This is a genomic window from Nocardia sp. NPDC050793, from assembly GCF_040654065.1.
GTDB lineage: Bacteria > Actinomycetota > Actinomycetes > Mycobacteriales > Mycobacteriaceae > Nocardia.
In genome coordinates this window covers 1-55,953 of the sequence record NZ_JBFAHG010000007.1, presented here as the reverse complement: position 1 = coordinate 55,953, position 55,953 = coordinate 1, and the positions used below count along the sequence as shown (strand labels likewise).

At 66.8% G+C, this 55,953-nt stretch carries 58 protein-coding genes (1 of these 58 only partly in view); 37 read left to right on the top strand and 21 right to left on the bottom strand.

Going from position 1 to position 55,953, the window contains the following annotated elements:
* The 7 genes in view from mvk to AB0H50_RS23340 are tightly spaced (at most 43 nt apart) and all read left to right on the top strand, a layout consistent with a single transcriptional unit that may run on beyond the window.
* Positions 1–698 carry the 3' portion of a mevalonate kinase gene (mvk, locus tag AB0H50_RS23370; RefSeq protein WP_357456314.1) on the top strand. It extends 310 nt beyond the left edge of the window, so only the last 698 of its 1,008 coding nucleotides appear in the window; the start codon falls outside the window, past its left edge; its stop codon occupies positions 696–698.
* 43 nt (positions 699–741) lie between these two features.
* Complete coding sequence (gene mvaD / locus AB0H50_RS23365) at positions 742–1,791, top strand: diphosphomevalonate decarboxylase (RefSeq protein ID WP_357456311.1); 1,050 nt, start codon at positions 742–744, stop codon at positions 1,789–1,791.
* Entirely contained in the window at positions 1,788–2,882 is a 1,095-nt protein-coding gene (locus tag AB0H50_RS23360; RefSeq protein WP_357456309.1) for a phosphomevalonate kinase, read from the top strand. The genes mvaD and AB0H50_RS23360 overlap by 4 nt, the downstream gene beginning before the upstream one ends.
* The gene (gene fni, locus AB0H50_RS23355; RefSeq protein ID WP_357456306.1) at positions 2,879–3,964 is read left to right on the top strand and encodes a type 2 isopentenyl-diphosphate Delta-isomerase; all 1,086 of its coding nucleotides are present in this window, start codon (positions 2,879–2,881) and stop codon (positions 3,962–3,964) included. Before AB0H50_RS23360 ends, fni begins: the two co-directional genes overlap by 4 nt.
* Positions 3,961–5,019, top strand: coding sequence for a hydroxymethylglutaryl-CoA reductase (locus AB0H50_RS23350; protein ID WP_357456303.1), 1,059 nt, complete (start codon positions 3,961–3,963; stop codon positions 5,017–5,019). The genes fni and AB0H50_RS23350 overlap by 4 nt, the downstream gene beginning before the upstream one ends.
* Positions 5,016–6,188, top strand: a complete 1,173-nt coding sequence (locus tag AB0H50_RS23345; protein WP_357456300.1) for a hydroxymethylglutaryl-CoA synthase — start codon at positions 5,016–5,018, stop codon at positions 6,186–6,188. The genes AB0H50_RS23350 and AB0H50_RS23345 overlap by 4 nt, the downstream gene beginning before the upstream one ends.
* A gap of 8 nt (positions 6,189–6,196) precedes the next feature.
* A complete protein-coding gene (locus tag AB0H50_RS23340; RefSeq protein WP_357456297.1) occupies positions 6,197–7,795 on the top strand; it encodes an NAD(P)/FAD-dependent oxidoreductase in 1,599 nt (532 codons plus the stop codon).
* Positions 7,796–7,912: 117 nt separating this feature from the next.
* Here the strand turns inward: AB0H50_RS23340 and AB0H50_RS23335 are convergent, their stop codons facing one another.
* Positions 7,913–8,734 (bottom strand): class I SAM-dependent methyltransferase, encoded by an 822-nt coding sequence (locus AB0H50_RS23335; protein WP_357456294.1) that lies wholly within the window; start codon positions 8,732–8,734, stop codon positions 7,913–7,915.
* A gap of 215 nt (positions 8,735–8,949) precedes the next feature.
* Here AB0H50_RS23335 and AB0H50_RS23330 point away from each other — a divergent pair, with 215 nt between their 5' ends.
* From AB0H50_RS23330 to AB0H50_RS23315, 4 genes are all read left to right on the top strand, one after another.
* The gene (locus tag AB0H50_RS23330; RefSeq protein ID WP_357456291.1) at positions 8,950–9,597 is read left to right on the top strand and encodes a HEAT repeat domain-containing protein; all 648 of its coding nucleotides are present in this window, start codon (positions 8,950–8,952) and stop codon (positions 9,595–9,597) included.
* Positions 9,591–10,619 (top strand): MerR family transcriptional regulator, encoded by a 1,029-nt coding sequence (locus tag AB0H50_RS23325; protein WP_357456288.1) that lies wholly within the window; start codon positions 9,591–9,593, stop codon positions 10,617–10,619. The genes AB0H50_RS23330 and AB0H50_RS23325 overlap by 7 nt, the downstream gene beginning before the upstream one ends.
* A gap of 55 nt (positions 10,620–10,674) precedes the next feature.
* Positions 10,675–11,331 carry a GNAT family protein gene (locus tag AB0H50_RS23320; protein ID WP_357456285.1) on the top strand — a complete coding sequence of 219 codons (657 nt, stop codon included), beginning with the start codon at positions 10,675–10,677 and terminating at the stop codon, positions 11,329–11,331.
* 72 nt (positions 11,332–11,403) lie between these two features.
* Positions 11,404–11,526 carry a hypothetical protein gene (locus AB0H50_RS23315; RefSeq protein WP_357456283.1) on the top strand — a complete coding sequence of 41 codons (123 nt, stop codon included), beginning with the start codon at positions 11,404–11,406 and terminating at the stop codon, positions 11,524–11,526.
* Positions 11,527–12,160: 634 nt separating this feature from the next.
* Here AB0H50_RS23315 and AB0H50_RS23310 read toward each other — a convergent pair.
* On the bottom strand, positions 12,161–13,015 hold the full coding sequence (locus AB0H50_RS23310) for a LuxR C-terminal-related transcriptional regulator (RefSeq protein WP_357456281.1): 855 nt from the start codon (positions 13,013–13,015) through the stop codon (positions 12,161–12,163).
* A 224-nt stretch (positions 13,016–13,239) separates the two neighbouring features.
* On the opposite strand from AB0H50_RS23310, the gene AB0H50_RS23305 reads away from it, so the two are divergent.
* Both AB0H50_RS23305 and AB0H50_RS23300 read left to right on the top strand, forming a co-directional pair.
* A complete protein-coding gene (locus AB0H50_RS23305; RefSeq protein WP_357456278.1) occupies positions 13,240–13,746 on the top strand; it encodes a hypothetical protein in 507 nt (168 codons plus the stop codon).
* A 460-nt stretch (positions 13,747–14,206) separates the two neighbouring features.
* Positions 14,207–15,946: an amidohydrolase family protein gene (locus AB0H50_RS23300; RefSeq protein WP_357456274.1), complete on the top strand. Its 1,740-nt coding sequence runs from the start codon at positions 14,207–14,209 to the stop codon at positions 15,944–15,946.
* Between the two features lie 11 nt (positions 15,947–15,957).
* On the opposite strand, the gene AB0H50_RS23295 is transcribed toward AB0H50_RS23300, so the two are convergent.
* Entirely contained in the window at positions 15,958–16,914 is a 957-nt protein-coding gene (locus AB0H50_RS23295; protein WP_357456271.1) for a LysR family transcriptional regulator, read from the bottom strand.
* Between the two features lie 64 nt (positions 16,915–16,978).
* Here AB0H50_RS23295 and AB0H50_RS23290 point away from each other — a divergent pair, with 64 nt between their 5' ends.
* The 9 genes from AB0H50_RS23290 (at position 16,979) to AB0H50_RS23250 (ending at position 26,246) form a co-directional block, all read left to right on the top strand.
* The gene (locus AB0H50_RS23290) at positions 16,979–18,118 is read left to right on the top strand and encodes an XdhC/CoxI family protein (protein ID WP_357456268.1); all 1,140 of its coding nucleotides are present in this window, start codon (positions 16,979–16,981) and stop codon (positions 18,116–18,118) included.
* 76 nt (positions 18,119–18,194) lie between these two features.
* Positions 18,195–19,085 carry a xanthine dehydrogenase family protein subunit M gene (locus tag AB0H50_RS23285; protein WP_357456265.1) on the top strand — a complete coding sequence of 297 codons (891 nt, stop codon included), beginning with the start codon at positions 18,195–18,197 and terminating at the stop codon, positions 19,083–19,085.
* A 2-nt stretch (positions 19,086–19,087) separates the two neighbouring features.
* Positions 19,088–19,606 (top strand): (2Fe-2S)-binding protein, encoded by a 519-nt coding sequence (locus AB0H50_RS23280; protein ID WP_357456262.1) that lies wholly within the window; start codon positions 19,088–19,090, stop codon positions 19,604–19,606.
* Positions 19,603–21,993, top strand: a complete 2,391-nt coding sequence (locus AB0H50_RS23275; protein WP_357456258.1) for an aerobic carbon-monoxide dehydrogenase large subunit — start codon at positions 19,603–19,605, stop codon at positions 21,991–21,993. The genes AB0H50_RS23280 and AB0H50_RS23275 overlap by 4 nt, the downstream gene beginning before the upstream one ends.
* Before the next feature lie 25 nt (positions 21,994–22,018).
* Positions 22,019–22,912, top strand: coding sequence for an XdhC family protein (locus AB0H50_RS23270; RefSeq protein ID WP_357456256.1), 894 nt, complete (start codon positions 22,019–22,021; stop codon positions 22,910–22,912).
* Positions 22,909–23,502, top strand: coding sequence for an NTP transferase domain-containing protein (locus tag AB0H50_RS23265; RefSeq protein ID WP_357456253.1), 594 nt, complete (start codon positions 22,909–22,911; stop codon positions 23,500–23,502). Before AB0H50_RS23270 ends, AB0H50_RS23265 begins: the two co-directional genes overlap by 4 nt.
* Positions 23,499–24,386, top strand: coding sequence for a MoxR family ATPase (locus tag AB0H50_RS23260; protein ID WP_357456250.1), 888 nt, complete (start codon positions 23,499–23,501; stop codon positions 24,384–24,386). Before AB0H50_RS23265 ends, AB0H50_RS23260 begins: the two co-directional genes overlap by 4 nt.
* Positions 24,387–24,399: 13 nt before the next feature.
* The gene (locus AB0H50_RS23255; protein ID WP_357456247.1) at positions 24,400–25,050 is read left to right on the top strand and encodes an SRPBCC family protein; all 651 of its coding nucleotides are present in this window, start codon (positions 24,400–24,402) and stop codon (positions 25,048–25,050) included.
* Entirely contained in the window at positions 25,047–26,246 is a 1,200-nt protein-coding gene (locus tag AB0H50_RS23250; RefSeq protein WP_357456244.1) for a VWA domain-containing protein, read from the top strand. Before AB0H50_RS23255 ends, AB0H50_RS23250 begins: the two co-directional genes overlap by 4 nt.
* Positions 26,247–26,290: 44 nt before the next feature.
* On the opposite strand, the gene AB0H50_RS23245 is transcribed toward AB0H50_RS23250, so the two are convergent.
* Positions 26,291–27,412, bottom strand: coding sequence for a helix-turn-helix domain-containing protein (locus AB0H50_RS23245; RefSeq protein WP_357456241.1), 1,122 nt, complete (start codon positions 27,410–27,412; stop codon positions 26,291–26,293).
* 143 nt (positions 27,413–27,555) lie between these two features.
* Here AB0H50_RS23245 and AB0H50_RS23240 point away from each other — a divergent pair, with 143 nt between their 5' ends.
* Positions 27,556–27,933: an SgcJ/EcaC family oxidoreductase gene (locus tag AB0H50_RS23240; protein WP_357456239.1), complete on the top strand. Its 378-nt coding sequence runs from the start codon at positions 27,556–27,558 to the stop codon at positions 27,931–27,933.
* On the opposite strand, the gene AB0H50_RS23235 is transcribed toward AB0H50_RS23240, so the two are convergent.
* The 4 genes from AB0H50_RS23235 to AB0H50_RS23220 form a co-directional block, all read right to left on the bottom strand.
* Positions 27,934–29,127, bottom strand: coding sequence for an Ig-like domain-containing protein (locus AB0H50_RS23235; RefSeq protein ID WP_357456237.1), 1,194 nt, complete (start codon positions 29,125–29,127; stop codon positions 27,934–27,936).
* Positions 29,128–29,342: 215 nt separating this feature from the next.
* Positions 29,343–29,699: a DoxX family protein gene (locus AB0H50_RS23230; protein WP_357456234.1), complete on the bottom strand. Its 357-nt coding sequence runs from the start codon at positions 29,697–29,699 to the stop codon at positions 29,343–29,345.
* Between the two features lie 307 nt (positions 29,700–30,006).
* Complete coding sequence (locus AB0H50_RS23225) at positions 30,007–31,722, bottom strand: CocE/NonD family hydrolase (protein ID WP_357456231.1); 1,716 nt, start codon at positions 31,720–31,722, stop codon at positions 30,007–30,009.
* 146 nt (positions 31,723–31,868) lie between these two features.
* On the bottom strand, positions 31,869–32,426 hold the full coding sequence (locus AB0H50_RS23220) for a TetR family transcriptional regulator (RefSeq protein WP_357456228.1): 558 nt from the start codon (positions 32,424–32,426) through the stop codon (positions 31,869–31,871).
* Between the two features lie 367 nt (positions 32,427–32,793).
* Here AB0H50_RS23220 and AB0H50_RS23215 point away from each other — a divergent pair, with 367 nt between their 5' ends.
* Positions 32,794–33,582, top strand: coding sequence for an FCD domain-containing protein (locus AB0H50_RS23215; protein WP_357456225.1), 789 nt, complete (start codon positions 32,794–32,796; stop codon positions 33,580–33,582).
* A gap of 33 nt (positions 33,583–33,615) precedes the next feature.
* On the opposite strand, the gene AB0H50_RS23210 is transcribed toward AB0H50_RS23215, so the two are convergent.
* Complete coding sequence (locus tag AB0H50_RS23210) at positions 33,616–34,161, bottom strand: hypothetical protein (RefSeq protein ID WP_357456222.1); 546 nt, start codon at positions 34,159–34,161, stop codon at positions 33,616–33,618.
* Positions 34,162–34,591: 430 nt separating this feature from the next.
* Here AB0H50_RS23210 and AB0H50_RS23205 point away from each other — a divergent pair, with 430 nt between their 5' ends.
* From AB0H50_RS23205 to dmpG, 3 genes are read left to right on the top strand one after another with little or no spacing between them, the layout of a single operon-like run.
* Positions 34,592–35,452: a fumarylacetoacetate hydrolase family protein gene (locus tag AB0H50_RS23205; protein WP_357456219.1), complete on the top strand. Its 861-nt coding sequence runs from the start codon at positions 34,592–34,594 to the stop codon at positions 35,450–35,452.
* The gene (locus tag AB0H50_RS23200) at positions 35,449–36,414 is read left to right on the top strand and encodes an acetaldehyde dehydrogenase (acetylating) (RefSeq protein ID WP_357456216.1); all 966 of its coding nucleotides are present in this window, start codon (positions 35,449–35,451) and stop codon (positions 36,412–36,414) included. The genes AB0H50_RS23205 and AB0H50_RS23200 overlap by 4 nt, the downstream gene beginning before the upstream one ends.
* Complete coding sequence (gene dmpG / locus AB0H50_RS23195) at positions 36,411–37,427, top strand: 4-hydroxy-2-oxovalerate aldolase (protein WP_357456213.1); 1,017 nt, start codon at positions 36,411–36,413, stop codon at positions 37,425–37,427. Before AB0H50_RS23200 ends, dmpG begins: the two co-directional genes overlap by 4 nt.
* A 46-nt stretch (positions 37,428–37,473) precedes the next feature.
* Here dmpG and AB0H50_RS23190 read toward each other — a convergent pair whose 3' ends face one another.
* On the bottom strand, positions 37,474–37,869 hold the full coding sequence (locus AB0H50_RS23190) for a YciI family protein (protein WP_357456210.1): 396 nt from the start codon (positions 37,867–37,869) through the stop codon (positions 37,474–37,476).
* A gap of 196 nt (positions 37,870–38,065) precedes the next feature.
* On the opposite strand from AB0H50_RS23190, the gene AB0H50_RS23185 reads away from it, so the two are divergent.
* The 4 genes from AB0H50_RS23185 to AB0H50_RS23170 all read left to right on the top strand — a co-directional run bounded on the left by AB0H50_RS23185 (position 38,066) and on the right by AB0H50_RS23170 (position 42,181).
* The gene (locus tag AB0H50_RS23185) at positions 38,066–38,608 is read left to right on the top strand and encodes a VOC family protein (RefSeq protein WP_357456207.1); all 543 of its coding nucleotides are present in this window, start codon (positions 38,066–38,068) and stop codon (positions 38,606–38,608) included.
* Between the two features lie 34 nt (positions 38,609–38,642).
* Entirely contained in the window at positions 38,643–39,551 is a 909-nt protein-coding gene (locus tag AB0H50_RS23180) for a VOC family protein (protein ID WP_357456205.1), read from the top strand.
* Positions 39,552–39,554: 3 nt separating this feature from the next.
* On the top strand, positions 39,555–40,406 hold the full coding sequence (locus AB0H50_RS23175; RefSeq protein ID WP_357456202.1) for an alpha/beta hydrolase: 852 nt from the start codon (positions 39,555–39,557) through the stop codon (positions 40,404–40,406).
* A gap of 137 nt (positions 40,407–40,543) precedes the next feature.
* Positions 40,544–42,181, top strand: coding sequence for a long-chain fatty acid--CoA ligase (locus AB0H50_RS23170; RefSeq protein WP_357456199.1), 1,638 nt, complete (start codon positions 40,544–40,546; stop codon positions 42,179–42,181).
* Between the two features lie 113 nt (positions 42,182–42,294).
* Here the strand turns inward: AB0H50_RS23170 and AB0H50_RS23165 are convergent, their stop codons facing one another.
* Positions 42,295–43,044: a GntR family transcriptional regulator gene (locus tag AB0H50_RS23165; protein ID WP_357456196.1), complete on the bottom strand. Its 750-nt coding sequence runs from the start codon at positions 43,042–43,044 to the stop codon at positions 42,295–42,297.
* A 138-nt stretch (positions 43,045–43,182) separates the two neighbouring features.
* Between AB0H50_RS23165 and AB0H50_RS23160 the strand changes: the two genes are divergently transcribed.
* Together AB0H50_RS23160 and AB0H50_RS23155 are read left to right on the top strand one after the other, a co-directional pair.
* Positions 43,183–44,076, top strand: a complete 894-nt coding sequence (locus AB0H50_RS23160) for an NAD(P)-dependent oxidoreductase (RefSeq protein WP_357456193.1) — start codon at positions 43,183–43,185, stop codon at positions 44,074–44,076.
* Positions 44,077–44,089: 13 nt separating this feature from the next.
* Positions 44,090–44,569, top strand: coding sequence for an SRPBCC family protein (locus tag AB0H50_RS23155; RefSeq protein WP_357456191.1), 480 nt, complete (start codon positions 44,090–44,092; stop codon positions 44,567–44,569).
* 172 nt (positions 44,570–44,741) lie between these two features.
* On the opposite strand, the gene AB0H50_RS23150 is transcribed toward AB0H50_RS23155, so the two are convergent.
* Positions 44,742–45,422 (bottom strand): class II aldolase/adducin family protein, encoded by a 681-nt coding sequence (locus AB0H50_RS23150; RefSeq protein ID WP_357456188.1) that lies wholly within the window; start codon positions 45,420–45,422, stop codon positions 44,742–44,744.
* Positions 45,423–45,586: 164 nt separating this feature from the next.
* Here AB0H50_RS23150 and AB0H50_RS23145 point away from each other — a divergent pair, with 164 nt between their 5' ends.
* Positions 45,587–45,946 carry a nuclear transport factor 2 family protein gene (locus AB0H50_RS23145; protein WP_357456185.1) on the top strand — a complete coding sequence of 120 codons (360 nt, stop codon included), beginning with the start codon at positions 45,587–45,589 and terminating at the stop codon, positions 45,944–45,946.
* Between the two features lie 151 nt (positions 45,947–46,097).
* On the opposite strand, the gene AB0H50_RS23140 is transcribed toward AB0H50_RS23145, so the two are convergent.
* Together AB0H50_RS23140 and AB0H50_RS23135 are read right to left on the bottom strand one after the other, a co-directional pair.
* A complete protein-coding gene (locus AB0H50_RS23140; protein WP_357456182.1) occupies positions 46,098–46,847 on the bottom strand; it encodes an IclR family transcriptional regulator in 750 nt (249 codons plus the stop codon).
* A 34-nt stretch (positions 46,848–46,881) separates the two neighbouring features.
* A complete protein-coding gene (locus AB0H50_RS23135) occupies positions 46,882–47,772 on the bottom strand; it encodes a fumarylacetoacetate hydrolase family protein (RefSeq protein ID WP_357456180.1) in 891 nt (296 codons plus the stop codon).
* Positions 47,773–47,992: 220 nt separating this feature from the next.
* On the opposite strand from AB0H50_RS23135, the gene AB0H50_RS23130 reads away from it, so the two are divergent.
* Complete coding sequence (locus AB0H50_RS23130) at positions 47,993–48,778, top strand: IclR family transcriptional regulator (protein WP_357456177.1); 786 nt, start codon at positions 47,993–47,995, stop codon at positions 48,776–48,778.
* Between the two features lie 38 nt (positions 48,779–48,816).
* Here the strand turns inward: AB0H50_RS23130 and frdD are convergent, their stop codons facing one another.
* The 5 genes from frdD to AB0H50_RS23105 are packed head-to-tail and all read right to left on the bottom strand — an operon-like array spanning position 48,817 to position 52,306.
* A complete protein-coding gene (frdD, locus tag AB0H50_RS23125; RefSeq protein ID WP_357456174.1) occupies positions 48,817–49,170 on the bottom strand; it encodes a fumarate reductase subunit FrdD in 354 nt (117 codons plus the stop codon).
* Complete coding sequence (locus AB0H50_RS23120; RefSeq protein ID WP_357456172.1) at positions 49,170–49,559, bottom strand: fumarate reductase subunit C; 390 nt, start codon at positions 49,557–49,559, stop codon at positions 49,170–49,172. The genes frdD and AB0H50_RS23120 overlap by 1 nt, the downstream gene beginning before the upstream one ends.
* Positions 49,556–50,299, bottom strand: coding sequence for a succinate dehydrogenase/fumarate reductase iron-sulfur subunit (locus AB0H50_RS23115; RefSeq protein WP_357456169.1), 744 nt, complete (start codon positions 50,297–50,299; stop codon positions 49,556–49,558). The genes AB0H50_RS23120 and AB0H50_RS23115 overlap by 4 nt, the downstream gene beginning before the upstream one ends.
* A gap of 5 nt (positions 50,300–50,304) precedes the next feature.
* Positions 50,305–52,047: a fumarate reductase (quinol) flavoprotein subunit gene (gene frdA / locus AB0H50_RS23110; RefSeq protein ID WP_357456166.1), complete on the bottom strand. Its 1,743-nt coding sequence runs from the start codon at positions 52,045–52,047 to the stop codon at positions 50,305–50,307.
* 25 nt (positions 52,048–52,072) lie between these two features.
* Positions 52,073–52,306, bottom strand: a complete 234-nt coding sequence (locus tag AB0H50_RS23105; RefSeq protein ID WP_357456163.1) for a hypothetical protein — start codon at positions 52,304–52,306, stop codon at positions 52,073–52,075.
* Positions 52,307–52,610: 304 nt separating this feature from the next.
* On the opposite strand from AB0H50_RS23105, the gene AB0H50_RS23100 reads away from it, so the two are divergent.
* On the top strand, positions 52,611–53,171 hold the full coding sequence (locus AB0H50_RS23100; protein WP_357456160.1) for a hypothetical protein: 561 nt from the start codon (positions 52,611–52,613) through the stop codon (positions 53,169–53,171).
* Between the two features lie 206 nt (positions 53,172–53,377).
* On the opposite strand, the gene AB0H50_RS23095 is transcribed toward AB0H50_RS23100, so the two are convergent.
* Both AB0H50_RS23095 and AB0H50_RS23090 read right to left on the bottom strand, forming a co-directional pair.
* A complete protein-coding gene (locus AB0H50_RS23095) occupies positions 53,378–53,656 on the bottom strand; it encodes a hypothetical protein (protein WP_357456157.1) in 279 nt (92 codons plus the stop codon).
* Between the two features lie 660 nt (positions 53,657–54,316).
* Positions 54,317–54,859 (bottom strand): hypothetical protein, encoded by a 543-nt coding sequence (locus tag AB0H50_RS23090; protein WP_357456154.1) that lies wholly within the window; start codon positions 54,857–54,859, stop codon positions 54,317–54,319.
* 140 nt (positions 54,860–54,999) lie between these two features.
* On the opposite strand from AB0H50_RS23090, the gene AB0H50_RS23085 reads away from it, so the two are divergent.
* A complete protein-coding gene (locus AB0H50_RS23085; protein ID WP_357456151.1) occupies positions 55,000–55,524 on the top strand; it encodes a tetratricopeptide repeat protein in 525 nt (174 codons plus the stop codon).
* Positions 55,525–55,953: the final 429 nt, after the last annotated feature.

Here is a 55,953-nt window from a genome sequence, read left to right as displayed (position 1 = left end):
GCTTGGCCGGCGAGGTGGTCGAGGTCGCTCTCGACTGCGAGATCCCGCCTGCGCGCGGACTGGGATCCAGTGCCGCGTGCGCGGCCGCCGCGGTGCGGGCGGTCGCCGATCTCTACGACCGGACCATCGACTCCGACGCCCTCTACGAGGTGGTGCAGTGCGGTGAACAGTTCGCGCACGGCCGGGCCAGCGGCGTGGACGCCAGCACCGCGGTGGCGAACGGACCGATCTGGTTCCGGACTGGTGCGGCGCGCGAGCTGGCCATCGGCCTGGACGCCACGCTGGTGATCGCCGACACCGGGGTATCGGGCGCCACGCAGCATGCGGTCGCGGCCGTCCGCCGCAAGCTCGAGACCGATCAACGGGCAGCCAAGCGGTTGCTCGAACGCGCGACGGACCTGGTCGAGTCGGCCGCGGCGGATCTCGCGGCCGGTCACGCCGAGTCGCTGGGTAAGACACTGCTCGAATTCCAGGAACTGCTGACCGAACTCGGCGTCAGCACACCCGAGATCGACACCCTCGTCACCGCCGCGCATGACGCAGGCGCGTTCGGCGCGAAACTCACCGGCGGCGGCCTCGGCGGATGCGTCCTCGCCCTCACCGACACCGGCGACGACGCCGCGCGGGTGCGTGCGGCGCTGAGCCGAGCAGGCGCGGCGCGGACCTGGATCGTCCCGACCAGAGGCGCACAGCCATGACCGATACCCGATTCCCCTCGACACCGGAGCTCGAGACACGCCAATGACATTCACACCTGGAGCACAGCTGGCCGATCCGCTCGCGAACCGATTCGGCGACGACGCGGCGACCGCTGTCGCGCACCCGAATATCGCCTTGGTGAAGTACTGGGGCAAACGCGACGAATCGTATTTCCTTCCCGTCACGGGAAGCCTCTCGATGACACTCGACATCTACCCGACCACGACAACGGTGCAATTGAGTGCGGAATCGGCCGACACGGTCGTGCTCAACGACCGTCCTGCGGTCGGCGAGGCGTACACCAGGGTGGCGCGGTTCCTGGATCTGGTGCGGGCGCGGGCAGGCCGCGACGAACACGCCGATGTCGTTTCCACCAACGCCGGGCCGACCGGCGCGGGCCTGGCGTCCTCCGCGAGCGGCTTCGCGGCGCTGGCCGTCGCGGCGGCCGCCGCCTACGGGCTCGACGCCGATGCCCGCGCGCTGTCGCGGCTGGCCAGACGGGGATCGGGATCGGCCTGCCGGTCCATCTTCGGCGGGTTCGTGGTGTGGCACGCCGGGGAGGGCAATGGCGAAGCGGGGGATGCGAGTTCCTACGCGGAACCGATCGACGGCGACGCGCTCGATCCGGCTCTGGTCGTCGCCGTCGTCGACAAGGCCTCCAAGGCGGTGTCCAGCCGGGAGGCGATGCGGCGGACCTGCGACACGTCGCCCTTCTATCTCCCGTGGGCCGACTCGTCCAGGATCGACCTCGCGGAGATGCGCAAGGCGATCGCGCGCCGCGATCTGCCCGCGGTCGGGGAGATCGCCGAGCGCAACGCCCTTGGGATGCATGCCAGCATGCTCCTGGCCAGGCCGTCGGTGCGATACCTGTCGCCGCAGTCGGTCGCGATCCTGGATTGTGTGCTGGCGTTGCGTGCGGACGGCACCGCCGCGTACGCGACCATCGACGCCGGACCGAATGTCACCGTGTTGTGCGCCCGGTCCGACGAGGAGCGGGTGATCGCCGCCCTGCGCGAGGTCGGCAACGTCGTCGACATGCCGGTGGCGCATCTCGGCCCCGGCGCTGCCCTCGTACCGGACGGCGGACGATGATCACCTGTCGCGCCCCGGGCAAACTGTTCATCGCAGGGGAGTACGCCGTCGTCGAGCCGGGGCGCCACGCGGTGCTCACCGCGGTCGACCGCTACGCGACGGCCACGGTGGACGAGACCGGTGACCAAGTCACGACGCTGCATTCGGATCTCGACGGTGGAGTGACGTTGTCCTGCGGGCGCATCGGCGACCGATTGGTCCCGTCGACCGCCGATGGCGTTGTGCCGCCGAACTTCACCTACGTCTTCGCGGCGGCCGCGATCGTCGAACGGCTGCTCGCCGAGCGCGGTATCGCGGCACGCTCCTACCGGCTGAGCATCAGCACCGACCTCGCCGACGAGGACGGGAGAAAGCTCGGCCTCGGTTCCAGCGCGGCCGTCACCGTGGCCACCGTCGCGGCATTGGGGCAATTCCACCGGCTCGACCTGAGCCCGATGGACCGCTACCGACTGGCAATGCTGGCCACCGTGTCGATCAACCCGCGCGCCTCCGGCGGCGACGTGGCGTCGAGCACCTGGGGTGGCTGGATCGCCTACTGTTCCCCCGATCGGCAGCAAGTATCCGAGCTGGCGGGGGAGAGCGGGGTGGACGCCGCACTCCGTGCGCCGTGGGCCGGGCTGTCGGTGCGCCCGCTGCCGACACCGACGGGACTCGCGATGCAGGTCGGCTGGACCGCCAAGCCCGCCTCGACACCGAAAATGGTCGCTGGGCTGCGCGACAGGAATCTCGGCGCGCACGCCGACTTCGTGTCACGCAGCGATCACTGCGTCCAACGACTCACCGCCGCGCTGGAGGCCGACGACTCGCTCGGCATTCGGGCCGAAATCGACTGTGCTCGCGAACTTCTCGTCAACCTCGATACACAAGCGCAGTTGGGCATCATGACGCCGTCGCTGCGTGCGCTGTGCGAGGCGGGCGAGGCGGTCGGCGCCGCGGCCAAACCCTCCGGCGCGGGCGGCGGCGACTGCGGCATCGCGCTCATCGAACGCACCCGCCGCGCGGCGATCACCGAACTCACCGGCCGCTGGGTCGCCGCGGGCATCCGGCCGCTGTCGCTGCGGACACATCCATTCGAAGGGGATCGCCGATGACCGCCAGCCGCAAAGACGATCATGTTCGGCACGCCGTGAGTCAGCAGCGCGACGCAGGCCCCAACGACTTCGACTCGGTCACCTTCGTCCACCACGCCCTCGCCGGCATCGACGGCGACGATGTGTCGCTGGCCGTCGACGTCATCGGCAAGCGGTGGGACACACCGCTGTTCGTCAACGGCATGACCGGCGGCAGCGAACACACCGGAGAGATCAACCGGCAGCTGGCCATCGCCGCCCGCGAGACCGGAATCCCCATCGCATCCGGATCGATGAGCGCCTACTTCCGCGATCCCTCGGTCGCAGGCACCTTCCGTGTGCTGCGACAGGAGAATCCGCACGGCTTCGTCATGGCGAACGTCAACGCCACCGCGACGCTGGACGAGGTGCGGCGAGCGATCGATCTGCTGGAAGCCGACGCCCTCCAGATTCATCTCAACGCGGTCCAGGAGATCGTAATGCCCGAGGGGGACCGGTCTTTCGGGTCGTGGGCGCACCAGATCGAGCACATCACCGCCAACACGCCGGTGCCGGTGATCGTCAAAGAGGTCGGGTTCGGTCTCAGCAGGCCCACCGTCGCCTGGCTGCGCGACGCCGGGGTGGCCGTGGCCGATGTCGGCGGCCGCGGCGGCACCAATTTCGCGCGCATCGAGAACGATCGGCGCCCCACGGCGGACTTCTCCTTCCTGAAGGACTGGGGCCAGTCCACACCCAACTGCCTGGTGGATTGCGCGGGCGTCACCGGGATCGATCTCTTCGCCTCCGGCGGCATCCGCTCACCGCTCGATATCGCCCGCGCATTGGCGTTGGGCGCCAACGCGACCGGGGTCGCGGGCCGCTTCCTCGAGACGCTGGTCAGCCGCGGCACCGACGCCTTGGTCGAGATGATCCGCACCTGGCTCGATCAGCTGCGGCAGATCCTCACCGTGCTCGGCGCATCCCGTCCGGCGGACCTGGCCGGTAGCGACCTGCTGATCACCGGCGACGTGGCCGCGTTCTGCCGGCTGCGCGGTATCGACCCGGCCTCCTATGCCCACCGGAACCTCTGGTGGAACGAATCGGACAGAAGGAATCGCCCATGAACGACACGGATTTCGCTGCGGTGCCGCTGCGGTGGGTCGGCCCCCTGCGCATCACGGGCAACATTGTCGACGACAGTGTCGACGTCCCGCTGGCCACGTACGAAACGCCGCTGTGGCCCTCGGTCGGTCGCGGCGCACGGATATCGACGCTGACCGAGAAGGGTGTGGTGGCCACCCTCGTCGATGACCGCATGACCCGCTCGATCTTGCTCGAGGCCGACGACGCCTACACCGCCCACACCACCGTCGGACAGCTCCGAGACCGGTTCCCCGAACTACAGGAGGTGGCCGCGGGCAGCAGCCGGTTCGCCAAGCTCATCGACCTGCACCACCAGATCACCGGCAACCTGCTGTTCCTGCGCTTCGAATTCACCACCGGCGACGCCTCCGGCCACAACATGGTCACACTCGCCTGCGACCACCTGATGAACCACATCCTGGCCACGCGGCCCGGCCTGCGGTATGTCTCGATCTCCGGAAACTACTGCACGGACAAGAAGGCGACCGCGGTCAACGGGATACTCGGCCGCGGCAAGAACGTCGTTACCGAACTGCTCGTCCCCCGCGAAGTGGTGGTGAAGCGGCTGCACACCACCGCCCGCCAGGTGGTGGAGCTGAACATCCGCAAGAACCTCATCGGCACCCTGCTGGCAGGCGGAATCCGTTCCGCCAACGCGCATTACGCCAACATGCTGCTTGCCTTCTACCTGGCCACCGGGCAGGACGCCGCGAACATCGTGGAGGGGTCCCAAGGCATCACGCACGCCGAGGACCGCGATGGGGACCTCTACTTCTCGTGCACGCTGCCCAATCTCATTCTCGGGACGGTGGGCAACGGCAAGCATCAGAGTTTCGTCGACGACAACCTGACCCGCCTGGGTTGCCGCGCTGATCGCGATCCCGGCTACAACGCCCGGCGGCTGGCCGTCATCGCCGCGGCCACGGTGCTGTGCGGCGAACTGTCGCTGATGGCGGCACAGACCAACAGCGGCGAATTGATGCGCGCCCATACCCAATTCGAACGGTCCACCGTAAGCAACGGAGTACAGCCATGACCAGCACGCCGGTCGGAATCCACGACCTTTCCTTCGCCACCACCCACTACGCGCTCGACCACGGGGTGCTCGCCGAGCGCCTCGGCGTCGATCCCGACAAGTTCTACCTCGGCATCGGCCAGGAGAAGATGAGCGTCGCCGCCGCCGACGAGGACATCGTCACCATCGCCGCGGCCGCCGCCAAACCCATCCTCGACCGCCACGGCGTCGACAACATCCGCACCGTGCTGCTGGCCACCGAAAGCGGTGTCGACCAGTCCAAAGCGGCGGGCCTCTATCTGCACCCGCTGATCGGCCTGCCGAACACCGCCCGCGTCGTCGAGCTCAAGCAGGCCTGCTACGGCGGCACGGCCGGACTGCAATTCGCCGCGGGACTCATCGCCCGCGACCCGTCGCAGCGCGTGCTCGTCATCGCCGCCGACATCGCCAAGTACGAACTCGACACCCCCGGCGAACCGACCCAGGGCGCCGCCGCGGTCGCGATGCTCGTCAGCGCGAATCCGGCGATCCTGGAACTGGAACCGCACTCCGGGATCTACAGCGCCGACATCATGGACTTCTGGCGCCCGAACTACCGCACCGCCGCCATGGTCGACGGCAAGACCTCCGTCAACGCCTACCAGAAGGCCACCCAGGAAGCCTGGACCGACTACCGGCGCAACGGCGGACGCGACCTCACCGAGTTCGCCGCGTTCTGCTACCACCAGCCGTTCACCAAGATGGCCTTCAAGGCGCATCGCCACCTCCTGGAGAGCCAGGGGCACACCGCAGAGCCCGCCGAGATCGATGCCGCGATCCACAACACGACCATCTACAACCGCACGGTCGGCAACAGCTACACCGCGTCGCTCTACCTCGGTCTGGCCTCGCTGCTCGACCACACCGACGATCTGACCGGGCGGGCGCTCGCCTTCATCAGCTACGGTTCCGGCAGCGTCGCCGAATTCTTCAGCGGCACAGTGCAGCCCGGCTACCGCGAGCACCTGCGCACCGACGCGAACCGGGATGCCATCGCCACGCGCATCGCGCTCGACTACGACCGCTACCGCGTGCTGCACGAAACCGAATCGCCCTCGGACGGGATGTATCACGCCATCCCGGAGGAGACCGGTCGCCCGTTCCGGCTGGCCGCCATCTCCGGTCACAAGCGCATCTACGAATCCCGATGAGGTCCGGTATGAGTCAGAGCATCGCGAATGGGCACGCGCCCGACGCTTCCCGGCGGCACACGGGTGTCCTCATCATCGGTAGCGGACTGTCCGGACTCGGCACGGCCGTGCGGCTGAGCCAGGAGGGGTACACCGATTTCCTGGTCATCGAGCGTGGCGACGACGTGGGCGGCACCTGGCGGGTCAACACGTATCCCGGTGCGGGCTGCGATGTTCCTTCGCAGCTGTACTCGTATTCGTTCGCGCTGAATCCGGAATGGTCGCGGTCGTTCTCACCGCAGCCGGAGATCCATCGGTACATCCAGGGCATCGCCGACCGGTACGGGGTGCGTGACAAGCACCTCTTCGACTGTGCGATGACGAGCGCCCGGTGGAACGACGCGGACAGCCGATGGGAGGTCGAGACCACGCGCGGCGGATTCACCGCCGACGTCGTGGTCACCGCGGCCGGAGTGCTCGCCGAGCCGAACCTGCCCGATATCAAGGGAATTCACACGTTCGAAGGCGAGATCTTCCATTCGGCGCAGTGGGATCACGACGCCGATCTGTCGGGTAAGCGCGTCGCCGTCATCGGCACGGGCGCGTCGGCCGTGCAGATCGTGCCCTCCATCGCGCCGCAGGTCGCGCACCTCGACGTGTACCAGCGCAGCGCGGCATGGGTATTCCCGCATCTCACCCGCGCGTACCTGGCGCCGGAGCGATTCGCCTTCAAACATGTTCCGGGACTACAGCGATTGATCCGCGGGCTGATCTACGCGAACCGTGAACTGTTCGTGATCACCCAGGCCAAGTACCCGGCGACGGCGCGGCTGCTCGAGCTGATCGCGCGCGTGAAATTGTGGTGGGAGGTCCGCGATCCCGCGCTGCGCAAGCGGCTCACGCCCACCTTCCGTGCGGGCTGCAAGCGCCTGCTGGTCTCGAACAAGTTCTATCCGGCGCTGACCCGCGACAATGTCGACCTCGTCACCGACGGCATCGAGGAGATCCGCGGGAGCTCGATCGTTTCGACCGACGGTACCGAACGCGAGGTCGACGCGATCGTGCTGTGCACCGGCTTCCAGGTCGCCAATTCACCGACCTACCGCATGTTCACCGGCAGGGACGGGCGCACCCTCACCGAGGAGTTCGAAATCGACGGGCTCCAAGCGTACAAAGGCACGACCGTCGCGGGCTTCCCGAACCTGTTCACCATGCTCGGCGCCAACTCGGGGCTGAACTACACCTCGCTGATCTACGTCATCGAATCCCAGATCGCCTATGTCATCGACGCTCTCGCGACGATGGAGAAGCAGAGCCTGCGGACGTTCGAGGTCCGGCAGGAGGTGCAGGACGAGTACAACCGGGGCGTGCAGCGGAAGATGGCGCGCAGCGTGTGGATCACCGGTGGGTGCACCAGCTGGTTCCTCGACCGGCACGGCAACAACCCGACGCTGTGGCCGGACTTCAGCTTCCGGTTCCGGCGGATGCTGCGGAAGTTCGATGTCGAGAGCTACAAGACTACGAATTGCGTGTCGACACAGGGTGATTCGCCAGCAGTAACCGCGCCCGCCGCGGTGTCCGCCAGCGGGAACGGCGTTGCCGACTCGGTAGATCACAAGCTGGCGTAGCGACGCGGTTCGCCGAGCGCGCCGACCCGTAGGTTTCTTCGATACGGGCGGCCGCGAGGTGGACTCGGCATGGCCGTCTGCTCCTTGCTCGGAACCGACGCCGACCGATAGCGCGGCTCAGAACGCGAAGCGGTTCATCACGTCGTACTTCCTGGCCGATGTCGCGGACATCAGCCGGTACAGCAGCCGAAGCCGCGCCGAGGGGATCCTTCTGTAGCTCGCCAACGGGGAGGTCTGTTCGAGGAAGCGCAGCCGCGGATTCCAGCGCTCCAGCTCGCGGACGTCACGGATGCCCCAGGTGACGACGCCTTTGCTGACCACCTTCGACAGGCGCGGACCTGCAGGCGACAGCGTGTCGAAAAGGAGCTCCCCGCCGGTGAATCGATCCGTCAGACGCTGAATCAAAGCGCGCACCTGGGCCTCCTGGAGGTACATGAGCAAGCCTTCGGCCACGATCAACGCGGGCCGGTCGGCCGGAGTCCCGTCGAGCCAGTGCGCGTCCGTCACCGACGAACCGATCATTCGATAGCCGGCGCGATCGTCGTACAGCTTGCGCCGCAACTCGATGACCTTCGGCTGGTCCACGTCGAACCACCGTGCCTCTCGCGGCGGATGCAGCCGGAACGCCCTGGTGTCCATTCCGCACCCCAGATGCAGCACCACGGCGTTCGGATGGCGTCCGAGGAAGTCCGCGCTCCAGGTGTCCAGCTGCGCTGCTCGCAGGGCGACCAGCCACTGGTTCGCCCACGGCTGCATGTACCGGCGCATCCTGGTCCAGTCGTAGTCGATCCGATCCACCGCCTCCGCGGCCGCGTGATCGCCGAGAATCGTTCGCGGCGAACGGCTTTCGCAAGCGCGTAGATACAGCGTCCCGAGGTTCGTCCACTCCACCGATCCCCACCGCACCTCGCCGAAATCGACCTTGCCCTGCTGCGCCATCAACGCCTCCCGGATGTGCGGTACTCGATCGTGTCCTTGCCTGTGTCGTGAATGAGCCGATGTTTCGTCCGAAAGGTTATGCCACATGAGCATTACCACCTGTTCCCGCCACTCGGCCGGACCGGCGGGTGTACTTGACATTGTCACTGTGTGAAGGTCTTCACTGGCTGCCGGAGGTGGTCCCCATCAACTCGACACACAGGAATCCACAGGACATGCGACTGCTCGATGCCTTGGCGGCCGGGAACTCGTCGACTCGGCTCGAGGCGGCTCTGGCAGTCGGCACGCATCCCGATCCCGGTTTCGTCGATGCGCTGGTAGAACGGTGCGCGATCGAGCCGGACTTCTTCGTGCGCGACATGCTCACGTGGGCGCTCACCCGTCTCCCATCGGAGATCACGGTTCCGAAACTGCGGGCGGAGCTCCGTTCCGAGCACGCTCAGGCCCGCAGCCAAGCGTTGCACACGCTGTCCAAGATCGGCGACCCGAGCGCGTGGCAGGCGATCACCCGATCGTTGCTGCACGATGCCGACGACGAAGTCGCGCGGAGTGCATGGCGCGCTGCCGTCGTTCTCGTGCCCGACGGAGCGAAGGAAGGACTGGCCGCGGAGCTGGCCGGGCAACTCGGGCGCGGTGACCGGGAGGTACGGCTGAGTTTGAGCCGTGCGCTCGTCGCGCTCGGCGACGTGGGCGAGCCCGTCCTCCGGACGGCGATGGCAAGTCACGACCCGATGGTGCGGGCGCATGCGCGCGCCACGGAGCGGCTCCTGCGCGACCCGGATGCCGGATTCGACCTCGCGGTCGATCAGGCGAGACGGGCAGTCGCACTCGGTCCGGACCGGGAGGAGACGAGCGCGTGCTGATCGGTGAAGTGGCGCGCCGCTCGGGGGTGAGCGCCCGGATGCTCAGGCACTACGACTCCCTCGGGCTGGTACGGCCGACCGGCCGCACCGTGGGTGGCTACCGGGAATACTCTCCCGAGGACATCCGGCGGATCTTTCACGTGGAGGGGCTGCGTTCCCTTGGACTGTCCCTGAGCCAGATCGGACGTGCTCTCGACGATGCCGGATTCACCCCGTCCGCACTGGTCGGCGACCTCATCCGAAAGACCGAGGAACGACTGAACCGGGAACGAGAACTCCTCGAGCGGCTCCGGGCGGTCGATGCGGCCGAGCCGTTCGGCTGGCAAGACGTCCTGCGTCTCATCGAGCTCCTGCACGGACTCGATTCGCAGAGCGCCGCCCGGCGGCAGCAGGCAGTCCTGGCTCCGGCCGAGGACGTCTCGGTACCCGCCGAGCTGCTGGCCGAGGCGGTCCTCACCGAATCCGATCCGAACGTCGCCGGTGCCCTGCGGTGGGCCCTCGCACGGGCAGGCGGTGACGGTGCGGTGAGTGTGGCATCCGGCATGGGCTCAGAAGACGTCGACGTCCGTCGGCGCGCGGTCCTGGCGCTGGCCGAGCTACCTGGCGACGAGGCGACCGCGGTGCTCACGGACGCGCTCGGCGACGCGGACGCGACGGTCCGCAGACACGCTGCTCTCGCACTGGGTGCGCGTGGCGTGACCCTGGCTGTGCCGGAACTTGTCGCCACGGTGGTCGAGGGCCCGAACGATGTCGAGGCGGCCGAGCTCTTGGGAACGCTTGCGCGCGACGCGAACTGGGCAGACCGGATCATGGGTGCACTGGTCGACGAGCTCACCGCACACACAGCGGACTCGGCGGTGCGGATACGACTCACCCAGGCACTCGCCGAGATGCCGGGAACCATCGCGCTGGATACCCTCCGGCAACTGGCCCGCGACGATGATCGGGCTGTGGCCCTGCTCGCCTCGGCCCTCGTGGCAATGCTCGAAGAACGGCCGGACGACGAGCTGGGGCAAACCTAGAACCGCCGCGAAACCCCGTGGCCGCGAATGCTGACCAGCGGCCATGATGGCGGGCATGAGTCTGATGAAGCACTGGCCCCTGGCCGGATTGCAGGTGCGGACGCCGCGCCTGGAACTGAGGATGCCCGGTTTGGAGGACCTGGGCGCACTTGCTGGGCTGGCTGCTGAGGGAGTGCATGATCCGGCGGTGCAGCCGTTCACAGCGGCGTGGACGGATGCAGGGCCGGACGAACGTGCGCAGCGGGTGCTGCGGTGGCACTGGCGATGCTGGGCCGACTGGCAGGTCGACGCGTGGGCACTCAACCTCGTCGTGTTCCGGGACGGGCAGGTGGTCGGCACCCAAACGATCAGCGCGAAGAACTTCGCCGTCTGCTCCGAGGTGAACACCGGATCCTGGCTCGGGCGAACCCACCACGGCCAAGGCATCGGAACAGAGATGCGAGCCGCGGTCCTGGAGCTGGCCTTCGCGCACCTCGGGGCCGGCTCGGCGGTATCGGGTGCGTTCGAGGACAACCTGGGCTCGCACGGCGTCTCTCGCAAACTCGGGTACGAGCAGGACGGGCTCGAGGTGCACGCGGTGCGGGGAAAACCGACGGTGATACGACGGTTGCGCCTGACCCGCGCTCAATGGGAAGCCCATCGGGGCGTGCCGGTGGAAGTGACCGGGTTGGCGGAGTGCCTGCCGCTGTTCGGAGTCCGGACCGAACCGTGACGCCACCGTGCGGACGGCGCGTCGACCCGGCGGTTTGATGCGAGAATGCACATTCGCGCGGGGAGACAACCGATGGCGCTGGACGTGGCGATGCTGACCGAGGACACGCTCCCCGATGAGGAATTGGCCGACCGGCTGCGGGCCGCCGGACTGTCCGATGTCGCCTGCGTCGTGGATCGGACGCGGCAGCGGTGATCACCGGGAAGCCGGTGGCGGATGTCTGAGCCGAGCCCGATCCGGGTTCTGCGCGGCGGTGTGCGGCTGCGGGACGCGGTCGATGCGTTCCTGGTGGCGATCCCTGTGGCCAACACTTGCCGCGGCTACGGCATCGCCCTGAGGCGTTGGTGCGTGATTGGGTAGGCGCGAAACCGCCACTGCCCCACAAGATAAGGCCCTGCACCGACACATTTTCGGCGATCGGCGCTCCGGCACCTGGTTGTGCAAGTGAAGTTGGGCGTCGTCGTTGATCGGTGGAATGCGGTGTCAGGTGTGGCGGGCCGGAGGGATCGTGACAGTGAAAAGTGAAGTCACTTGTCGGGTGTGGGTGTTGTCGTGTTCAGTGGCCAGCAGACCCAGGGCTTCCGGGTGAGTTGAGGGTGAGTGTTCCGCTGTCGGTGTCGAGTTCGGCGATTGTGCCTAGCGGTGCCGCGTATGGATCTCGTCCGTGACCGATTTCCAGGCCGCCGAGGATCGGCCGATAGGCGAGCGGACCGAGCCTGCGCAGCACTTCCGCGCAGGCATCAGCACTGGTTGCCGAGTCCGCTTCACGCAATGCGCGCCCGTTGACCAGCTATCACCCGAACTTCGTTGGATTTTCGGCGATTTGCAGTCAGGAACCCCAGCGTGAGCAGGGCGACCACGGCGACCCCATCGAGGGACGAGAAATGTGGGCTCGTTCAGCGTGCGCGGAGGGCGGCTCGGCGTCCGGATTCGGTCGGGTTGCGGGGACGAGGCCGAGGCTGTGCGCTTTGCGCAGCGCCGAGACACGGTCGTGCACACCGAGTTTGCGGTAGAGGTTCTCGGTGTGCTTGGTCACGGTCGCCGGCGTGATCACGAGTCTGGTGGCGATGGCGCGGGCGGTCAGGCCTTCGCACAGCAAGGTCAGCACCGCCAGCTCCCGCGGAGTGATCTTGTATTCGCCGGGGTCGGCGGGGCCCCGGTAGGCGAATACCGATGTCTCGTGAGCTTGGACCGTATCGAGCAGTGATCTGGCGAGCGCGGCGTATTCGAGGTCGCGATCGCTGAACCCGAGACCGCTGCGGCTCATGATGACACCGCGGATTCGTCCCGGCCCCGCGGACAGCGGCAAGGCGAGCTGGCGGTCGATGCCGATGGCTTCCTTGCCCGCCCGGTAGGCGTCGCCTTTCCACCAGCGGTCGTCGGCGACCTCGTCCATGGTCAGCGGTGTCGTGTCCCGGGTGTGCGCGTAGTGCCGCAGCAGGGGGTGGGATCGCATGTGTGCGTGGATGAGTGCGTCCAGCGGGGCTTCGTGCAACCAGTCAGGAGACCCGGTCAGCGCGTGACCGGTGCCCGCGTTCCAGTCGAGGTCGATCAGGACGGCCAGGTCACACGGTAGGTCGGCGGTGAGCCTCGCCATCAGCAGCGGCCACACCCGGACCGGCTGTTTCGCGGTGATGATCTCGAGCGCGAGATCGTGGATCCTTCTGGCGTCGCCCCCTGGCATCCCCTGCACTCCAGCATTGTGCACCAACGGATTCCGCATATCAGCCGAAAGGCAGGGCCGCTATACGAGGTTCTGCGTATGGCGGCTGCCACGACGCGAAATCTACCGTTGTACTGCACGTAATCAGTTGGCCGACAAGCACTTTCGAAGCGATTTCGGGTCGGCACTACCACGGAGGCTGTCTCATGTCCGAAAATGCACGTTCTCGTCGCCGGCGCCGCGCAGTGTCGGCTTCGCTCCTCGCTGCCGCGGGACTCGCCGGGACCGTCCTCGCTGCCGCGCCCGCCGCGCACGCGGACACGGTGTCGCTCTACCCGCTCAACACGTGGTGGAATCCGGAGCGCGGCGACAATTTCAGCACCGGAAACCTCGACGACGAGAACAGCGCCGTGGCCGCGAACTACCTGCCCATCCGCAAGGAGGCGTTCGTCTACGAGACCCAGCAGCCGGGTACCGTGCCGCTGCACCTGTTCTGGAACAACGGCCGCCAGGACAACTTCAGCACCGCGACGCAGGTGGGAATCGACTCCGCCTACAGCGCCGGCTACACCTACATCGGCATCCAGGGATACGTCAACACCGCCCAGGAGCCCGGCACCCGCCCGCTCTACCTGTTCTGGAGCGAAGGCCGCCAGGACAACGTCCTCGCTGCCGATCAGGCCACCATCGACTCCGCCTACAGCGCGGGCTATGTCCTCATCCGCACTGAGGGCTACGCGCCGCACTACTGAGACCGGGACAAATACCCAACCCAGGGTTCGATTGGCCGTTGCGACAGAGCCCGCCCGATGGCCGGGCTCTGTTGCAGGAGTTCCCCTTCGAATCAATTCCCTTCCGACACCGAATGCCTGCCGCGCCGCCTCCATGATGCGTGCACGGGCAACCGCATCTGTTCGTCGCGCAGTGAGCGTCGGCGGGCTGGTTCCCCAGGGTGTCGCCACACGCTAGACGCCGAGTCACTCACTAGACACAGTGTCAAGCCAGTGCTAGCGTGTGCCACATCACGCCCGGCCCGGTCCTGGTTGATCGTCAGCCGTACAGGAGAGTGATCGCCCGCATGCTGGGGTGATCACGGTGAAACCCTTGCCGCGCAACACAACCGGCAAAGTCAGTCCGGGCGAGATACCGATTCGGGGCGTGGCTCGCGCGGTGACCGCGGGCCGTGGCCGAGGGGAGTAAGGAGAGAATCCCATGTACGACGGCATCATCAAAGGTGGGCGCTGGTTCGACGGAACCGGCGCCCCCTCGGCGATTCGTCACATCGGCATCCGCGACGGGCGGGTGGCGATCGTCTCGGCCGAGCCGCTCGACGAAACCGGCTGCGGCACTGTCGTCGACGCCGACGGCAAGTGGGTGATCCCCGGCATGATCGACATCCACACCCACTACGACGTGGAGGTGCTCCTGGACCCGGCGCTGTCGGAGTCGGTACGACACGGTGTCACCACCGTTCTGCTCGGCTCCTGCTCGCTGTCGGCGGTGCACGTCGACCCGGAGACGGCGGGTGATCTGTTCGGCCGGGTAGAGGCGATTCCGCGCCCGTATGTCATCGAGGCGGTGGCCGATCACAAGACCTGGCGCAGCGCCCACGAGTACGTCGAGGCGTTGGAGCGGTTGCCGCTGGGCGCGAATATCGCCAGCTTCCTGGGACATTCGGATATCCGGGCTGCCGAACTCGGACTCGACCGCGCCACCCGCCACGATGTGCGGCCCGAAGCAGGCGAACTGGCGGCGATCGAACGCAAGCTGGTCGAGGCGCTCGACGCGGGATTCGTCGGAATGTCCTCCCAGCAGTTGCTGTTCGACAAGCTCGACGGAGAGCTGTGCCGGTCGCGGACATTACCGTCGACCTTCGCCACCAGCCAGGAACGAAAGCGGCTCAACACGATCCTGCGCGAACGCCATCGTGCCCTCCAGGGCGGCCCCGACGTGGCCCGCCCGCAGAGCCTGGTCTCGATGGCGGCCGCCACGCTCGGCATCTGGCGCAAGCCGCTGAAGACGAGTCTGCTGTCGGCCGCCGACATCAAGGCGATTCCCGCGATCGCCACCATCTTCCCGGTGGTCGCGCGGCTGCTCAACGCGCTGGGTGGCGACTTCCGCTGGCAACACCTGCCGGTCCCGTTCGAGGTGTACTCCGACGGCATCGACTTGCCCGTGTTCGAGGAATTCGGTTCCGGCGCAGCCGCATTGCACTTGTCGAACCAGCTCGAGGAGCGCGGGCAGCTGCTGCGCAGCGAAGGCTACCGGCGGCAGTTCCGGAAGGACTACGACAAGAAATATGGGCCGCGGGTGTGGCATCGCGACTTCTTCGACGCCGAGATCGTCGAATGCCCCGACCGGGCGGTGATCGGCAAGACCTTCGGGCAGGTCGGGATGGAGCGCGGCGGCGTGCATCCGGTGGATGCGTTCCTGGACTTGGTCGTCGAGCACGGCGGCAAGGTGCGCTGGCGCACCACGATCTCCAACCACCGCCCCCATGTACTGGACCGGTTCGCCGCCGATCCCGGTGTCCAACTTGGATTTTCAGATGCGGGCGCGCACCTGCGCAACATGGCCTTCTACAACTTCGGCCTGCGGCTGCTGCGCCGGGTGTACGAGGCCGAGCTGAAGGGCCGGCCGTTCATGACGATGGAGCATGCGGTCCACCGCGTGACCGGCGAGCTCGCCGACTGGTACGGACTGGAAGCCGGGCACCTGCGCGTCGGCGATCGGGCCGACGCGGTCGTCATCGACCCCGCGCACCTGGACGGCAGCCTCGACGCCTACGCCGAGCACCCGGCGCCGTACTTCGGCAACCTGTCCCGGATGGTGAACCGCAACGACGACACCGTCACCGCGGTATTCATCGGAGGCGCCTATGTATTCGGCAACGGGCAGGCCGCCCCGATCCTCGGCGACCGGCGCACCGGCCAATTCCTCCGTGCCGCCTGAGCGGCTTTCGTTCAACTCCACAGTGTCACATGCACTTTCGGCCGGAACCGGGTGACACCTACGCCGGAGCCGCGGATCATCGCCTGGATGCATCGAGGGGTGGTGATGAACCGCAACAGTTCCGACGCCGCGGGCTGGCGGGAATCGGGCGGCAAGGTGGTGGCGCACCACTCGTCGGACACCTGAAGCCCGGGTCCCTTGAGGTGGATCAACCGACCGGCCGCGAGGTCGGAGGAGACGGCGAAGCCGATGGTCAGGGTGATGCCTCCGACCCTGCGGACCTCTTCCAGCGCGGCGGCGTCGCTCTGGAAGATCCGCTGGTGTGATTCGGGAACAGCCAACTCGCGCAGCATCGTCGCGATGTGCCCGTCGACGCTGCCCGCACTCGGGCCGAGCATCCACTGTTGCTCCCGCAGCAGCGCCGGATGCGGTGCGGCGCTCGCCAGCGGGCTGTCGGGTCGCGCGACCGCAATGAGCTGATACTTCAGGAACGGCCGGGCGGCGACGGTCGTGTCGGCGCCGTCCGGTCCCGGTCCCAGCGCGATGTCCACCGCGCGTGTCTCGATCAGACCGCGGAACTGGCTGGTGGGATGCACGCTCAGCTCGACCGACAGATCCTTGGCCCGCGCCGCGAACAAATCGATGAGGCCGGGCGCAGCATGCTCGGCGAACGCACTCGATGCCGCGATGCGCAACAGCCGCCTGCCGTGCGCCGCTTCGCTCACCTCGACAGCGGTCTGATGTTGCAGTCCGAGAATCTCGATCGCCCGGCTGGCCAGGCGCAATCCGCCTGGCGTGAAGGCGAGACCGGCCGCCGCGCGAACGAACAGCGGGTCGTCGAGCTCTCTGCGCAGCTGGGCGATGTGCAACGAGACACCGGCGTCGGACATCCCCAGCTCTCTGGCCGCCGCGTGGACGGAGCCGAGCCGCACCACGGTCGAGTAGGCCCGAAGCTGGGCGGGCGTCACGATCCGAGTCTAGTTTGGTGGTGGACGCAGTGCCTACAGCCGCATCGCGCCCGGAGGACGCATCATGCAGGACGTGCTCACGGAATTGATGACAACGTGGAACGCCGGGGGCACGGCGGGTGTCGCGACGGTAGTGCGGACCTTCCATTCGGCTCCGCGACCGCCCGGCGCGGCCATGGTCGTCGCGCCGGACGGGACGGTCGGCGGTTCGGTTTCCGGTGGCTGCGTCGAAGGCGCGGTCTACGATCTCGCCACCGACGTGATGCGGACCGGCAGGCCGGTGCTGGAGCGGTACGGCTTCTCCGACGACGACGCGTTCGCCATCGGCCTCACCTGCGGCGGCATCATCGACATCTTCGTCGAAGCGATCTCGCGAGAGACGTTTCCGGAACTCGGCGAGGTCGCCGCGGACATCGTCGCGGACCGGCCGGTCGCCATCGCGACCGTCATCGAGCACCCCGACACCGCCCGGGTGGGGCGACGGCTGCTGATCCGGCCGAGCGCCGCGCACGGCACACTCGGGTCGGCGCGCGCCGACGACGCGGTGATCGATGACGGACGCGGGCTGCTCGCGGCGGGCCGGAGCGAGGTGCTGTCCTATGGCCCGGACGGGCAGCGCCGCGGCGAGGGCATGGCGGTTTTCATCGCCAGTCATGCCCGGCAGCCGCGGATGCTGGTGTTCGGGGCCATCGATTTCGCCGCCGCCGTGGCGCAGCAGGGGTCGTTCCTCGGATACCGGGTCACGGTGTGCGACGCGCGGCAGGTGTTCGCCACCTCCGCCCGGTTCCCGACCGCCGACGAGGTCGTCGTCGACTGGCCGCACCGCTACCTGGCCGCGCAGATCGCGGCGGGCGCGGTCGATTCGCAGACCGTCGTCTGCGTGCTGACCCACGATCCCAAGTTCGACGTTCCACTGCTCGAGGTGGCCCTGCGCGCGCCGGAGATCGGCTATGTCGGCGCCATGGGATCACGCCGCACGCACGACGAGCGCATGTCCCGGCTGCGCCAGGCGGGCCTCACCGACGAGCAACTCGACCGGCTCGCCAGCCCGATCGGACTGGATCTGGGAGGGCGGACACCCGAAGAGACGGCGGTCTCCATCGCGGCGGAGATCATCGCGCGTCGCTGGGGCGGGCAGGGCCGTTCACTGACCCGAATCGGCGGACGGATCCACCACGGCGCGCGCGAACGGCGAATTAAGTGATTACTTAATCCGGTCTTGACGTGGGCGTCTGTGGGGCAGAGGCTTGGGTTCTTCCCGATGATGTGAGGTAGATCACATGCAAGTCCCAGGGCCATTCGAATACGAACGCGCGACGGGCGTCGACCACGCCATCGGATTGCTGGACCGGCTGGGGGAGGAGGCGCGCATCATCGCGGGCGGGCACAGCCTCCTGCCGATGATGAAGCTGCGGCTGGCCAATCCGGAATATCTCATCGACATCAACGACCTGGCTGCCGAGCTGGGCTACATCGTCACCGATCCCACCCTGGTGCGCATCGGTGCGATGGTCCGGCATCGGAACTTGCTCGAGTCCGACCGCCTCGCTGCGGTGTGCCCGATCTTCCGTGACGCCGAGCGGGTGATCGCCGATCCGGTGGTGCGCAACCGCGGCACGATCGGCGGTTCGCTGTGCCAGGCCGATCCCGCGGAGGATCTCACCACGGTCTGCACGGTCCTCGGCGCCACCTGCCTGGTGCACGGACCGTCCGGCGAACGGGAGATCGCGATGGACGACTTCCTCGTCGGTCCGTACGAAACCGCCATGGCGCACAACGAACTTCTGATCGAGATCCGAATTCCCTTGCGGCACCGCACATCCAGTGCCTACGCCAAGGTGGAGCGACGGGTCGGAGATTGGGCGATCACGGCGGCAGGCACGACGGTGACACTGAACGGCGGGGCGATCGCGGCCGCGCGAATCGGTCTGACCGCCGTCGATCCCGATCCGGCGGCGCTCGCGGGCGCGGCGGACGCGCTCATCGGCAAGCCGCCCACCGAGGAAGTTTTCGCGGAGGTGGGCCGCCGAGCGAGCGCAGCGTGCTCACCTGTCTCCGACGCGCGCGGGAGCGCGGACTACAAGCGCCACCTCGCGTCCGAACTGACGATTCGCGCGCTGCGCACCGCGGTCGAGCGCGTACTGAACGAATCAGTGCCGAAAGGGAATTAGCCATGCAGGTAACCATGACCGTCAATGGCGAGCAGGTCACCGCGGAAGTCGAGCCACGCACATTGCTCGTGCATTTCCTGCGAGACCAGTTGCGGCTCACCGGAACCCACTGGGGCTGCGACACCAGCAACTGCGGCACCTGCGTGGTGGAGGTCGACGGCGAACCGGTGAAGTCGTGCACGATGCTCGCCGTCATGGCGAGCGGTCACGCGGTACGCACCGTCGAGGGACTCGAGGTGGACGGACGGCTCGATCCCGTGCAGGAGGGCTTCATGCAGTGTCACGGATTGCAGTGCGGATTCTGCACGCCCGGAATGATGATCACCGCCCGCGCACTGCTCGACCGCAACCCCGATCCCGACGAACAGACCATCCGGGAAGCGATCTCGGGCCAGATCTGCCGCTGCACCGGATACACCACCATCGTGCGGTCGATCCAGTGGGCCGCGGCGAAGCAACGAGGCGAAGCGGCGGAACCCGAACCCGCGGCCACGCCGACGCCGGCAAGGAGCGGATCATGACCACCGTCGAGTCACGGCCCGAAGACCGTGTCGACAACGACCAGAAGCCGTGCGGTCACGGCAGGATGCTGCGCAAAGAGGATCCGCGATTCATTCGCGGACGCGGCAATTTCGTCGACGACGTGCAGCTGCCCGGCATGCTGCACATGGCGATCCTGCGTTCCCCGTTCGCGCACGCGCGCATCGTGAGCGTCGATGTGTCCGCGGCACAGGCCCATCCGAAGGTCAAGGCGGTCGTCACCGGTGCGGATCTCGCGGCGAAGGGACTCGCCTGGATGCCCACGTTGTCCAACGACGTGCAGGCGGTGCTGGCGACGGACAAGGTCCGGTTCCAAGGCCAGGAGGTGGCCTTCGTCGTCGCCGAGGACCGCTATTCCGCGCGTGACGCGCTGGAGCTCATCGACGTCGAGTACGAGATGCTCGATCCGGTGATCGACGCCAGGACCGCGCTTGCGCCCGATACGGCGGTGATCCGCGACGATCTCGAAGGCAAGCGGGACAACCACTGCTTCGACTGGGAGACCGGTGACGCCGCCGCGACCGAGGCGGTGTTCGCGCGCGCCGATGTCGTCGTGAAGCAGGAGATCGTCTATCCGCGAGTGCATCCCGCCCCGATGGAGACCTGCGGCGCCGTCGCGGATCTCGATCCGGTGACGGGGAAGCTCACGCTGTGGTCGACGAGCCAAGCGCCGCATGCCCACCGGACGATCTACGCGATGGTGGCCGGACTGCCCGAGCACAAGATCCGGGTGATCGCACCCGATATCGGCGGCGGGTTCGGCAACAAGGTGCCCATCTATCCCGGCTATGTCTGCGCCATCGTCGGGTCGTTGTTGCTGGGCAAACCGGTGAAGTGGATGGAGGATCGCAGCGAGAATCTCACCAGCACCGGGTTCGCCCGCGACTACATCATGGTCGGTGAGATCGCCGCCGGCACCGACGGCAAGATCCTGGCCATCCGATCGACCGTGCTCGCCGATCACGGCGCCTTCAACGGCACGGCCGCGCCGTTGAAGTATCCGGCCGGCTTCTTCGGCGTCTTCACCGGCAGCTACGACATCGAGGCCGCCTACTGCAAGATGACCGCGGTCTACACGAACAAGGCCCCCGGCGGCGTCGCCTACGCGTGCTCGTTCCGGATCACCGAGGCCGTTTACTTCGTCGAGCGGTTGGTGGATTGCCTGGCCTACGAACTGAAGATGGATCCCGCCGAGCTGCGGCTGCGGAATCTTCTTCGCGCCGAACAGTTCCCGTACACCAGCAAGACCGGCTGGGTCTACGACTCCGGCGACTACGCGAAGACCATGCGCCTGGCGATGGACATGATCGGTTACGACGCCTTGCGCGAAGAACAGCGGGACAAGCGTGCCCGCGGCGAGTTGATGGGCATCGGGATGTCCTTCTTCACCGAGGCCGCGGGCGCGGGTCCGCGCAAGGATATGGACATCCTCGGACTCGGGATGGCCGACGGCTGCGAGCTGCGCGTCCACCCGACCGGTAAAGCCGTTGTGCGGCTGTCGGTTCAGACCCAGGGGCAGGGGCACGAGACGACGTTCGCCCAGATCGTCGCCGAGGAACTCGGCATACCGCCGGACGACATCGACGTCGTGCACGGCGACACCGATCAGACCCCGTTCGGCCTCGGCACCTACGGCAGCCGGTCGACACCGGTCTCGGGCGCCGCAGCCGCACTGGTGGCGCGGAAGGTGCGCGACAAGGCGAGGATCATCGCCTCTGGCATGCTGGAGGTCTCCGTCGCCGACCTCGAGTGGGAGAAGGGCTCGTTCCACGTCAAAGGCGATCCGTCCGCCGCCGTGACGATCCAGCAGATCGCGATGCGAGCACACGGCGCCGGTGATCTGCCCGAGGGTATCGAGGGCGGACTCGACGCGCAGATCTGTTACAACCCGGTGAATCTCACCTTCCCCTACGGTGCGTACTTCTGCGTCGTCGACATCGACCCGGGAACAGCCGTGGTGAAGGTCCGGCGCTTCCTCGCCGTCGACGACTGCGGAACCAGGATCAATCCGATGATCATCGAGGGCCAGATACACGGGGGCATCGCCGACGGTATCGGCATGGCGCTGATGGAGATCATCGCCTTCGACGAGGACGGCAACTGCCTCGGCGGATCCCTGATGGACTACCTCATCCCGACGGCGCTCGAGGTTCCCCATTTCGAGACCGGGTATACGGTCACTCCTTCGCCGCACCATCCGATCGGCGCGAAAGGCATCGGCGAATCGGCCACGGTCGGATCGCCTGCGGCGGTGGTCAACGCGGTGGTGGATGCGTTGGCGCCGTTCGGGGTTCGGCACGCCGACATGCCGCTGACGCCGTCGCGGGTGTGGGAGGCGATGCAGGGCCGGGCCCGACCGCCCATCTGAGCGGGTGCGAGCGATGGAATCGTCGATGAAGATGACCGAGCGCGCACTGCAGCTGGTGCGCGCCCGGACGCCGTTCGTGCACGCGACCGTCGTGCGCGCGCAGCAGCCCACCTCGGCGCACGCCGGGGACGAGGCGATCTTGTTGCAGGACGGGACGATCGAGGGTTTCGTCGGCGGTCAGTGCGCGCAGAACTCGGTCCGCAAGGCGGCGCTGGGCGCCCTGCAGTCGAACGAGAGTGTGCTGCTTCGTGTGCTACCCGACGGCGATCTGCACTTTCCCGAGGCGCCCGGCGCGGCGGTGGTGGTGAATCCCTGTCTGTCCGGCGGCGCCCTGGAGATCTTCCTCGAGCCGCAGATCCCGCCGCCGCTGGTGCAGATCTGCGGCGCGACACCGATCGCGGACGCCCTGGCCGACATGTGCGACCTGGTGGGATTCGCGGTGCGGCGCAGTACCGCCGGAGCCGACTCGCTGGAATCGCCCGCCGATACGACGGCGATGGTGATCGCCAGCCACGGCGGTCCGGAAGCCGAGCTGATCCGCATCGCGCTCGATGCGGGCGTGGGGTATATCGGGTTGGTCGCCAGCAAGATTCGGGGCGCGTCGATTCTCGACGAACTCGAGTTGACCGACGCCGAGCGGGCTCACGTGCGCACCCCGGTGGGATTGCCGATCGGCGCGAAGACGTCCGCGGAGATAGCCGTCTCGATCGTCGCGGAGGTGATCCAGGCGATCCGCAAGGGTGGCTTGGCCGTTCCGGCCCGCCCGGCGGGCGTCGTCTTCGAGGCCATCGATCCGGTGTGCGGTATGAGCGTGACGGTCGGGCCGGACACACCGCACCTGACCGTCGACGATGTCGACTACTGGTTCTGCGGCTCCGGCTGCCGCAAGTCCTTCGCGGCGACGCAGGCGGGCTCATGACCACCGAATTCGTTACCGGAGTCGTCCTCGCCGCGGGAAGCTCACGGCGTCTCGGGACTGCGAAACAGCTACTGCCATACCGGAATACGACGGTTCTCGGCACTACGCTCGACGTGGTGCGGTCCTGCGCGTTCGATCAGATCATCGTCACGCTCGGCGGCTCCGCGGCGGCGGTGCGGCAGCAGGTCGACCTCACCGGGGTACAGGTGGTCATGGCCGACGACTTCGGTTCGGGCTGTTCGTCGTCGCTGCGTTCGGCCCTGAGCTCGGTGGATCCTCGGGCCGTGGGGATCGTGCTGATGCTCGGTGATCAACCGGGACTGTCGGCGGCGACCGTCGACCGGCTGATCGCCGAGGGAACGTCCGCCGCGATCACGGTCTGCCGCTACCGCGACGGCGTCGGGCATCCATTCTGGCTGAGCCGCAGCGTATTCGGCGAGCTGGCCCGATTGCACGGCGACAAGGGCGTGTGGAAGATCATCGAGTCCGGCCGCGTCGCGGTGTCGCGACTCGACGTCGACGCACCGACGCCCTTGGACGTCGACACCTGGGACGACTACGAGCGCCTGCGCGCCTCGATCTCGCCATGATGTCGCCGTTCGACGATATCGAGGATGTGGTCCGGCGATTCGACGCCGACGACTACCTGCTCGATACCGGGACGGCGGCCGCCTTCTACCTGGCCACCACATTGGGTCGCCCGCTGCTGCTGGAAGGCGAACCAGGAGTGGGCAAGACGACGGCGGCGAAGACCCTGGCCACCGTGCTGGGTGCACCGCTGATCCGCCTCCAGTGCTACGAGGGCCTCACCGTGAGCGAAGCGCTGTACGACTGGAATTACCAACGTCAGCTGCTCAGCATCCGGCTCGCCGAGGCGCGCGGCGCCGACCTCACCGAAGCCGACCTGTTCACCGAGGCATACCTGGTCGACCGCCCGATCCTGCGCTGTGTGCGCTATCGCGGTCCGACGCCCCCGGTGCTGCTGGTGGACGAAATCGACCGTGCCGACGACGAATTCGAGGCGCTGCTACTGGAATTCCTCGGTGAGGCCGCGGTGACCGTCCCCGAACTCGGGACCTTCGCCGCCGAGCACCCGCCGCTCGCGGTGCTGACCTCGAACCGCAGCCGCGACCTGCACGACGCGCTGCGGCGGCGCTGCCTCTACCACTGGATCGACTACCCGGAACCGGCCCGTGCGGTGGCGATCGTGCGGCGCACCGTGCCAGGGGCGACCGATGCGCTGATCGAGCACGCCACCCGATTCGTCTCCCGCGCCCGAGACCTCGACCTCGACAAGCCGCCCGGCGTCGCCGAGGCCATCGACTGGATCGCCGCGTTGGCGACGCTCGACGTCGCCGATCTCACCGCGCCGGAGGCGATCGCCGCGCTGAGCGCACTGGCGAAGACGCCCGACGACCGTGCCACCTTGCACGGGGCATTCATCGAATACACCCAAGACCTGGCCACCGGATGAGGAGGTTGCTCCCATGAAGATCGCCAATGAGTTCACCGTCAACGCCCCCGTCGAACAGGCATGGGAGGTGCTGTCCGACCTCGAACAGGTAGTCCCGCTCATGCCCGGCGCACAGATGGTCGGCTGGGAGGGCGACGACTTCCTCGGCAAACTGAAGGTCAAAGTCGGTCCGGTGACAAGCGAATTCACCGGAAAGGCGAACTTCGTCGAGCGCGACGAACACGACCATCGCGCTGTCATCAACGGCCGCGGCCGGGATACCCGCGGATCCGGCAACGCGGCGGCGACCATCACCACGCAACTGCGCGAGGACGGCGCCAAGACCCGGGTCATCGTGGACACCGACCTCAAGATCGTCGGCAAGCTCGCCCAGTTCGGCAGCGGGATGCTGCAACAGGTGTCCGAAAAGATGATCGGTCAATTCGTCGCCTCTCTGGAAGCGAAACTCGCGGAAGATGATTCGGCTGCCGCGGCAGCGGTTGCGGGGCCGGACAGCCGTGCGGCGCGGCCGCAACCGGTCGCGGAATCCGAGCCCGCGCCGCTCGACCTGCTCGATCTCGTCGGGCCCGCGATGATCAAGAGATACGCGCCGGCGATCACGTTCGTTATCGCGGCCGTGCTCGCAATCATTCTGGTGCGCAGGCGGATACGCGGGAAGCAATGACGCGAGCGGTACTGCTGAGAGGCGTCGATCTGGCCGCGTTCGCCGTCGCGGTGGTCGCGCGGCTGCGGCGTGGCGGCGTCGCGGTGGCGCCGAGCGGGCCCGCGCTGTTCGTGCAGGCTTTGCGGCGCGTAGCGCCGCGCTCGCGCACCGAACTGTACTGGGCTATGCGACTCACGCTCGTCGATCGCGTGCAAGATCTCGCCGCCTTCGACGCGGTCTTCGCGACGGTGTTCGCCGACGCGACGCTGGGTGTCGACCCGCCGAGCCGGACACACGGACCACCTGCCGAACGCGCCTCGGCGCCGGGCATGGGCGGCCAGGGGCAGGCTCGGCAAGGTGGTGAAGTTCCCTGGGCGACACTGCAATCGGCAACCGGAGACAATCGATCCACCGACGAACGTGCGGCGCTTCCTGACGTGCTCCCGAGCCGGTTCGCCGCACGGGAACAGGAACCGTTCGCCCGCTTCGATCCCGACGATCTGCGGGTACTCGTCGCCTGGCTGAAGCAGGCGTCGGCGCGCTGGCCCCAACGCAGCAGCAGGCGCTACGAAACCCACCCGCACGGAAAACGGATCGACTTCCGTGCGACGATGCACAACTCCCGCCGCACCGGCTGGGAGCCCGCGGTGCTGGTCCGCACTCGCCCCCGGCGCAGGCCGCGCCGGATCGTTATGATCTGCGACGTCAGCCGCTCGATGCAGCCGTACTCGACGATCTACCTGCACCTCATGCGGGCCGCGACGCAGCGCCGTTCGCCCGATCGACCGGAGGTGTTCGCCTTCTCCACCTCACTCACCAGGCTGACCTCGGTGCTTGCGCACCGTTCCCCGGATATCGCGCTGGCCAGAGCCAACGACAAGGTCGTCGACCGCTACGGCGGCACACACATCGGAGGGTGCCTCGGCGCGCTGCTCGCGACCCCGTCCGGCAACGCGCTGCGCGGCGCCGTCGTCGTCATCGCCTCGGACGGCTGGGACAGCGGCACCCCCGACGTCCTCGCCCGCGCGATGGCGAGGATCCGGCGCCGCGCGTGGCGCGTCATCTGGCTCAATCCCCGTGCGGGCGAACCCCGATTCCAGCCCGCTACCGGCGCGATGGCGGCTGCTCTGCCGTTCTGCGACATCATGATGCCCGCGCACACGCTGGCGGGGATACGCGCGTTCGTGGAAGCTCTGGCATCGTCGGTTGTCACCTGACGCGCTCTGACGTGGCCGATTCACGCGGCTCGATCGACGTGGGATCAGGACCTGTCGCCCGGCTCCCGAAGCAGCCGTGTTTGCAGCGCCAGATACAGCAGCGCCGCGTCGGCAGGCACCGCGAACGCCGCACCGGTGAGTCGCTCTATTCGCTTGAGGCGGTGCAAGACCGTATTGCGGTGCAGGTGAAGGCGCTCGCCGACCGCCGACGTGGAGCCGCCGAGTTCGTACCAGGCCAGGGCGGTTTCCGCGAGAGCATCGGCGTCGTCGGGATGGAGTCGATCGAATGCGGCGAGCGCATCCGAGAGGATGTCGGCGGCGAGTCCGGGGTTCGCCGCAATCAGCGCACGCGCCGGCGACGAGGCATATGTGTGGATTCCGGTGTCCGCCGGGCTCAGGCAGCGGAATGCGAGGCGCGCCTGGTCGAGTGCGGTAGGCGTGGATGCGAGGTCGGTGAACGGCTTGCTCGCGCCGGCTCGCGTCTGCACGGTATGCAGCGCGCGGTCGAGCGTGGCCGGCGAGACCGCGGCGGCAAGGGTTACTCGTTCGTCGGAGAGATGAGTGCGGACGGTGGTGACTCCGGCCGCGACGAGACGAATGTCGCCGACCAGGACGACGAACGTGGCTCGGGTTGGCAGGCCCATCCGTCTGCCCAATTCCGCGCGCTGCGTCGGCGGGAAGCCGGGATCGAGCAGTGCACGGAGCAACCGTTGATCCGGTTGTTCGGCCCCTGCGACGACTACGCGGCGGTAGGTGTCGGCGGCAGCGACGGAGTATTCGTCGACGGTCGCCCACATCAGCGTGGACAGCTGGGGCAGAGCGGGACGGTCGGCCTCGTCAGCGCGCTCGACGATGACCTCCCAGAACGCCAAGCCCACGACGCGGAAGGCGTGCAGCAAACTGTCCAGCGGAATGCCTCGCTCGGCCTTGAGGCGTCCGGCTCGGCGAGCAGGCTCGAGCGAGTACGGGGCCGCCGCGAGGGCATCCAGCAAGGCCGCGAGGCTGTCCGACACGAGGGTGGCCACTTCGTGGTGATCGAGCGCGGCGTCGTCGTAGTCCCCGTCATCCTGTTCGATTCTGGCGGTCGCCATCTCGGAGATCGCAGGCAAATCGGCGCGCAGCTCGCGAAGGAGGCGCGGATGCTCGACGTGCGTGTCCCGGGTCACTGCCGCCAACCTAGCGCCCATTGTGCGTGCGCACAACGGTGGTGTTCGAAGTGGAGGCGTGCGCCCGTCGCCAGGACGGACGGCTCCCGGCGACACTGAATTCGCTTCTCGCCGAATACCTCCCACGATCGGAGTTGTCCATCATGACGACCGCCACTCGCGAATTGTTCGAGCGCTACCACGCTTGCTGGGCAGACCGCGACCCCGACCGAATCATCGAGCTCCACACCGCCGACTCGGTGTTCCACCTGCACTCGGGCCAGGAACCCGCGCGAGGCCGCACCGCCATTCGCGCGGCCGCGGCCGGGACATTCGCCCTGGTGCCCGACCTGACATTCCACCTGATCTCGTTGCGTGTCGGGGACGATTTCTGGGTGGTGCAATGGCAGCTGACCGGAACATCGGCAACCGGCAATAACGTGTGCGTCGACCTCGCGGATTACGTCCTCGTCGAGGACGGCGCGGTCAAGGAGAAGCATTCCTATGTCGACGGGGTCGCCATGCAGGCCGCGCTGGGGTGATCACCCGTGGGCGCCGCCGCGTAGCCAGTCGGGCCAGGGGATGCTCCAATCGCCGTTCTGCCAGATGTCGAGGGGGTCGCCGCCGGTGTTGCGGACCTCGACCACGTCGCCGGGGATGACGAAGTCGTAGAACCATCCGGCATCGTTGGGGGAGATGTTCAGGCAGCCGTGTGAGACGTTGGTGTTGCCCTGGGCCCACATGCTTGCGGCCAATGCGTGCACGAAGATTCCGTCGTGGCTGATGCGGACCGCATGGTTGATGCTCGTGCGGTAGCCCAGCCCGGAGTCGGTGGGCAGGCCATAGCTGGAGGAGTCCATGATCACCGGGTTTTTTTGATCCAGCACGGTGTAGATGCCCGGGCGGGTCCAGAACGACATGGCTCTGCCACCGACGACCGTGGTGCCGCCCATGCCCATCGATGTGGGCATGGTGCGCACCAGGTTTCCGTTGTCGAAGACCTCGATCTGCTTGGTGTCGTCGTCGGCGATCGCGACGTGCGCGGGCCCGATGGTCACCGACACCTGCTGATCGCGCAGGCCGTAGCGGCCATGGCCGAGCGCGCGGCCGAAGAGTTCGGCCGCGATCGTGATCCTGGTTCCCGGTGCGTGATAGTGCTCCGGCCGCCAGTGTGCGTTCTGGTCGTCGAGCCAGTACCAGGCGCCGTTGACGGCCGGCTGGGTGGTGACCGTCAGGTGGGATTCCACGACTGCCGGATCGACGGGTTCGTCGAAACGGGCGACGAGCACGAAACCTACTCCGTAGGTGTCGTTTTCGGCCAGTTCGACGAGATTGGCCGAGAGCAGGGAGACGTCGAGGATCTGTTGCGGTCGCACTGTGGTGCAGGTTGTCGCCGCGGTGACATCGCCGGTCTCACCGTGAGCCACGGCTTTCGCGGTGTAGGTGTGTCCATAGCCGAGTGGCTCGGCACTGGTCCACGTTCGATGATCAGGTGCCGATGTTCCCGGCAGTGATCTGCCCGTTTCATCGATCCATTCGACGGACCGCAACGTCCCGTCACTGACGGTGATCGTGCCGAGGCTGCGCGCTCCGACATCGTGGGCGCCGGGCGGGGGATCGAATCGGATCGTGGCGGGTTTGGGTGGCGCGGGTTCTCGCGCCCACCCGCATCCGGCCAGGGTGAGGCCACTCGCACCGGCGAAGCCGATCAACAGCCGACGACGTCCCAATGCCACCGTCTATCTCCCTTCTCCCGGGTGCTGGGTCGACCTCCGTCCGTCAGCATGCGGGAGCTGGGCGCCGGCCGAGGCGCCGACGACCGGCATCTCCACCGATCCGTCGCGCAACCGATACCGTTCCTCGATCGCTCCGGGGTTCCGACAATCCCCGCGTGGCCCGACCGGTCCGGTCGCGATCGAATGGGTCGTCTACGGCGGCTGCCTGTTGCACTTCACGAAACTGCTTGTTGCCCAATCAGAATCAGATACGCGACGGCGACGGCCGCGACCCCGATCGGTGGGATCAGCTGGGGGAACCGGTCACGAACGCGGAGGTGGGAGATGGCGGCGCCGACCATCAGTGCGACCACGGCCGCCGCTGCGAGGGCGCCGAGGGCAGGGATCGTCAGCCCCAGGAGCACTCCGATCGCGCCGAGCAACTCCAGGACGCCGATACGGCGGAAGGCGTTGACGCTGAACCCGAGGTGCGCGGCGGTGTCGCGTTGGAAGCTGAGGGCCAGGGTCATGGTTACACCGGCGCCTAGGAGAACGATCGCAAGCAATGCTGCGAGGATGGTTGTTACGGTCATGGCGATTCCTTGTTTGTCGATGTCTGGGGTTGGTGCCGTGGGGAGGGCGTAGCTGATCGCTGTTTGCCTCTTGTGAGGCTCGAATGCGGTTCCTCAGCTCGGAGGTGGGGGAGAAGTTCACGCCGAAGACCTGGATCTCGCCGACGTCGACGCCGCGGTCGACCAGCTCGGCGCGAGCTTGCTTCAGGCCCGGGGACCACCAGTTGCAGGCGATCGCCGTGGCCGAGATGCCATCCGATATCGGTCTGCTGTTGCCGTGCGCGGTTCTAGGCGAGGGGAACGCCGGGCGAGTCGCCGGATGTTCGGTTCATTCTCCTTTCAGGATCGGAAGGAGAAGGCGTGAGCTGGAGTGCACCGTGTTGACGGCCGCGATGCCGACAGGGGCGTGACTGAACAGCATCATGGGACGGAAGTCCTTGCGGGTGTCGTCACTGGTGAGGATCAGCCGGATGCGGTGCCCGCGGCGGAACCGGCGGGCATTGGCCACCAGCGGGATGCGGTAGTCGACCGGCTCTCCCGGGGGGATGGGATCTTGCGTCTTCATCGGGAGGACGGGCCTGCCCGTCTCACTCGCGTCCTCGTCGACGTGGCGCATGCTGGCGCGCAGCCAGCCCTGGGTGACGTCGATGGGCGTGCCGTCCGGTCCGACGTCTTGCAGGAGCAGGATCCATCCCGTGTCGGCCGCACTGCTGGTGGCGGTGAGCCGCAGCTCGGGGTGACCGACCATGTCGAGGTCGCCGGGAAGCGGGTCGCTGGTCCAACTCAGCTGTGCGGGTAGGGCTTTCGCGCCGTCCGTGGCGTAGCTGCGCTCGCCCGGCCGCTCGTCGGCCGCAAGAGAGCCGTCGGCATTGAGGGACAGGGCCATGTGTGTCGCCGGCGGGGGCCAGGAGTCGGCGGTGCGCCACTCTTCGCCGCCGGCCAGCCAGTAGCGGATGGCAGGGCCTTCGAGAATGCCGGTGTCCCGCCCCTTGAGCCAGTGGTCGAACCAGGCGAGGGCCTCGATATGCATGCTCTCCCACGGCCAGGGCAAGCCGTGCGCTCCGAGCATGGCCATTCGCACGTGCGGGTTGCGCTCGAGGGCCTCCCAGGCTTTGAAGAGGCCGGGCAGATGGAGCGCAACGTTGGACCACTCGCCGCCGAGGTAGACGGGAATGTCGACGCCGGCGAGCAGCTCGGTCAGATCACGCTCGTCCCACCACGCATCCCGGACGGGGTGCTCGGCCACTGCGTTCAGCAGAGCGCCCCATGGGTGGGCATCGTGGGGGAAGCGGCTGACCAGCTGCAGGCCGTGGTGCACCTTGACGGCGTCTACGTGGCGGAACCGGTGGTGGACGGCGGGAATGGCGAGAACTTTGCGCAGGAGGCGGGACAGGCCCTTGCGGTAGAGACAATCGCCGTGGGCGGACAGGACGCCCATCGCGTGGAACCAGGGGGTGACGAAAGTTTCGCTCAGCAGGCCGTTGTGGTAGCTGGCTTCCCACGCCTGGACAGTGACGTTGAAGGGAAACAGCGCCTTGAGGTGCGGCGGTCGCTGGGTGGCCGCCTCCATCTGGGTCATGGCGTAGTAGCTGATGCCGATCATGCCTACGTTCCCGTTGCACCACGGCTGCCCGGCGACCCACTCGATCAGGTCGAACAGGTCCTTGCGCTCCTGCTCGTCGAAGAAGGTGTAGGTGCCGCCCGAGCCCACCGTGCCGCGAAGGTTGGCGATGACATGGGCGTAACCGCGTGGCACCCAGAAATCACTGGCGCCTGCCTCGATGATGGCCGCGGGGGCACCCAGGTCCATGAGTTGGCGGGGATAGGGCGCCGCCGCGATGAGCGCGGGGAATCTGCCGTCCGCGTCGGGGCGGTGAATGTCGGCCAGCAGCCGGGTGCCGTCGCGGACCGGGACAGGCACATTGTCCTCGCGGGTCGTCCCGTAGAGAGCCTGGGACAGGTCACGGTACTGACGACCGGTGGTCTGGGGTCCGTTCAACTGACGCTGACCGGGCTCCACCCCAGCTGCCTCGAACCGCACCATTGCGCCTCATTTCCACGTATACAGAAATTAACGAACCTCACGGTACGCCGTCGCCCCGCCGCAAGGCAAGGGTAATTTCCATACAGCGTGAAATACCACCCGGAGAAGCGGTATGGACGACGTTCGCCCTTGCGGTCATCCGCCGCTCAGGCGCCCTCCGTGACATCGCCACCCAGGGGGCCGGTGAGGTAGTGCTGCACGGTCGGCCCGATCAGGCGGACGACCTGCTCTGTGCGCATGTCGGCGATGCTACCGATGGCCCAGACGTACCGCGTCATGGCCAGTCCCACGATCTGTGTGGCCACTAGGTCCGCGCGCAGGGCGGCCTCGTTGTCAGGAAGGCTCGCCGACACGACCTGCAAGACAAGATTGGAGAAGACGGCGCGAAGGCGCTCCATGGCAAAGGGCTCATGGCTTGCGGCGAGGACGATCGAGCGCAGGATCTCCGACGTGGCGGGATCGTCCCACATGCGCAGCGCCGCCTCGACAAACGCCCCTCCGCGCTCCTCCAACGGCACCTGGGCGGCCTCGGCAATTCCCGCGCCGAAGGCTTCCGGCGGCTCCAGCGCCGCCTTCAGCAGTCCCATCTTGTTGGAGAAGTAGTAGTTCACCAGCGTGGGGTCCACGTCGGCGGCTTGCGCCACGGCCCGCAACGAGGTCCCGCTGTAACCCCGCTCAGCGAAGGACTTGCGCGCCGCTGCCAAGATGTGATCCGCCTGCGCGCCACGTTCCCCCCGAGGCCCCCTCCCCGCTCCTGCCACCATGCTCTGCAATCTCCTCTGCCGGTTCCGTACTCGCCCGACTGCCTGCCACGAAGTTTCCACACGTACTGAAATCTGTTTCAGCTTACCGTGAAATCGAGTCCCCTCCAGCACTATGGCCGCGCGCAGCGATCCGAGCACCGCAAAGGACAGTGGCCGCTGCCGCGACGACCGGGGCCACCGCTGCATCCAATGAATATGATGTCAAGGAGGTCATGGCTCTCAACCCTCGGCGGGATTCATCATGGTGAATAGCCACGAGGAGAGCAGCAGGTTGCGAAGTACCGGGAATCAGACGACGGGAGCATCCTTGACCACATCCGAAGCAGGTGCGGATTCCCACGCCGGCCGCGGCAAGGGGCTGGCGATCGACTTGGAGCCGCTTCTGCGCCGCTCGGTCTTTCCCGCATCCTCGCCGAGCCGAGCCGATCAGGTAGCGGCTCAGATCGGGGAGGTGATTGCCGACCTGAAGCCCGGTGATCGCCTCGGCACCAAGACCGAACTTCAGAAGCAAGCGGGCGTCTCCGTAGGGACGATCAATGAAACGCTTCGCATTTTGCAGTCGCGGGGGCTGATCGAGGTTCGTCGCGGTCCACACGGCGGATTGTTCGTTGCCGAGCGGTCACCGATGGCGCAACTCGGCCACGCGGTGCTGCATCTCGACACCAACGCCGCAACGATCACGGAAGCTATGGATATCCGCGATGCCCTCGATCCGATGCTCATCGAGGACGCGGTCCACTTCAGCTCCGCGCATCAGGTGGATCTGATGCGCCAACAGCTACGGCGCATGGCCGATGCCCTCTCCGACGACGACGGAATCGAGTTCCTGCACGCGAACTGGAAGTTGCATGCCGTAATCGCCGACGTCAGCCCCCGTCCAATTCTGAGGGCGTTCTATGTCAGTCTGCTCGACTTGATCGAGGGGCACACCGTCGCGACCGCCAGCAATATCGACGAGCGCTCCCTGTCGGGTTTCCACCAGGATCGCTACGACATCCATGTGCGTCTCGTCGACGCCATCGCCGCCCGCGACTCGGACACTGCACAGGAAGTCCTGCGCGAGCACAACGCCGGCATCGCACGCCCTGCGTCGTAGCGGCACCCGTCTGTACGATCCGTGCGTCCTCAGTCAGCTCGGCGGCGTATGTCGGATGCCGCGCCACCTCAGCGGGAACCGGACCCCGCGGGCCTGGACGTCATCGATCAGCTGCGCGTAACCTTCGCGGACCTCACCGAGGTGAAACCATGCCTCGTGCCGCTGAGCCTTGTCGTCGACATGTAGAACCGCCCACCACGCATCGGCATAAGTCTTCGCGATATGGCTGATCACCTCGCCCAGGGAATGGGTGTGACGTCGCGCCCCGGGTTCTCTCGGAACATGGAAGAACGCCCACGAATCGATCTCACTGACGATCTCGGCAATGTCGATGTGGACGCGGGCTTCATCGAAGTCCGCGGGAAGGCGAGTCCGATTCAGCCGCACCGGGATCAGCGCCGCGTGTAGATCGCCCAACGCTCGTGCCCACTCGATCAGGGGCGACCCTTGCGTCAGGTGACCCGCGATCGCCGCCAGCAGCTGATCGGGCCCGAGCAACGTTGCTTTCTCTCGATCCGGATCGCCGTCACCGGCCGGTGGGGGTAGCTCGGCTTGTGAGCGGATGACCGTGTCAGTCATCACCGCACCGCATGCGGAGGCGTAATGGGGGTGAATTCGACTCGCTTGTACAACCGTCCCACTGGAGTTCCTTCGGACCGTGGTTTGCCGTTGCTTCAGTTCTCGAATAGGCCCCGCGTTCTCGTCGGCCCAGCAATGGGGTGCCGAGAGGGTTGACGGTGAGCCTCGGTCATGTGGGCGGGCGCTGTGGCGTCGACAGTGCTGTCGATGGCAGTCGCTGCGCCATTTTCGCCTATGACCAGTACTGACAGTGGAGATCTGCCGCACCTGTACCTAATTGACCATGATGAATATGGTGTTATTCACCATGCCACCGTGGATTGCGCTCGTCAAGGTCCTCATGCCTGGATACGGTTAGCCCGTGGTCGAGTTCGGCTCACCGGAACTCGACGGTCGTCACGCGGCATGACGATGGGTCACGGTGTTGCCCATGTCCTTCCTGAACATCACCCCGGCGCCCGGCGCCGACGGGGTCGAGGCTGCCGCCGCCCGCCTCATTCGGGCAGCGGTGAACCGACAGCCGTGCACGCCGGTCCGTGACCTGATCGGAAGCGCCGATGTGGGCGCTGCCTACGCGGTCCAGGCGCGCCTCACCGCCGGCCGTCTCGCCGACGGCGCCACCATCGTCGGTCGGAAGATCGGCCTGACCTCACCGGCAGTCCAGGCCCAGCTCGGCGTCGACCGGCCGGACTTCGGCGTCCTCTTCGCCGACATGGAGATCTCGCAGGGGCAGGTCGTGGAGATGGGTCGGCTGCTCCAGCCGAAGGTCGAGGCGGAGATCGCGTTCATCCTGGACCGGGACCTGGACAATGGATCGCTCGACATCGAGTCGGTACGTCGTGCGGTCGCGTATGCCGCGCCTGCCCTGGAGATCGTCGACAGCCGCATCGCGGGATGGGACATCACCTTCGCCGACACCGTCGCCGACAACGCGTCCAGCGGCCTGTTCGTGATCGGCGCCGAACGCCGCACCCTGAACGAGTTCCAACCCGTCGCCGTCACCATGAGCATGCGGATCGACGGTCGGGAAGTTTCCACCGGCATCGGTTCCGCCTGCCTCGGCGACCCGCTCGAGGCCCTGCGCTGGCTCGCCGTCACAGCCCGTGATCTGGGTGACCCGCTACGGGCAGGCCAGGTCATCCTCTCGGGCGCGTTGGGCCCGATGGCGTCCGTGGTCGCCGGCAATCACGTCACCGCGGAGATCGTCGGTTTGGGCGTGGTCCAAGCCCGCTTCGCAGACGGCGCAACCCCCGTCCGGGCCACCAGTACCCATCTTGGAGAGGCAGCATGAACCACAGCACCGCGGAGAAGACCAAGGTCGCGGTCATCGGCTCCGGGAACATCGGCACCGACCTGATGATCAAGGTGCTGCGGCACTCGAAGCACCTGGAGATGGGCGCCATGGTGGGCATCGACGCAGCCTCCGACGGTCTGGCGCGCGCGGCCCGCTTCGGCGTACCCACCACGGCCTACGGTGTCGACGGCCTGATCGGCATGGCCGGATTCGCGGACATCGAGATCGTGTTCGACGCGACGTCGGCCAAGGCGCACGAGGTCAACGCGGCCCGACTGGCACCGCACGGCAAGCGCCTGATCGACCTCACCCCGGCGGCGATCGGGCCGTTCGTGGTGCCTGCGGTCAACATCGAGGAGCACATCGACGCCGCGAACGTGAACATGGTGACGTGCGGTGGTCAGGCGACGATCCCGGTCGTCGCGGCCGTCGCGCGGGTGGTACCGGTCGCGTACGCGGAGATCGTGGCTTCTATCGCGTCCAAGTCCGCGGGCCCGGGAACGCGCGCCAACATCGACGAGTTCACCGAGACCACTTCGCATGCGATTACCAGCGTCGGGGGAGCGGAGCGCGGTAAGGCCATCATCGTCCTCAACCCCGCGGAACCCCCGTTGATCATGCGCGACACCGTCTTCTGTCTCGTTCACGCCCCCGACGAGGCCGTCCATGCCGAGATCACCGCGTCGGTGGCGAAAATGGTCGGCGACGTGGCCGCCTACGTGCCCGGGTACCGGCTCAAGCAGGCGGTCCAGATCAGTCCGATCCCCGACGACCAGCCGGTACACACGTTGCTGCGCAACGACACCGACACCACGCCCACCCATCAGGTGTCCGTTTTCCTCGAGGTCGAAGGCGCTGCTCACTACCTGCCTGCGTACGCCGGAAACCTCGACATCATGACCTCTGCCGCAGTGCGGATGGCCGAGCGCATCGCCCAGCGGAAGGAAGCAAACCGATGACCGCCGACCTGTTCATCCAGGACGTCACGCTCCGTGACGGCATGCACGCCGTCCGGCACCGCATCGCGCCGGAGAATGTCGCTGCCATCGTGGCCGCGCTCGATGCCGCCGGTGTCGACGGCATCGAGGTCGCGCACGGTGACGGCCTGGCAGGCAGCTCCCTCAACTACGGCCCCGGGTCGAACTCCGACTGGGAGTGGATCGAAGCCGCCGCTGACACCATCGAGAACGCGCGCTTGACCACGTTGCTGTTGCCGGGCATCGGCACCATCGGCGACCTTAAGCAGGCGTACTCGCTCGGCGTCCGCTCGGTCCGGGTAGCGACGCACTGCACCGAGGCCGATGTCTCCGCGCAACACATCGCCACGGCACGTGAACTCGGCATGGACGTGTCCGGCTTCCTGATGATGAGCCACATGGCGCCTGCCGACGAGCTGGCGAGGCAGGCGGTCCTCATGGAGTCCTATGGCGCCAACTGTGTGTATGTCACCGACTCCGGGGGCAGGCTGACGATGGACGGGGTCCGCGAGCGCGTTCGCGCCTACCGCGACGCGCTCGATCCGACCACGGAAATCGGCATTCACGCGCACGAGAACCTCTCGCTGTCGGTTGCCAACTCCGTGGTCGCGGTCGAGGAAGGCGTGACCCGTGTCGATGCCTCCCTTGCGGGCCACGGCGCGGGCGCGGGCAACTGTCCGATCGAGCCCTTCGTCGCCGTCGCCGACCTGTACGGCTGGAAGCACGGATGTGACCTCTTCGCTCTTCAGGACGCGGCGGACGATCTCGTTCGTCCGTTGCAGGACCGGCCGGTCCGCGTGGACCGCGAGACTCTCACGCTCGGCTATGCAGGTGTCTACTCGAGTTTCCTGCGTCATGCGGAAGCCGCCTCCGCGCGGTACGGCATCGACGTGCGGGACATCCTCCTCGTGGTCGGCAGGCGAGGGCTTGTCGGCGGTCAGGAAGACATGATCGTCGACATCGCCCTGGATCTGGTGGCCACCCGGACCGCATGAGAAAAATTCGCGCAACGGGGCATGCCGACTCTGAAACGATTCTCGCTCAATGCCATTCGTAGGTGCCGCGACCGAGTGACAGGCGCATCGAGACGCTGCCTTCGTTGAGGCGCCACTGATGAACGACGAAAGTTCGCAGACCCGCTGTGACGAACGGATCCGCTGACGCAATGGCGGTTGCCTCGACATCGTCGGAGGCGCGTAAGACCGTGACACCCGATCCCGCGCCGACGCCGGGGCCGCTGACGAGGGGGCCCGACAGGAAGACGAGGTGGCGTTCCTCGAGGTCCAGGAGCCAGGCGATGTGCGCCGGGGCGAGGGCGGCGATGTCCTCGGACGTCGTCCCGGCGACAGGGGTCGAGGTCACCATCCAGTAGTCCTGGCCCAGGAGCCGTGAGAGGTCCGGCGCGTCGCGATCGGTAGCGGGTGGCAATGCATTCATCCCGAAACTGTATGCAATTTGAGCCGTACGTCAACACCACCGGGAAGCCTTGACAGTAAAAGTGCATACACATTACCGTCGGAAATAGCGCACCGGAGTGACGCCACATGCGGACTCCTCGGCCGGGCCGTTCTCGAGGCGCACTTCATCGACCACCACATGACCCGGCCGCCACCAACGAGAAGGAAGGTTCACCATGCCGATCGCTGAACTCGGTCATTTCGGAGTTTTCTGCAATGACCTGGAGACCAGCACAGCGTTCTACCGCGATGTCCTCGGACTGACCGTCACCGACGAGGATCTGAATCTGGGCATGCGGTTCTTCAGCGCCCGACCGAACTTCGAGCACCACGAGTTTCAGCTCGTCGAAGGTCGGACGGTGGCGCGAGCCGACGAGGGCACCAAGCTCATCCAGCAGGTCTCGTTCCGGGTCAATCATTTGACCGAGCTGCTCGAAATGCACCGCAGATTCATCGAGCACGATGTCGAGTTCGACATGATCGTGACGCACGGCAACGCGTTCGGCATCTACTTCTTCGATCCCGAGGGCAACCGGTGCGAGGTGTACTGGCAGACCGGGCTGCCGGCCCGCCAGCCATTCCTGGCGGCGATCGACCTCACCGAACCGATCGAGAAGCTGCTGGCCGACAACGCGGCGCTGGTGGCTCGGTACGGGGAGACCGGCTATCTGCAGCCGGGCCTGGTGAAGAACCTCATCCCGGACGCGATCGACTCCTGACAGCTTCGGCAAGGGTCCACAGGAGAGGAAACCCATGATCACGCTGACCGACATCGCCTACGTGCGGTCAGGAGTCGCCGATTTCGGGACCGCTGTCGACTTCGCGACTCGGATCGTCGGTCTCGAGCTCGCCGACGAGACCGAACCGGGCGTCGCGCACCTGCGCGCCGACTCCCGCCACCACTGTCTCGCCCTGGTCGAGGGAGCGTCGGGGGTCCTGGCCTCCGGGTTCACCGTCGCCGACACGGATGCGTTGGAGGCTGCCGAAAGCGATCTCGAGCGGGCTGGTTTCGCGGTGCGGCGCGGGTCGAAGCAAGAGGCTCGCTCGCGGCGCGTGGCCGAGTTCATCGGCTTCGACGATCCTTTCGGTAATCGCATCGAGCTGGTCAGCCAGCAGGAGACGATCACCAGGCCGGTCGCATTCGCGCGACCGGCCGGCATCACGGAGTTCGGGCACCTGTGCCTCGACGCCCCGGACGTGCACGAGGCCTACCGGTTCTGGAACGGGCACTTCAACGTCCGTGTATCGGATTGGATCGGAAATGCCGCGTGCCTGATGCGGATTGATCCCGTGCACCACAAGCTCGCCGTATTCCAGGGCGAGACCGCTGGTCTGTGCCATATGAACTTTCAGGTCGGATCGCTCGATGACGTCTTCCGTTCCTGGCACTTCCTGCGAGACAACGGCGTTCAGATCGAAATGGGTCCGGGCCGCCATCCCCAGTCGACAGCGGTGTTTCTCTACTTCCTCGGTCCCGAGGGTTTCACCTACGAGTACTCGTTCGGGGTGCGTCGCATCGAGGACGAGGCCGCCTGGCGACCGCGCACGTTCGATCCGGACGAACCCGGCTCGATCGACATGTGGCTGGGCCCGGTCAAGCGGGTCTCGACCCAGCGTCCGGCCCCGGTTGCCGGAACTCGACCCACCCCAACGAGGAGCTAGTAAGTGACCATCACCAGCGACCACCTGACTGCATCGATCCGCGAGGTCGACGGGGTGCGCACCGCCGTCATCGACACCGGGGAACCCAGCGGCGCGAACACCCAGCCGCCGCTGCTGCTACTGCACGGATCCGGTCCGGGTGTCAGTGCCGCGGCCAACTGGCGTCCCGTGCTGCCTGCGCTGTCGGCGACCCGGCGCGTCATCGCCCCCGACCAGTTGGGCTTCGGTGCCACAGCCACCGGTGAGTCACGCACGTGGGGCCGGGAAGCGTGGACCCGGCACGCGCTCGCCCTCATGGACGAACTCGGCATCGAGACCTTCGACATCATCGGCAACTCGATGGGCGGGGCAATCGCCCTTTCGCTCGCGGCCGAGCGCCCCCGGGCCGTTCGCCGACTCGTGCTCATGGGCTCGATGGGTGTCGCGATGGCGCTGCCGCAGGGACTCGACACGGTCTGGAGCTACCGGCCTGGGATGGAGAACATGCGCGAGATCATCGGGCTGTTCGCCTACGATCGCCGACTGATCACCGATCAGCTGGTCCAGATGCGTTACGCGGCCAGCGTCGAACCGGCCGTCGCCGAATCCTGGGCAGCGATGTTCCCTGAACCGCGCCAACGCTGGGTCGACGACCTGGCACTCTCGGGGGCCGAGCTGGCGCAGGTGGCGCAGCCGACCCTGATGATCCACGGGCGTGACGACCGGGTGGTGCCGTGGAAGGAATCCTCCGGAGCGTTGCTGGAACTACTGCCCGACGTCCGGCTGCACGTGCTGGGCAATTGCGGCCACTGGACCATGATCGAGAAGACCGCCGAGTTCCTCGGCGTCGTGGAACCGTTCCTGTCCGAGGCCTGACCTTGCCGAGCCCCCGCGCTCGCGGGGGCCTACATCCCATATCGAGCCTGATCCCGCGCTGGGCATGGATTCCGGCTGCGGCCGATGCTCGGCGGCCGGGTGCCCGGATAAGTCACTGAAGAAAAGAGGAAGTTCCGATGTTCAGCACTATGCAGGACGAGCCGTTGTCGCTGGCTACGTTGCTGCACTACGCATCGACGTTCGCCGGCGACTCCACCGTGTCCACCTGGACCGGCTCCGGCGTGCGCACCATGACCTACCGCGAGGTCGGTGCCGAGTCGGCGCGGTTGGCGAACGCGCTGCGCGGGTTGGGGATCGGCGCAGGCGACCGCGTCGGCACGTTCATGTGGAACAACAACGAACATTTGGTCGCCTATATCGCGGTGCCAGCGATGGGCGCGGTGCTGCACGCGCTGAACATCCGGTTGTTCCCCGAACAAGTCGTCTATGTGGCCAACCACGCCGAAGACCAGGTGGTGCTGGTGGACGGCACGCTGGTGCCGCTGTTCGGTCAGATCCTGCCGCACCTGAAGACGGTCCGGCACGTCATCGTGGTCAACGGTGATGCGGCGACGCTGACCGCGCCCGAAGGCGTGCAGGTGCACTCCTACCCCGAACTGCTTGCCGCGCAGCCGGACACCTACGACTTCCCGGTGATCGACGAGCGGTCCGCCGCCGCGATGTGCTACACCTCCGGCACCACGGGCGACCCGAAGGGCGTGGTCTACTCGCACCGCTCCAACTGGCTGCACGCCATGCAGGTCGGCGCGAACAACGGGATGGGCCTGTTCGAAACCGACACCATCCTGGCCATCGTGCCGCTGTTCCACGCCAATGCCTGGGGTCTGCCGTACGCGGCGCTGATGTCCGGCTCGAATCTGCTCATGCCGGACCGGTTCCTGCAGCCGGGTCCGCTGCTCGAGTGCATGGCCGCGCAGCAGCCGTCCTTCGCTGCCGCCGTGCCGACCATCTGGGGCGGGGTGCTGGCTGCGCTGGCGGCGAATCCGCAGGACATCACGCATCTGCGCACGGTCGTGGTGGGCGGTTCGGCCGTCCCTCCGTCGATGATGCGCACCTTCGAGGACGAGCACGGCGTGCGGGTACTGCACGCGTGGGGCATGACCGAGACCTCGCCGCTGGGCAGCCTCGCCCATCCGCCCGCCACCGCGGTCGCCGATGAGGAGAAGTGGGCCTATCGGGTGACCCAGGGCCGGTTCCCGGCCGGTGTGCAGGCGCGCCTGGTCGGCGACGACGGCGTGGTCCCGAACGATGGGGGAGCGCTGGGCGAACTGGAAGTGCGCGGCCCGTGGATCACCGGCTCCTACTACTCGCCGGACGGCGCGCCGGTGGATCCGGAGAAGTTCCACGATGGCTGGCTGCGCACCGGCGACGTCGGCAAGATCAGCCCGGACGGCTATCTCACCCTGGTAGACCGCTCCAAGGACGTGATCAAGTCCGGCGGTGAATGGATTTCGTCGGTGGATCTGGAGAACGCCGTGGCAGGCCACCCCGCGGTCGCCGAGGCCGCCGTGATCAGCGTACCGGACGAGAGGTGGGACGAGCGCCCGCTGGTGGCGGTGGTGCTCGCCGATGGCGCAGCGGCGAAGCCCGAAGAGCTGCGTGAATTCCTGGCCGACAAGTTCGCGAAATGGCAGTTGCCGGAACGCTGGACGTTCATCGCGGAAGTGCCCAAGACCAGCGTGGGCAAGTTCGACAAGAAGCGGCTGCGCAGCCAGTACGCCGAGGGCGATATGGACGTCACCACGCTCGGCTGACCACCTTCTCCTGCGGACAGACCCCGCCTCACGACATCACCATCGGCAGTGGTGACGTGGGGTCGGTCCGCAGGCCGGCCCGCCTTCGACCTCATCCCGAAAACCGTTGCCGCTCACCGTCGGTCGGGCACGCCGACCATCTCCAGTGCCTCCGGCACGGCGATCGGCTCGTAGTCGGGCGAGGTGTCGCTCAGTACTTTGAGGGCGGTGTGGGCCAGGTGGCTGGCCATGAAGGCTTGGGCCCTGGCCTTGGTGCCCTCCACCAGCGCGGACAGAATCTGCGCGTGTTCGTGATCACCGGCTTTGTGCCAGCTGTTCGGCTCGCCACCCTGGTAGATCCGGATGTACCGGACACACCGGTCGGCCAGCTGACGCAACTGCTTCTGCATGGTTTCGCTGGCGCCACGGGTGATCGTGCGATGAAACGCCGAGTGGGCGACGAACCAGCGCTCGGTCTCGCCCGCCTCCGCGGCCACGCGCATGGCGGCCAGCTGCTCAGCCGCCTGCTCTCGGGCTGCGGTGTCGAAGCTGCCCACTGTCATGGCCACGGCCAGCGACTCGAGCACGATGCGGCTCGCATAGATTTCGTCGAGCTCACGAGGGTCGAGCATGGAGACGCGGGTGCGCTGGTTCGGTTCGATCTGGACCAGGCCCTCCTCCTGCAGCATCCGCAGCACCTCGCGCAACGGCGTGCGGCTGACGCCGAGTTGCTCGGCCAGCGACACCTGGGAGAGCTTCGTCCCAGGTCGCAGCGTGCCGTCGAGAATCCTCTCGCGCAGGTAGGCGTGTACGTGCGGGATTGCCTGGCGTGGCTCGGGCAGTTCCACCCTGGTGATGTGCGGGACGAGCACTTTGCGACTCATGTCCCCAGCGTAAGCGATGTGTATACATATTCCTTCCCTTTCGCATGACGGCCCAGTAAAGTGCATACAGTATTGCGGAGTCGTCGCGGCTGCGAAGTCGTCCCCCTCCGCACGAAAACCCGTGAGGACGTGAGGAATGTGAGAACTATCGGGGTGATCGGCCTGGGCAAAATGGGCCTGCCGATCGCCGAGAACTTGCTGAGCCGCGGCTTCGACGTCGTCGGATACCGGCGCAGCATCGAATGTCCCGAGCTCGGGGCCGCGGGTGGCGCCGTTGCGTCGTCACCGGCGGACCTGGCCGCTTCGTGCGAGGTCATCGTGTCGATCCTGCCGACCGCGGATGACGTCGAGCACGTGGTCTGCGGGCCCGAAGGCACACTGGCGACGATGCGCCCCGGCACGGTCCACCTGGAGATGAGCACGATCCCGGTGACGAGCAAGCTCGGACTGATGCGTCAGCTCGAGCACGTCGGTGCCACCATGCTCGACTGCCCGATCAGCGGCAGCCCCGGAATGGTCGGCCCGCGGCTGGCCACCGTCTTCGCCTCCGGAGCGGCGGAGGCGATCGATCGAGTGGCCGACGTTCTGGACGCCATCTCGGGGCCCTGGGTCAGAACCGGTGACTTCGGGACCGGCACCCACCTGAAGTACATCTCCTCCATGCTGGTGGCGACCCATACGGTCGCGGCCGCGGAAGCGATCGTGCTGGCCCGCCGCAACAACTTGGACCTGGACATGGTCCAGCGCACCCTGGAGACGTCCATCGCGGGCTCGGCGCTGCTGAAGCAGCGAGGTCCTCGCATGGCGGACCGCTCATGGCTGCCTGCCCCCGGGCCCATCGCGACGTTGCACGAGATCCTCGACCAGATCGAGGCGCACCTGCACGAACTGGGCGAGCATCGGCCGCTGTTCGGGGCGGCCAAAGCGGTGTTCGACCAGGCATTGGCCGACGGGTGGGGAGAGCTCGATATAGCCAGCGTGCACGACCAGATTTCCCACCAAGACGCTCTCGCGCAGAGAGCTACCAAATGATAGGAGTCACTGAATGATCTACGTCACCCATCGTCTCCCGGTCAACGAGGCGGGCGAGCCCACACTCGATCGGTCTGCCGTGTGGCAGGGACTGGTCATGAAGGCCAACAACGCGCTGCCCTTCGTGCCGATCATGACCCACTGTGTCGTCACCGCGCTCATCGACGACGAGACTTTCGACCGCGAGATCGAGCTGTTCGGCGACCGCTACATCGAGCGGATCAGCCTCCAGCCCGAGCGGCGGGTAGTGTTCACGCGCCTCTCGGGACCGGTCCTCGGCACGATCTCCAATGACATCGAGGAAGACGAGGGGGCGCTGTTCCTCCGGTTCAGCTTCGCGCTGGTGCTCGAAAGCGCCCAGAGCGGTTCTCCCGAGGAGTCGGCCTACGCCGACGAAACCACGAAGCACTACATAGCGGCCGTCGGCGCGACGCTCAATGCCATGCGTCGGGTCGCGCGCGGAGAATCGTCGGTCGCGCTGCCCGCGAGCTGACGTCCGACGACCCAACCGTCGCAGGCGGCCCCGCGCTCCAGCGCGGGGTCGCCTGCCGTCTGCCCATCGGCCTCGGCATGGCCCGAACGCGCCCGAATTCACCTCCGCCGCAAGCTGATCCAGTCCGGCCGCCATGGCGGTGAGAACAGCCGCCCAGCACACGCGCGTGAGATCAGCGAGTGGGGCGCGTCGTCCCCGCTTTGCGCAGCAAGTGCGCCCCCAGTCGGGGCAGTAGCTCAGGTTTGACGGCCTGCCACGAGCGGATCTCTTCCACCGACATGGCGGCGACGGGCTGGTCCCTCGTCTGGAGCCAGACGGCGCACGCGGCGGCGAGCACCGACATGGTGGCCACCGCGGTGGCGGGGTCGCCTGCCATGGCGATCGCGCCGTTGCCACGCAGAATCATCGCGTCCGACGACCCGATCGCCTCGGCGAGTCGACGGCCGCGGTCGGCCTCGCGGACCAGCAGCGCGGACGGGTACACCGGCACGGAATCGCCCAGCCAGCACGCTTGGCCGTGGGTCGGGGCAATGCGGTCGGCGAGCATGCCGACGGCCAGCGATGCCGCAGGCTGGGCCCGCGCGATCGCTCCGGTCGCCGGGAATCGGTCGTAGAGAGCCAGGTGTGCCCACGCCTCGGCCGGGGACCCGGATGGCAAAGACGTCGCGTTCAACGGCACGCGGAGGCAGTTCGACGCCTCGACGGTCTCGAGGTCTGCGGCAGGGGTGATGACCATGTGGTCGAAGTCCCTGGCGGACACATGCCCGAACGCGTCGACCAAGCCCAGGGCGGCCATGGCTCGCGCTGCGTCGGCAACTTGGACATCGAGGGACCGGGCGGTGGAGGAGTACACGACAGCTAACTGTATGCACTTATGGGTCGCGGCGCCATATCGGGACAGAATCGGCTCGCGCTACCGGTAGCCGATTCCGCCAGGCGAAATTTGCGCACGAGGTCATGACGTGCGTCACACCGGCGAGTCAAGGTGTATGCAATTCAGTGTTGAAAGGATCCATCATGACCAGCGCTTCGCCCGCCGCCGTGTTCCATGCGCTCGACACTCTCGACGCCAAGGCCTTTGCGGAGCTTTTCGCCCACGACGGCAACGCCACCTACGGCAACGGCCCCACCCTCGAGGGGCGCGAGGCGGTCGAGGCGGGCGCTGTCGGCTTCTTCGGCGTGATCGACGGGATACATCACGACATCGTCAACGAGTGGGTCGTGGGCAACGACACCATCGTCGAACTGGCTGTCACGTACACGCGTAAAGATGGTCGACAGGTCTCCATCCCGGTGGTGTCGATCTGGACTGTCGGTGACAGCGGCCTGATCGACACCTACCGGGTCTACTTCGACGTGACCCCGGTCTTCGCATGACCACGCGCACCGCGACAGGGCGTGTCACGGTCGTCGCCGGAGGCGCCGCCGTCTCGGGCAGGTGGCATGCGGTTGCCGTCGCCGACGTTGGCTCCGCGGACGAGACACTGCGCCTGATCGAGAAGGCAGACGGCCGAGGGTTCGCCGCCCGTCAGGCAAAGTTCTCGGCGATCGCGGACGCGGTCGCCCGGACCTCGGGCACGAGATCGAGGAGGTGCTTGCGGCTCGAGCCCGTCGACGGGCACGCCAACACGACCGCGGCGATGACCAGGCCCGACCGGGTGGTGACCGGGACGCCGACGGCGTTCACGCACTGCTCGTTTGCCTCCAGGCAGAGGGCGTAGCCCTGCCTGCGGACGACACCGAGTTCACGACGAAGCGCGACAAGCTCCCGCATCGAGCCATCACGCATTCGGACGCGGCGGTCGGGGTAGAGCGCAACCAGTTCGCTGTCGGGGAGCTGGGCCAGGAGCACCTTGCCGCCCGATGTGGTGTGTGCGGGCAGCAAGAGTCCGACGCGACTCCCGACTCGGTGGGCACGCCGGCCCTCGACGCCGTCGATGAAGCGGCAGCCGTTGCCCTGCAAGGTCACCAGGAAAGTTGTATGACCCAACCTGTGCGATAGGTCCGCCAGATAGGGGTGGGCGAGGACGCCGAGGTCGCGTGGTGGCTCGGCGCCCGACGGAAGCTGCGTCAGCCGTGGTCCCGGCAGGTAGGCGCGTTTGCGGTCTTGTTCGGCGAACTGGTGTCGCTTGAGGGTGGACAACAGCCGGTGTGCGGTCGGAGGTGTCACCGCGAGCAGCTCTGCCGCGTCGGCCACCCGCAACTTGCCGTTCTCGCGCAGCGCGACGAGGAGCGTGAGCACGTTCTCGGCCGAAGAGACCGACTCGCGGGATGACACGGTCCCCGCCTTCATCGACGATCGACCACCCTGGTCATGCCGCGACCATTCTGTTCTCCAGCCGACCGAGGCCGTCGATTTCGGTGACAACCAGGTCACCGACGTTCAGGAAAGTCTTGCGCGGCATACCGACACCGGCGGGCGTACCGGTCAGGATGACGTCACCCGGCTCGAGCGTCAGCACGCGGCTTGCAGCGGCGATCAGGCGCGGCACCGTGATCACCATATCGGCGGTGGACGCTTCCTGCTTGATCTCCCCATTGACTGTCAGCCGAAGCGTGAGGGCGTGCGGATCGTCGATCTGCCAGCTGGGGACGAGTCCGGGTCCCATTGGGCACGACCCGTCGAATGCCTTGTGCTGGAACCAGTCCCAGCCGAATGGTGCGAGGACCGCGTCTTTCCTCGGGAACAGTCCCCTGGCGGACAGGTCGTTGGCGACGGTGTAGCCCGCCACGTGATCGAGGGCCGCGCGCTCGTCGATATTGTGCCCGCCCGCGCCGATGACGACGGCCAGCTCGACCTCCCAGTCCACGTCGGCGCGGTCCGGCAGGCGCACGTCGTCGTGCGCGCCCACCACCGCCGTGGTCGGTGGCTTGAGGAAGAAGAAGGGCTCGCCCTTCGGATCCGGACGCTGCGTGCCCATCTCCTCCGCGTGTCCGTAATAGTTCGCCCCGGCGCAGATGACCTTGCGGGGGTAGGTGAGGGGTGCGACGAGCTCGACGTCCGGTACGACCTCGAGCGCCGAAAGCTGGAGATTCTGGAGCAGCGGCGTGAACTCCGCCCACCGATCGAGAACTTCCAAGAGAGTCAGACCTGACAGTGGCTCCGGCGCCCGACCGACTTTGCCGTCGGCGAGCACACCGACACTCGGCTGCGCCCGATCGCTCCCGGCGAACTGGACGAGACACCACTGCTGCGACGACATGCAAACCCCTTCGGAATCAATGAGCTCCCTAAAGTGCACACACTTTCGTGGTGGTTGTCAAGCATGCCCGATCGACAGGCTCGCTATTCCGGAGGCCGAAATTTGCCGTGCGACCCCTTTCTTCCTTGACGCCCGAGACGCAGTGTGTCCATACGACGCCGGGCGTCGACAGATGGCGGCAGGAAGGGGGAGTGAGAACTCATGCGCCGAGGGGCATGCGATGCCTGATTCCCGAACGGCCGCCGGGCTGGATCCGGACACCGTGCTGGGCAAGGTGATGTCAGTGTTGCGCGCGTTCACGGTCGAGGACCACGGAATCGGTTTCGCCGAATTGCAACGGCGCACGCGGCTGCCGAAGGCCACGCTGCACCGCGTCCTCGGCGATCTCGAGTCGACGCGCCTGCTGGATCGGGTCGATGGCGCCTATCATCTGGGCGGCCACCTCTTCGAACTCGGCATGCGCGCCTCGATCGAGCGAGGCCTGATCGAAGTGGCCACACCCTTCCTCGAGGACCTCTACGAACGCACCCATGAGCTGGTGCACCTCGGCCTCTTGGAGACCCGTGAGGTCGTGTACGTCGCGAAGATAGGTGGTCACCGGCAGGCGCGCTCGCCTTCCCGGCTGGGCGGCCGGATGCCCCTGCATGCCACCGCTATCGGCAAGGCGCTGCTGGCCCATGCGCCCGCAGAGGTGCGACGCGCGGCCCTCGCGGAACCACTGCAGCGATTGGCACCGCGGACGATCACCGCTCGGGGAACGCTCTGTAAACAGCTCGACGACGTAGTGGAGAACGGGATCGCCTTGGAGTTCGAGGAGTCCGCGGTGGGAATCGTCTGCGTCGCCGCACCGGTGCTCGACGCCGACGAACACGTGCTGGCGGCCGTCAGTGTCACGGGTCCGGTGACTCGTTTTCGTCCGCAGCAGCACGCGGCGTCGGTACGGGCTGCCGCGGCCGGAATCGCGGCGACCCTGGCGCGGCGCGATGCGCTCCGGGAGCGGAATTGATCTGCAAGCCCGCCATGGCTGTCGCCCGTGCGGTCGTGTCAGACACGCAGCAGGACGTAAGCGGCGGCTACCGAGCCGATGACGGCGCCGCCGTAGCAGATCAGAATGATCAACGCACTGAACTGCTCGAGCCGCAAGCCGTGCTGCAGCGTGTACCGGAAGCGGTGTGCCCAATGGAACAGAGCCAGCATACAGAGTCCGAGAAGGACCAGCCGGGTGACAGGATGACGCAACACCGAGAGCAGGTCTGCGTGGTCGGGCGCGGGAAGCCAGTCCAACGGGAAGGCGAGGCCGAACAGAAACAGCAGCACCGGTATGAGCAGCGCGGCGGCCATACCGCCGATGCCGAACAGCAGCCACGCCAACGGTTCCGGGGACCTCCTGTTCGTCATCACAGCACCACCAACAGCACGATCGCCGTCACCAGACCCCACAGCAGGTAGTGCAGCCCAACGATCACGACCGGTGCTACGCGCCGATTCCCGACACGCACCGCCATCGCCTTGGGCGCGAGGTCGAACCAGGTGACCGTGTGCAGCAGCACGAACAGCAGGGCGATCGTGTTCAGCGCAACGACCCACCCGCTGGCGCTCCAGCTCAGAAACCGCTGATAGTCCTCGCTTCCGGAACTGACCGCATCGACCAGGATCAGGAGATACACCACGAACCAGGCGACGAACACGCTGCTGAGCTCGCGCAGGACGAAGATCAGGTACGAGCGGCGTTGCACCCACCAGAACGTGGAGACCGGCTTTCGATACAACCGGGGTGTCGTGGTCATCGTGCCCGCCAAGGCATGAGGAAATCGCGGAGCGATTGGGTGGCCGCGGTCAGCTTGTAGCGTTGGATCGCGCCGGCCGGGTCGACCCCCTTGGGGCAGGCGGTGGTGCACTCGCCGACGAGGGTGCAGGACCATACGCCCTCGGCCGAGGCGAGAACATCCCGCCGATCTGCGGCTCCCTCGTCACGCGAGTCGAGGTTGTAGCGTTGGCCCAGCGCGATCGCCGCCGGACCGAGGAACTCAGGCTCGAGTGCGAAGACGGGACAGGCCGAGTAGCAGAGCATGCAGTTGATACACATGCTGTACTTCTTGTAATCGTCCATTTCGGACGGTGTTTGCAAGTACTCGCCGTCATCGAGCGACCGATCTTCCTCCCTGATCAGCCATGGTTTGACCGCGGTCAGCTTGTGCATGAAGTCGCTGATCTCGATGACGAGATCCCGGATCACCGGGAAGTTGCGCAATGGCTCCACCCGCACCGGCCCCGGCGCGTAGTCGGACAGGAAAGTAGCGCAGCTCAGTTGCGGCTCACCGTCGACGGTCATGCCGCAGCTACCGCAGATGCCCATCCGGCACGACCACCGATACGACACCGTTCCGTCGAGGTAGTCCTTGATGTAGTTGAGGCCGTCGAGCACCGTCCATTCCTTGCGCAGCGGAACCTCGTACGACTGCAGGACCGGTTCGTCCTCTCGATCCGGTCGGTAGCGCGCGACCTGCAGCGTTATCCGATCGGCCATCGCCATCACCTCCCATATACGCGTTCGCCCGGAGGCCATCGAGTAATCGTTACCGGGAGGTATGAGACGCGGCCCGAACCGTCCGGCTGCCGATGGATCACCGAATGCGCTAGGAACCGTTCGTCGTTCCTGGCGGGGAAATCGGTCCGTTGGTGCGCGCCCCGGGATTCCTCCCGTGCGAGCGCGCAGGCGACGATGCATTCCGCCACATCGAGCATGCACGACAGCTCCAGCACCGCCACCAGTTCGGTGTTGAACGCCCGGCTGTGGTCATCGAGGCGAGCGCTGCCGAACCGATCGCGAAGCTCGCGCAGCTTGTCGGCCGCTTCGGCGAGGGCGTCGCCGTCCCGATAGATCCCGGCACTGGTCTCCAGCGTCTCTTGCATCTCGGTGCGGATGTGGGCGATGCGTTCGGATCCCTCGGCATGGCGCATGAGATTCGTTTCCAGCCGGTCCTGTTCGGCGCGGCCGAGCGCGAGGAGCGCCGATGTCTCGCGGGCCGTGGCCGAGCTCGCGTACTCGGCGGCGGCACGACCGGCTCGCGCACCGAAGACCAGCAACTCTGGGAGGGAGTTCGACCCGAGCCGGTTGGCTCCGTTGATACTGACGCAGGCGACCTCTCCGACGGCATACAGGCCCTCCAGGGGTGTCGCGCCGTGGATGTCGGTATGAATGCCCCCCATCATGTAGTGGACGACCGGGCGTACCGGGATCAGCTCCCGGACCGGGTCGATGTTCTGGTACTTCGAGCACAGCTCGCGGACGAACGGCAGTTTCGTGTCGATGAGATCAGCGCCGAGGTGGCGTAGGTCGAGGTGGACGACGTGCCCGTACGGCGTGCCGATGGTCCGGCCCTTGTCGAGTTCGTGCACGAATGCCTGCGACAGCCGATCGCGTGGCCCGAGTTCCATGCTCCGCATCACCGGTGCCGGTGACGGCGTCCCGAGGTCGTAATCCTGCAAGTATCGATAGCCGTCCTTGTTGAGCAGCCAGCCGCCCTCCGCCCGCGCCGCCTCGGTGATCAAGATGCCCGTGAACGGAAGACCGGTCGGGTGGTACTGGACGAACTCCATGTCCTTCAGCGCCGCGCCGGCCCGGTAGGCCAACGCCATACCGTCGCCGGTGTTGATGTTGGCGTTGGTGGTGAATGGATACACCCGGCCGCAGCCACCAGTGCACACAATGACAGCGCTGGCGAGAATGGTTTCGACGCGTCCGGTGGCCAGTTCGATGGCCACGATGCCGCGCACCTTGCCGTCTTCGATAAGCAATGTCGTGGCGAACCACTCGTCGTACCTGACGATGTCTCGATACGACAGCGCGGTCTGGAACAGGGTGTGCAGCATGTGGAAACCGGTTTTGTCAGCTGCGAACCAGGTGCGGTTGTTCTTCATGCCACCGAACGCCCGTACCGCGATGTGCCCGTCCGGCCGCCGGCTCCACGGGCAGCCCCAATGCTCCAGCTGGAGCAGCTCTCGGGGCGCTTCCTCGACGAAGGCCTCGACAGCGTCTTGGTCACAGAGCCAATCGCTTCCGGAGACCGTGTCGTAGGCGTGCTCTTCGATGCTGTCGCCGGGACCGGCGACAGCGGCGGCGCCACCCTCGGCGGAGACGGTGTGGCTGCGCATCGGATAGACCTTGGAAACGATCGCGATACTCAACCGCGGATTGTGTTCCGCGATAGCGATGGCCGCTCGCAGGCCCGCGCCGCCCCCGCCGACGATCACGACATCGTGAGAAGGGGTCATGGTGGCACCACCCGGGCGTCGCTTGTCAGGCCTCGAAGTCGGCGCTGTGCTCGTCCATCAGGACCTTGCCGTCATGGCGGACAGTTTTGATCCGAACGCTGCCGTCGTGGAATTCGTGCCGAATCCGGCGGCAGCCGCAGTCGTAACGCAGATCGTCGATAACCAGGCCCGCGTCGTCGTCTTCGCGGTGGCGAGCCCCGCCCCTCAGTTTCCCGCATGGGGCGCGTTCGGTGCTGAACTGCTCGGTGATGCTGAGCACCTCCACCTCCCGGCTAACCGGTGGCACACCTTACTGATCGGTGTAGACACATCAGAGTACGCGCATTGCACCGAGGCCGCAGGAGGCGTTCTGGGTCTCGCGGACGTGCCCACCTGCGCCGATGCGTTGTCGACGAACCAATTCGGCTTACGGCCCCACCTGCACGACGTGACAATTTCGCGACCATTTCGTAATGTATCGGTGATCATTTTCCCGACAGTAGCCGGTAACCGACATCATGCCTGGTCAACATCGCAAACAGACCTCAGCCTGGAAGCGCACCCCCCTGGCTGTGTGTGGCGTCGTGGCGGCTGTCGCCGTTGTGCTGTGGGTGGCGATCCGGCTGAGCCCGGTCGCTCAGCCTGCCGCCGCCGTCGATTCGCCGCCGTCATCCGCCATCGAATCCGACCCGGTCCCGACAACCGTGCCGCCAGCAGCTCAGCCTGCGCAAGGGGCGGTTGCAGCCGAGCCTCCACTCCCGTCGGAAAAGACGGCCCAACAGCACCTCCCGTGTTCGACAGAACTCGCCGGCACGCAGCCGCATGTGGCACAGGTGGGCAACCTGCTCAAGAAGGCGTTCGGCATCACCGACGTCGGCGGCGCCGTCGGCCGTGGCGACGGCGAGCATGGCGCCGGCCTTGCACTCGATTTGATGACATCCGATTCCGCGCGCGGCGACGCGATCGCCGAATTCGTGCTGGCCAACAAGCAGCGTTTCGGCGTGACCTACGTAATCTGGCGGCAGCGGTACAACGACGGCAGCGGTTGGTCGTATATGGAAAACCGCGGGAGCCCGACCGCCAATCACTACGACCATGTGCATGTCTCGTTCGCTCCGGCTGCCCATGTGGACGTAACCTGCTGATTGCGCGTCCGGCGGCCGGTGTCGACCGGACACCTCGCGCCGAAGCTTCAGGTCGCAGCAGCACATAGGTCGCGAATACGGTGGCCGCGATCCAGCCCAGGGTGCGCCGGCGAAACCGCAACGGTGCCTTCGGCTGGACGGGTTCGGCAGCAGGCCTACCCGTTCATGGCATACCGACGGCCGTCAGGCCGTCGGTATGCCATGGCTCAGTCACCGCAGTGCACTCCGAATTCCTCCCAGATGTCGTCCTTGATGCGACCGCCCCAATCGATGCACTTGCCTTCCGCCTCGACCTTCGCATAAGCGAAGTGGGTGAAGACGCGGTCGTCGTTCACGACAACCTGGGAGTGGTCCTTCGACTGCCGCACAGCGGCGCCCATCGATATCGGATCGCCCGGCTTGTCCCGCACGGTGACCACGCAGTTGGTCCTACCGTTGTAGGTGAGAAAGACCGTGCCGCCCTTCAACTCGTGTGAGTCGATCACGCTGAAGCCTTCACCGCACTGGCCATCATATGTTGCCGCGGACGCAGTGGCCGGGAGCAATACTGCCACTCCGGCACTGATCCCGATTGCGGCCGCACACACGGCGATCGGCTTTCTGGCGTTGATCAATGCAGAACCTCTCTCTCATTCGACATCCAGCGTCTGGTTTCCTACCCCGGACGGTCGGCACCTAAACTCGAGCACAATTGCTGCCGCGACGCAGATCGTCCGGCAACAGCACGAACACATGGTCGAGTTGCCCGGGGAGAACAAGTCGGCGAGCGCGGCGGTGACCGCACCGGCGAGCGCGACGGCCTCGTCACCCGAAGCGCCTGCCTCCGCGGCGAACTGGCTGAGGAACGACTTCCCCCAGCGTGATGCGGTGCGAGCGGATGTGGGAGAGGCGGCCTGCCTTCGGCAGGCGGGACCAACGTTCTCTTCCAAGCTCTTGCGGAGATCACGAACGGCCGCCAGATGGTGACTCTCGCTTCGAAATACCCTCGGCCGCAGAAGTATCGACCAGTCCATGAGATGCCCGAAGGCGATGCTCGAACGGGAACGGCCGAGCCCGCGACGCGGTACGCAGCTTCGTTCCCGGGGCTGCTGGGATGCACGCGTCGACTACCATCCCAGCGCGAAAGCTGTTGCCGTACTGGTGATCTACGCTGCGATGCCATGCTGCGCTTCGCCGACGTTGTCCCTGAAGCACCCGGCGAGTAGCGATGATGACCGGAATGCTCCCGCACGGGAGTTGTTCGGCGTCGGCATCGCATACTGATCGTTCGCTCGTATGGCCTTGCGGCCCAGCTGCTGGTGACGATCAGCCGCGTTGGCGACTGGCGTGCGGTTCATACCGTTGAGATCGGTGCCGCGGTGGCGCTCGCTCACCCACCAACTCGCGATCGTTAACCCCCCCGTGGGGTTAGCACTGGTGTCCGAAGGGGGACTTGTACCCGCAACCTCCTGCAACACCGAAAACTGCTGGTCATCGGGAAATAGCGGTGGCGTAACGGTTCTGGTCCGGTTGCCGCAGGTTTGTGCACTGAGGTCGGACACGGCAGCGTCGCAAGCCAGCGCGACCGACATGCCCGGGGGCTGGCGGTCGCAGTAGGCGACGACGTCAGTCAGCCATTCCAGCAGCGCGCTGCGGTTTTCACCCGTACCGGTCAGGTCGCGGGCGCTCAGACCAGGGCCTCGATCCATTTGTGGGAGAACGATTCCAGCAACGCCTGGCGGGTGGGAAAGCGCTTGGCCAGCCGGGCCGCCCGCAGTACGCCAGGAACCTCGACAGCCCGCGCCGAAAGCGCTGAGCAAATTGCCTTTCCGGTCGTACTGTGGACAGGGTGAGCATCGTTTCGGACTACGAGCAGCTGATCGCCGACCAGACTCGCGTGTTGGGGGCTGATCATCGTGACACCCTGACCAGCCTGCGCCGACTGACCGAATTCCAGTTCGACTGCCGCGATTTCGCCGGGGCGGCCGCTGGCTACGAGCAACTGCATGCCGCCCGAGTGCGCATCCTCGGTGCCGATCACGAGGAGACGCTGATCATGCTTTCCAACTTGGCCACCTCCCGCGCCATGATGGGTGACTACACCGCAGCCGTCGCCGATTACCAGCAGGTGTACGACGGGCGAGCACGTGTGCTTGGACCCGACCACCCGGACACACTGCGAACACTGGACATGCTGGCCGACACCCGGGCATCGGCCGGAGACCACGAGGGCGCCGCTGCCGTCTTCCAGCAACTCCTCGACACGCGCAGTCGAGTGCTCGGCCCGGAGCACGAGGAAACCCTGCGGACCCGCGGTGACCTCATCCACCAACAGAGCCTGCTGATCACAGCTCAACAGCAGACACCCAGCTAGGAGTTTGCCACGCCGCACCGAACACCACACGGCCACAACGGCATTCGATATCCAGCATCAACCTCCGGCACCACATCCACTCAGCCGACCAGCCGAACACATCGGGTTCCCGGACGCTCACTTGGTCAATTCCGATGATTCCGTCGTCGATGGTGACGACAGCGAAGGGATTCGGCCCAAGTCCCCCCGCTCTCGGTCCGCGTTGTCGCACCGTGGTGCCGACTCGCCGCATCTATCCCGTGCGATGGCAGCGGTCAGCCGGTCGGGGGGTGACGCACTAGACGACGGCTCGCACGCTGCCGATCAGACGCGTCCGGAACTTCGAATCACCGCCCTAGGTTCTGTCTCCCAATGGGGTGAGCGGACCGGTTCCGCTCATGGGCGTGGTCGTGCATCATGTTCGCCGTGGCGACGCTGGCAGGTGATCGG

Excerpts from the sequence above, each read along its gene's own strand:
- mvaD (WP_357456311.1), top strand. The coding sequence starts at position 742 with ATGACATTCACACCTGGAGCACAGCTGGCCGATCCGCTCGCGAACCGA.
- AB0H50_RS23360 (WP_357456309.1), top strand. The coding sequence starts at position 1,788 with ATGATCACCTGTCGCGCCCCGGGCAAACTGTTCATCGCAGGGGAGTAC.
- fni (WP_357456306.1), top strand. The coding sequence starts at position 2,879 with ATGACCGCCAGCCGCAAAGACGATCATGTTCGGCACGCCGTGAGTCAG.
- AB0H50_RS23350 (WP_357456303.1), top strand. The coding sequence starts at position 3,961 with ATGAACGACACGGATTTCGCTGCGGTGCCGCTGCGGTGGGTCGGCCCC.
- AB0H50_RS23345 (WP_357456300.1), top strand. The coding sequence starts at position 5,016 with ATGACCAGCACGCCGGTCGGAATCCACGACCTTTCCTTCGCCACCACC.
- AB0H50_RS23340 (WP_357456297.1), top strand. The coding sequence starts at position 6,197 with ATGAGTCAGAGCATCGCGAATGGGCACGCGCCCGACGCTTCCCGGCGG.
- AB0H50_RS23335 (WP_357456294.1), bottom strand. The coding sequence starts at position 8,734 with ATGGCGCAGCAGGGCAAGGTCGATTTCGGCGAGGTGCGGTGGGGATCG.
- AB0H50_RS23330 (WP_357456291.1), top strand. The coding sequence starts at position 8,950 with ATGCGACTGCTCGATGCCTTGGCGGCCGGGAACTCGTCGACTCGGCTC.
- AB0H50_RS23320 (WP_357456285.1), top strand. The coding sequence starts at position 10,675 with ATGAGTCTGATGAAGCACTGGCCCCTGGCCGGATTGCAGGTGCGGACG.
- AB0H50_RS23315 (WP_357456283.1), top strand. The coding sequence starts at position 11,404 with ATGGCGCTGGACGTGGCGATGCTGACCGAGGACACGCTCCCCGATGAG.
- AB0H50_RS23310 (WP_357456281.1), bottom strand. The coding sequence starts at position 13,015 with ATGCCAGGGGGCGACGCCAGAAGGATCCACGATCTCGCGCTCGAGATC.
- AB0H50_RS23300 (WP_357456274.1), top strand. The coding sequence starts at position 14,207 with ATGTACGACGGCATCATCAAAGGTGGGCGCTGGTTCGACGGAACCGGC.
- AB0H50_RS23290 (WP_357456268.1), top strand. The coding sequence starts at position 16,979 with ATGCAGGACGTGCTCACGGAATTGATGACAACGTGGAACGCCGGGGGC.
- AB0H50_RS23285 (WP_357456265.1), top strand. The coding sequence starts at position 18,195 with ATGCAAGTCCCAGGGCCATTCGAATACGAACGCGCGACGGGCGTCGAC.
- AB0H50_RS23280 (WP_357456262.1), top strand. The coding sequence starts at position 19,088 with ATGCAGGTAACCATGACCGTCAATGGCGAGCAGGTCACCGCGGAAGTC.
- AB0H50_RS23275 (WP_357456258.1), top strand. The coding sequence starts at position 19,603 with ATGACCACCGTCGAGTCACGGCCCGAAGACCGTGTCGACAACGACCAG.
- AB0H50_RS23270 (WP_357456256.1), top strand. The coding sequence starts at position 22,019 with ATGAAGATGACCGAGCGCGCACTGCAGCTGGTGCGCGCCCGGACGCCG.
- AB0H50_RS23265 (WP_357456253.1), top strand. The coding sequence starts at position 22,909 with ATGACCACCGAATTCGTTACCGGAGTCGTCCTCGCCGCGGGAAGCTCA.
- AB0H50_RS23260 (WP_357456250.1), top strand. The coding sequence starts at position 23,499 with ATGATGTCGCCGTTCGACGATATCGAGGATGTGGTCCGGCGATTCGAC.
- AB0H50_RS23255 (WP_357456247.1), top strand. The coding sequence starts at position 24,400 with ATGAAGATCGCCAATGAGTTCACCGTCAACGCCCCCGTCGAACAGGCA.
- AB0H50_RS23250 (WP_357456244.1), top strand. The coding sequence starts at position 25,047 with ATGACGCGAGCGGTACTGCTGAGAGGCGTCGATCTGGCCGCGTTCGCC.
- AB0H50_RS23240 (WP_357456239.1), top strand. The coding sequence starts at position 27,556 with ATGACGACCGCCACTCGCGAATTGTTCGAGCGCTACCACGCTTGCTGG.
- AB0H50_RS23230 (WP_357456234.1), bottom strand. The coding sequence starts at position 29,699 with ATGACCGTAACAACCATCCTCGCAGCATTGCTTGCGATCGTTCTCCTA.
- AB0H50_RS23225 (WP_357456231.1), bottom strand. The coding sequence starts at position 31,722 with ATGGTGCGGTTCGAGGCAGCTGGGGTGGAGCCCGGTCAGCGTCAGTTG.
- AB0H50_RS23210 (WP_357456222.1), bottom strand. The coding sequence starts at position 34,161 with ATGACTGACACGGTCATCCGCTCACAAGCCGAGCTACCCCCACCGGCC.
- AB0H50_RS23205 (WP_357456219.1), top strand. The coding sequence starts at position 34,592 with ATGTCCTTCCTGAACATCACCCCGGCGCCCGGCGCCGACGGGGTCGAG.
- AB0H50_RS23200 (WP_357456216.1), top strand. The coding sequence starts at position 35,449 with ATGAACCACAGCACCGCGGAGAAGACCAAGGTCGCGGTCATCGGCTCC.
- dmpG (WP_357456213.1), top strand. The coding sequence starts at position 36,411 with ATGACCGCCGACCTGTTCATCCAGGACGTCACGCTCCGTGACGGCATG.
- AB0H50_RS23190 (WP_357456210.1), bottom strand. The coding sequence starts at position 37,869 with ATGAATGCATTGCCACCCGCTACCGATCGCGACGCGCCGGACCTCTCA.
- AB0H50_RS23185 (WP_357456207.1), top strand. The coding sequence starts at position 38,066 with ATGCCGATCGCTGAACTCGGTCATTTCGGAGTTTTCTGCAATGACCTG.
- AB0H50_RS23180 (WP_357456205.1), top strand. The coding sequence starts at position 38,643 with ATGATCACGCTGACCGACATCGCCTACGTGCGGTCAGGAGTCGCCGAT.
- AB0H50_RS23170 (WP_357456199.1), top strand. The coding sequence starts at position 40,544 with ATGTTCAGCACTATGCAGGACGAGCCGTTGTCGCTGGCTACGTTGCTG.
- AB0H50_RS23165 (WP_357456196.1), bottom strand. The coding sequence starts at position 43,044 with ATGAGTCGCAAAGTGCTCGTCCCGCACATCACCAGGGTGGAACTGCCC.
- AB0H50_RS23155 (WP_357456191.1), top strand. The coding sequence starts at position 44,090 with ATGATCTACGTCACCCATCGTCTCCCGGTCAACGAGGCGGGCGAGCCC.
- AB0H50_RS23145 (WP_357456185.1), top strand. The coding sequence starts at position 45,587 with ATGACCAGCGCTTCGCCCGCCGCCGTGTTCCATGCGCTCGACACTCTC.
- AB0H50_RS23135 (WP_357456180.1), bottom strand. The coding sequence starts at position 47,772 with ATGTCGTCGCAGCAGTGGTGTCTCGTCCAGTTCGCCGGGAGCGATCGG.
- AB0H50_RS23130 (WP_357456177.1), top strand. The coding sequence starts at position 47,993 with ATGCCTGATTCCCGAACGGCCGCCGGGCTGGATCCGGACACCGTGCTG.
- frdD (WP_357456174.1), bottom strand. The coding sequence starts at position 49,170 with ATGACGAACAGGAGGTCCCCGGAACCGTTGGCGTGGCTGCTGTTCGGC.
- AB0H50_RS23120 (WP_357456172.1), bottom strand. The coding sequence starts at position 49,559 with ATGACCACGACACCCCGGTTGTATCGAAAGCCGGTCTCCACGTTCTGG.
- AB0H50_RS23115 (WP_357456169.1), bottom strand. The coding sequence starts at position 50,299 with ATGGCCGATCGGATAACGCTGCAGGTCGCGCGCTACCGACCGGATCGA.
- frdA (WP_357456166.1), bottom strand. The coding sequence starts at position 52,047 with ATGACCCCTTCTCACGATGTCGTGATCGTCGGCGGGGGCGGCGCGGGC.
- AB0H50_RS23090 (WP_357456154.1), bottom strand. The coding sequence starts at position 54,859 with ATGGATCGAGGCCCTGGTCTGAGCGCCCGCGACCTGACCGGTACGGGT.